Source organism: Winogradskyella sp. (genome assembly GCF_013213835.1).
In the GTDB taxonomy this organism is placed as follows: Bacteria; Bacteroidota; Bacteroidia; order Flavobacteriales; family Flavobacteriaceae; genus Winogradskyella.
In genome coordinates, this window is record NZ_JABSSU010000012.1 from 10,163 (window position 1) to 64,986 (window position 54,824).

General features: G+C 32.9%; 61 protein-coding genes, 1 tRNA gene and 1 pseudogene. 45 read left to right on the top strand and 18 right to left on the bottom strand.

Features of this window, described 5'->3' with window-relative positions:
* Window positions 1-39 precede the first annotated feature (39 nt).
* Together pckA and HRU50_RS14645 are read left to right on the top strand one after the other, a co-directional pair.
* Complete coding sequence (gene pckA / locus HRU50_RS14640; RefSeq protein ID WP_296351848.1) at window positions 40-1,677, top strand: phosphoenolpyruvate carboxykinase (ATP); 1,638 nt, start codon at window positions 40-42, stop codon at window positions 1,675-1,677.
* A 56-nt stretch (window positions 1,678-1,733) separates the two neighbouring features.
* The gene (locus HRU50_RS14645) at window positions 1,734-2,432 is read left to right on the top strand and encodes a DUF2490 domain-containing protein (RefSeq protein WP_296351849.1); all 699 of its coding nucleotides are present in this window, start codon (window positions 1,734-1,736) and stop codon (window positions 2,430-2,432) included.
* 13 nt (window positions 2,433-2,445) lie between these two features.
* On the opposite strand, the gene rlmF is transcribed toward HRU50_RS14645, so the two are convergent.
* From rlmF to HRU50_RS14660, 3 genes are read right to left on the bottom strand one after another with little or no spacing between them, the layout of a single operon-like run.
* Window positions 2,446-3,336 carry a 23S rRNA (adenine(1618)-N(6))-methyltransferase RlmF gene (gene rlmF / locus HRU50_RS14650; RefSeq protein ID WP_296351850.1) on the bottom strand — a complete coding sequence of 297 codons (891 nt, stop codon included), beginning with the start codon at window positions 3,334-3,336 and terminating at the stop codon, window positions 2,446-2,448.
* Complete coding sequence (locus HRU50_RS14655; RefSeq protein ID WP_296351851.1) at window positions 3,329-4,489, bottom strand: aminotransferase class I/II-fold pyridoxal phosphate-dependent enzyme; 1,161 nt, start codon at window positions 4,487-4,489, stop codon at window positions 3,329-3,331. The genes rlmF and HRU50_RS14655 overlap by 8 nt, the downstream gene beginning before the upstream one ends.
* Window positions 4,490-4,523: 34 nt before the next feature.
* A complete protein-coding gene (locus tag HRU50_RS14660; protein WP_296351852.1) occupies window positions 4,524-5,381 on the bottom strand; it encodes a Brp/Blh family beta-carotene 15,15'-dioxygenase in 858 nt (285 codons plus the stop codon).
* Window positions 5,382-5,621: 240 nt separating this feature from the next.
* Here HRU50_RS14660 and HRU50_RS14665 point away from each other — a divergent pair, with 240 nt between their 5' ends.
* From HRU50_RS14665 to HRU50_RS14670, 3 genes are all read left to right on the top strand, one after another.
* Window positions 5,622-6,626: a PAS domain-containing protein gene (locus HRU50_RS14665; RefSeq protein WP_296351853.1), complete on the top strand. Its 1,005-nt coding sequence runs from the start codon at window positions 5,622-5,624 to the stop codon at window positions 6,624-6,626.
* 189 nt (window positions 6,627-6,815) lie between these two features.
* Window positions 6,816-7,124, top strand: coding sequence for a HAMP domain-containing sensor histidine kinase (locus HRU50_RS16060; RefSeq protein ID WP_366927384.1), 309 nt, complete (start codon window positions 6,816-6,818; stop codon window positions 7,122-7,124).
* Window positions 7,117-7,491 carry a response regulator gene (locus HRU50_RS14670; protein ID WP_296351854.1) on the top strand — a complete coding sequence of 125 codons (375 nt, stop codon included), beginning with the start codon at window positions 7,117-7,119 and terminating at the stop codon, window positions 7,489-7,491. The genes HRU50_RS16060 and HRU50_RS14670 overlap by 8 nt, the downstream gene beginning before the upstream one ends.
* 29 nt (window positions 7,492-7,520) lie before the next feature.
* On the opposite strand, the gene HRU50_RS14675 is transcribed toward HRU50_RS14670, so the two are convergent.
* Window positions 7,521-8,393, bottom strand: a complete 873-nt coding sequence (locus HRU50_RS14675) for a Brp/Blh family beta-carotene 15,15'-dioxygenase (protein ID WP_296351855.1) — start codon at window positions 8,391-8,393, stop codon at window positions 7,521-7,523.
* A 104-nt stretch (window positions 8,394-8,497) separates the two neighbouring features.
* Between HRU50_RS14675 and HRU50_RS14680 the strand changes: the two genes are divergently transcribed.
* A complete protein-coding gene (locus HRU50_RS14680; RefSeq protein ID WP_296351856.1) occupies window positions 8,498-9,244 on the top strand; it encodes a bacteriorhodopsin-like in 747 nt (248 codons plus the stop codon).
* A 51-nt stretch (window positions 9,245-9,295) separates the two neighbouring features.
* Here HRU50_RS14680 and HRU50_RS14685 read toward each other — a convergent pair.
* The 7 genes and pseudogenes from HRU50_RS14685 to mscL form a co-directional block, all read right to left on the bottom strand.
* A pseudogene (locus HRU50_RS14685) lies at window positions 9,296-10,695 on the bottom strand (MATE family efflux transporter).
* Window positions 10,696-10,820: 125 nt separating this feature from the next.
* Window positions 10,821-11,231 carry a hypothetical protein gene (locus HRU50_RS14690; RefSeq protein ID WP_296351857.1) on the bottom strand — a complete coding sequence of 137 codons (411 nt, stop codon included), beginning with the start codon at window positions 11,229-11,231 and terminating at the stop codon, window positions 10,821-10,823.
* A 4-nt stretch (window positions 11,232-11,235) separates the two neighbouring features.
* Entirely contained in the window at window positions 11,236-11,613 is a 378-nt protein-coding gene (locus HRU50_RS14695) for a hypothetical protein (protein WP_296351858.1), read from the bottom strand.
* On the bottom strand, window positions 11,598-11,981 hold the full coding sequence (locus HRU50_RS14700) for an alkyl hydroperoxide reductase (protein ID WP_296351859.1): 384 nt from the start codon (window positions 11,979-11,981) through the stop codon (window positions 11,598-11,600). The genes HRU50_RS14695 and HRU50_RS14700 overlap by 16 nt, the downstream gene beginning before the upstream one ends.
* Before the next feature lie 137 nt (window positions 11,982-12,118).
* Entirely contained in the window at window positions 12,119-12,307 is a 189-nt protein-coding gene (locus HRU50_RS14705) for a hypothetical protein (RefSeq protein WP_296351860.1), read from the bottom strand.
* A 76-nt stretch (window positions 12,308-12,383) separates the two neighbouring features.
* Entirely contained in the window at window positions 12,384-15,569 is a 3,186-nt protein-coding gene (gene ccsA, locus HRU50_RS14710; protein ID WP_296351861.1) for a cytochrome c biogenesis protein CcsA, read from the bottom strand.
* Window positions 15,570-15,674: 105 nt separating this feature from the next.
* Window positions 15,675-16,124 (bottom strand): large conductance mechanosensitive channel protein MscL, encoded by a 450-nt coding sequence (gene mscL, locus HRU50_RS14715; RefSeq protein WP_296351862.1) that lies wholly within the window; start codon window positions 16,122-16,124, stop codon window positions 15,675-15,677.
* A 79-nt stretch (window positions 16,125-16,203) separates the two neighbouring features.
* Here mscL and HRU50_RS14720 point away from each other — a divergent pair, with 79 nt between their 5' ends.
* The 8 genes from HRU50_RS14720 (at window position 16,204) to HRU50_RS14755 (ending at window position 24,937) form a co-directional block, all read left to right on the top strand.
* A complete protein-coding gene (locus tag HRU50_RS14720) occupies window positions 16,204-16,965 on the top strand; it encodes a Rossmann-like and DUF2520 domain-containing protein (protein ID WP_296351864.1) in 762 nt (253 codons plus the stop codon).
* 23 nt (window positions 16,966-16,988) lie between these two features.
* The gene (locus tag HRU50_RS14725) at window positions 16,989-17,522 is read left to right on the top strand and encodes an HAD family hydrolase (protein ID WP_296351866.1); all 534 of its coding nucleotides are present in this window, start codon (window positions 16,989-16,991) and stop codon (window positions 17,520-17,522) included.
* Window positions 17,523-17,526: 4 nt separating this feature from the next.
* Window positions 17,527-17,841 carry a hypothetical protein gene (locus tag HRU50_RS14730; protein ID WP_296351868.1) on the top strand — a complete coding sequence of 105 codons (315 nt, stop codon included), beginning with the start codon at window positions 17,527-17,529 and terminating at the stop codon, window positions 17,839-17,841.
* A gap of 8 nt (window positions 17,842-17,849) precedes the next feature.
* Complete coding sequence (locus HRU50_RS14735; protein WP_296351870.1) at window positions 17,850-18,776, top strand: geranylgeranylglycerol-phosphate geranylgeranyltransferase; 927 nt, start codon at window positions 17,850-17,852, stop codon at window positions 18,774-18,776.
* 1 nt (window position 18,777) lies between these two features.
* A complete protein-coding gene (locus HRU50_RS14740) occupies window positions 18,778-19,368 on the top strand; it encodes a Maf family nucleotide pyrophosphatase (protein WP_296351871.1) in 591 nt (196 codons plus the stop codon).
* Between the two features lie 32 nt (window positions 19,369-19,400).
* The gene (locus HRU50_RS14745; RefSeq protein WP_296351872.1) at window positions 19,401-20,345 is read left to right on the top strand and encodes a septum formation inhibitor Maf; all 945 of its coding nucleotides are present in this window, start codon (window positions 19,401-19,403) and stop codon (window positions 20,343-20,345) included.
* A 110-nt stretch (window positions 20,346-20,455) separates the two neighbouring features.
* Window positions 20,456-22,975: a PIG-L family deacetylase gene (locus HRU50_RS14750; RefSeq protein WP_296351873.1), complete on the top strand. Its 2,520-nt coding sequence runs from the start codon at window positions 20,456-20,458 to the stop codon at window positions 22,973-22,975.
* A gap of 138 nt (window positions 22,976-23,113) precedes the next feature.
* On the top strand, window positions 23,114-24,937 hold the full coding sequence (locus tag HRU50_RS14755) for a sodium:solute symporter (RefSeq protein ID WP_296351874.1): 1,824 nt from the start codon (window positions 23,114-23,116) through the stop codon (window positions 24,935-24,937).
* Here HRU50_RS14755 and HRU50_RS14760 read toward each other — a convergent pair.
* A complete protein-coding gene (locus tag HRU50_RS14760) occupies window positions 24,934-25,758 on the bottom strand; it encodes a hypothetical protein (RefSeq protein ID WP_296351875.1) in 825 nt (274 codons plus the stop codon). The two genes, HRU50_RS14755 and HRU50_RS14760, sit on opposite strands and share 4 nt — an antisense overlap.
* A 67-nt stretch (window positions 25,759-25,825) precedes the next feature.
* Between HRU50_RS14760 and HRU50_RS14765 the strand changes: the two genes are divergently transcribed.
* Window positions 25,826-26,800 carry a Gfo/Idh/MocA family oxidoreductase gene (locus tag HRU50_RS14765; protein ID WP_296351876.1) on the top strand — a complete coding sequence of 325 codons (975 nt, stop codon included), beginning with the start codon at window positions 25,826-25,828 and terminating at the stop codon, window positions 26,798-26,800.
* A gap of 50 nt (window positions 26,801-26,850) precedes the next feature.
* Here HRU50_RS14765 and HRU50_RS14770 read toward each other — a convergent pair whose 3' ends face one another.
* Window positions 26,851-27,699, bottom strand: a complete 849-nt coding sequence (locus HRU50_RS14770; RefSeq protein ID WP_296351877.1) for a DUF2911 domain-containing protein — start codon at window positions 27,697-27,699, stop codon at window positions 26,851-26,853.
* Between the two features lie 158 nt (window positions 27,700-27,857).
* Between HRU50_RS14770 and HRU50_RS14775 the strand changes: the two genes are divergently transcribed.
* From HRU50_RS14775 to HRU50_RS14880, 22 genes are all read left to right on the top strand, one after another.
* Window positions 27,858-28,187 carry a metalloregulator ArsR/SmtB family transcription factor gene (locus HRU50_RS14775; protein WP_296351878.1) on the top strand — a complete coding sequence of 110 codons (330 nt, stop codon included), beginning with the start codon at window positions 27,858-27,860 and terminating at the stop codon, window positions 28,185-28,187.
* Between the two features lie 11 nt (window positions 28,188-28,198).
* Entirely contained in the window at window positions 28,199-28,666 is a 468-nt protein-coding gene (locus HRU50_RS14780) for a DUF6428 family protein (protein ID WP_296351880.1), read from the top strand.
* 20 nt (window positions 28,667-28,686) lie between these two features.
* Entirely contained in the window at window positions 28,687-29,301 is a 615-nt protein-coding gene (locus HRU50_RS14785) for a protein-tyrosine-phosphatase (protein ID WP_296351882.1), read from the top strand.
* Window positions 29,302-29,970, top strand: coding sequence for an aquaporin (locus tag HRU50_RS14790; protein WP_296351884.1), 669 nt, complete (start codon window positions 29,302-29,304; stop codon window positions 29,968-29,970).
* A gap of 90 nt (window positions 29,971-30,060) precedes the next feature.
* Window positions 30,061-30,717 carry a TetR family transcriptional regulator C-terminal domain-containing protein gene (locus tag HRU50_RS14795; protein ID WP_296351885.1) on the top strand — a complete coding sequence of 219 codons (657 nt, stop codon included), beginning with the start codon at window positions 30,061-30,063 and terminating at the stop codon, window positions 30,715-30,717.
* Window positions 30,717-32,027, top strand: coding sequence for an AarF/UbiB family protein (locus HRU50_RS14800; protein ID WP_296351887.1), 1,311 nt, complete (start codon window positions 30,717-30,719; stop codon window positions 32,025-32,027). The genes HRU50_RS14795 and HRU50_RS14800 overlap by 1 nt, the downstream gene beginning before the upstream one ends.
* Window positions 32,028-32,666, top strand: coding sequence for a flavin reductase (locus tag HRU50_RS14805; protein ID WP_296351889.1), 639 nt, complete (start codon window positions 32,028-32,030; stop codon window positions 32,664-32,666). It begins immediately after the preceding gene.
* A complete protein-coding gene (locus tag HRU50_RS14810; RefSeq protein ID WP_296351891.1) occupies window positions 32,666-34,087 on the top strand; it encodes an SDR family oxidoreductase in 1,422 nt (473 codons plus the stop codon). Before HRU50_RS14805 ends, HRU50_RS14810 begins: the two co-directional genes overlap by 1 nt.
* Entirely contained in the window at window positions 34,084-34,230 is a 147-nt protein-coding gene (locus HRU50_RS14815; protein ID WP_296351893.1) for a DUF2256 domain-containing protein, read from the top strand. The genes HRU50_RS14810 and HRU50_RS14815 overlap by 4 nt, the downstream gene beginning before the upstream one ends.
* Entirely contained in the window at window positions 34,203-35,507 is a 1,305-nt protein-coding gene (locus HRU50_RS14820) for a DASH family cryptochrome (protein ID WP_296351895.1), read from the top strand. Before HRU50_RS14815 ends, HRU50_RS14820 begins: the two co-directional genes overlap by 28 nt.
* Window positions 35,508-37,007, top strand: coding sequence for a cryptochrome/photolyase family protein (locus tag HRU50_RS14825; RefSeq protein WP_366927383.1), 1,500 nt, complete (start codon window positions 35,508-35,510; stop codon window positions 37,005-37,007).
* On the top strand, window positions 36,980-38,473 hold the full coding sequence (locus HRU50_RS14830; protein ID WP_296351897.1) for a cryptochrome/deoxyribodipyrimidine photo-lyase family protein: 1,494 nt from the start codon (window positions 36,980-36,982) through the stop codon (window positions 38,471-38,473). Before HRU50_RS14825 ends, HRU50_RS14830 begins: the two co-directional genes overlap by 28 nt.
* Window positions 38,474-38,569: 96 nt before the next feature.
* Window positions 38,570-39,001, top strand: coding sequence for a hypothetical protein (locus HRU50_RS14835; RefSeq protein WP_296351899.1), 432 nt, complete (start codon window positions 38,570-38,572; stop codon window positions 38,999-39,001).
* Window positions 38,998-39,270, top strand: a complete 273-nt coding sequence (locus HRU50_RS14840; protein ID WP_296351900.1) for a TIGR03643 family protein — start codon at window positions 38,998-39,000, stop codon at window positions 39,268-39,270. Before HRU50_RS14835 ends, HRU50_RS14840 begins: the two co-directional genes overlap by 4 nt.
* A 55-nt stretch (window positions 39,271-39,325) precedes the next feature.
* On the top strand, window positions 39,326-40,021 hold the full coding sequence (gene folE, locus HRU50_RS14845) for a GTP cyclohydrolase I FolE (protein WP_296351902.1): 696 nt from the start codon (window positions 39,326-39,328) through the stop codon (window positions 40,019-40,021).
* Between the two features lie 3 nt (window positions 40,022-40,024).
* A complete protein-coding gene (locus HRU50_RS14850) occupies window positions 40,025-40,252 on the top strand; it encodes a hypothetical protein (protein WP_296351904.1) in 228 nt (75 codons plus the stop codon).
* A gap of 2 nt (window positions 40,253-40,254) precedes the next feature.
* The gene (locus HRU50_RS14855) at window positions 40,255-40,938 is read left to right on the top strand and encodes an SDR family oxidoreductase (RefSeq protein WP_296351906.1); all 684 of its coding nucleotides are present in this window, start codon (window positions 40,255-40,257) and stop codon (window positions 40,936-40,938) included.
* Window positions 40,939-40,943: 5 nt separating this feature from the next.
* Complete coding sequence (locus tag HRU50_RS14860) at window positions 40,944-41,483, top strand: glutathione peroxidase (protein ID WP_296351908.1); 540 nt, start codon at window positions 40,944-40,946, stop codon at window positions 41,481-41,483.
* Window positions 41,484-41,488: 5 nt separating this feature from the next.
* Complete coding sequence (locus tag HRU50_RS14865) at window positions 41,489-41,662, top strand: Lacal_2735 family protein (RefSeq protein ID WP_296351910.1); 174 nt, start codon at window positions 41,489-41,491, stop codon at window positions 41,660-41,662.
* A gap of 6 nt (window positions 41,663-41,668) precedes the next feature.
* The gene (locus tag HRU50_RS14870; protein WP_296351912.1) at window positions 41,669-42,133 is read left to right on the top strand and encodes a TspO/MBR family protein; all 465 of its coding nucleotides are present in this window, start codon (window positions 41,669-41,671) and stop codon (window positions 42,131-42,133) included.
* Window positions 42,133-42,594 (top strand): SRPBCC family protein, encoded by a 462-nt coding sequence (locus tag HRU50_RS14875; RefSeq protein ID WP_296351915.1) that lies wholly within the window; start codon window positions 42,133-42,135, stop codon window positions 42,592-42,594. The genes HRU50_RS14870 and HRU50_RS14875 overlap by 1 nt, the downstream gene beginning before the upstream one ends.
* Window positions 42,581-43,888 carry a deoxyribodipyrimidine photo-lyase gene (locus tag HRU50_RS14880; RefSeq protein ID WP_296351917.1) on the top strand — a complete coding sequence of 436 codons (1,308 nt, stop codon included), beginning with the start codon at window positions 42,581-42,583 and terminating at the stop codon, window positions 43,886-43,888. The genes HRU50_RS14875 and HRU50_RS14880 overlap by 14 nt, the downstream gene beginning before the upstream one ends.
* Window positions 43,889-43,944: 56 nt before the next feature.
* Here HRU50_RS14880 and murA read toward each other — a convergent pair whose 3' ends face one another.
* The 3 genes from murA to HRU50_RS14895 all read right to left on the bottom strand — a co-directional run bounded on the left by murA (window position 43,945) and on the right by HRU50_RS14895 (window position 46,280).
* Window positions 43,945-45,252 (bottom strand): UDP-N-acetylglucosamine 1-carboxyvinyltransferase, encoded by a 1,308-nt coding sequence (murA, locus tag HRU50_RS14885; protein ID WP_296351919.1) that lies wholly within the window; start codon window positions 45,250-45,252, stop codon window positions 43,945-43,947.
* Between the two features lie 5 nt (window positions 45,253-45,257).
* Window positions 45,258-45,899, bottom strand: coding sequence for a DUF4290 domain-containing protein (locus HRU50_RS14890; RefSeq protein ID WP_296351921.1), 642 nt, complete (start codon window positions 45,897-45,899; stop codon window positions 45,258-45,260).
* Between the two features lie 87 nt (window positions 45,900-45,986).
* The gene (locus HRU50_RS14895) at window positions 45,987-46,280 is read right to left on the bottom strand and encodes a DUF493 family protein (protein WP_296351923.1); all 294 of its coding nucleotides are present in this window, start codon (window positions 46,278-46,280) and stop codon (window positions 45,987-45,989) included.
* A 90-nt stretch (window positions 46,281-46,370) separates the two neighbouring features.
* On the opposite strand from HRU50_RS14895, the gene HRU50_RS14900 reads away from it, so the two are divergent.
* The 5 genes from HRU50_RS14900 (at window position 46,371) to HRU50_RS14920 (ending at window position 50,937) form a co-directional block, all read left to right on the top strand.
* A complete protein-coding gene (locus tag HRU50_RS14900; protein ID WP_296351925.1) occupies window positions 46,371-46,946 on the top strand; it encodes an ATP-binding protein in 576 nt (191 codons plus the stop codon).
* Window positions 46,933-48,834 carry an ATP-dependent DNA helicase RecQ gene (locus HRU50_RS14905; RefSeq protein ID WP_296351927.1) on the top strand — a complete coding sequence of 634 codons (1,902 nt, stop codon included), beginning with the start codon at window positions 46,933-46,935 and terminating at the stop codon, window positions 48,832-48,834. Before HRU50_RS14900 ends, HRU50_RS14905 begins: the two co-directional genes overlap by 14 nt.
* Window positions 48,824-49,783: a methionyl-tRNA formyltransferase gene (gene fmt, locus HRU50_RS14910; RefSeq protein WP_296351929.1), complete on the top strand. Its 960-nt coding sequence runs from the start codon at window positions 48,824-48,826 to the stop codon at window positions 49,781-49,783. Before HRU50_RS14905 ends, fmt begins: the two co-directional genes overlap by 11 nt.
* A gap of 197 nt (window positions 49,784-49,980) precedes the next feature.
* On the top strand, window positions 49,981-50,253 hold the full coding sequence (locus HRU50_RS14915) for an HU family DNA-binding protein (RefSeq protein WP_296351931.1): 273 nt from the start codon (window positions 49,981-49,983) through the stop codon (window positions 50,251-50,253).
* Between the two features lie 129 nt (window positions 50,254-50,382).
* Window positions 50,383-50,937, top strand: coding sequence for a YqgE/AlgH family protein (locus HRU50_RS14920; protein WP_296351933.1), 555 nt, complete (start codon window positions 50,383-50,385; stop codon window positions 50,935-50,937).
* On the opposite strand, the gene HRU50_RS14925 is transcribed toward HRU50_RS14920, so the two are convergent.
* Complete coding sequence (locus HRU50_RS14925) at window positions 50,934-51,782, bottom strand: aminotransferase class IV (RefSeq protein WP_296351935.1); 849 nt, start codon at window positions 51,780-51,782, stop codon at window positions 50,934-50,936. The genes HRU50_RS14920 and HRU50_RS14925 overlap by 4 nt on opposite strands.
* Before the next feature lie 65 nt (window positions 51,783-51,847).
* On the bottom strand, window positions 51,848-52,240 hold the full coding sequence (locus HRU50_RS14930; RefSeq protein ID WP_296351937.1) for an START-like domain-containing protein: 393 nt from the start codon (window positions 52,238-52,240) through the stop codon (window positions 51,848-51,850).
* Window positions 52,241-52,370: 130 nt separating this feature from the next.
* Between HRU50_RS14930 and HRU50_RS14935 the strand changes: the two genes are divergently transcribed.
* The 3 genes from HRU50_RS14935 to HRU50_RS14945 all read left to right on the top strand — a co-directional run bounded on the left by HRU50_RS14935 (window position 52,371) and on the right by HRU50_RS14945 (window position 54,528).
* Window positions 52,371-52,444, top strand: a tRNA-Met gene (locus HRU50_RS14935).
* Between the two features lie 54 nt (window positions 52,445-52,498).
* Entirely contained in the window at window positions 52,499-53,857 is a 1,359-nt protein-coding gene (locus tag HRU50_RS14940) for a tyrosine-type recombinase/integrase (protein WP_296351938.1), read from the top strand.
* Window positions 53,858-53,862: 5 nt separating this feature from the next.
* Window positions 53,863-54,528 (top strand): hypothetical protein, encoded by a 666-nt coding sequence (locus HRU50_RS14945; protein ID WP_296351940.1) that lies wholly within the window; start codon window positions 53,863-53,865, stop codon window positions 54,526-54,528.
* Window positions 54,529-54,824 lie beyond the last annotated feature (296 nt).

Genomic DNA, 54,824 nt, shown 5'->3' on the forward strand with positions numbered 1-54,824 from the left:
AGTGATTTAAAAGTTGGGAAAAATCATAAATAATATATCATGGAAACATTATTGAGAGAACCGAAAAAGACTTCAAGAGACCTTACCAGATATGGATTAAAGGACACTGTTGCACATTGGAACTTATCTCCTGAAAAACTGCAAGCTATTACAGTTGAAAAAGGAATGGGACGGGAAACTGCTAATGGAACATTAGCAATTAACACAGGGAAATTTACTGGTCGTTCTCCTCAAGATCGTTTTCTTGTTGAGGATGATTACACAAGAGATAGAGTTTGGTGGGGAAAAACTAACAAAGCCATATCACCAGAAAACTTCGATTACCTTCAATCTGAAATAGAAAAATATCTAAGTGGTAAGGAAATCTTTGTAAGAGACGGATTTGTTTGTGCTGACCCTAAATACAGAATGGGTGTTAGAACCATAACAGAATATCCTTGGTCTAATATGTTTATTTATAACATGTTCTTAAGACCAACGGCTGAAGAATTAGAACATTTTGAAGAAGAATGGTTGGTACTTTGTGCTCCTGGATACGAGTGTCCTACATTTAAAGAGCATGGATTAAGACAAGGAAATTTCTCTATTTTAAATTTCACAAAAAAAATAGCCCTTGTTGGAGGATCAGCTTATACTGGTGAAATGAAGAAAGGTATATTTTCTGCCTTAAATATGATTTTACCTGTCGATAAGGACGTTTTACCTATGCACTGTTCTGCTAACGTAGGCGAAAAAGGTGACACAGCTATATTCTTTGGTTTATCTGGCACAGGAAAAACAACTTTGTCTGCTGACCCTAATCGTCGTCTTATTGGTGATGATGAACATGGTTGGACAGCAGAGAACAGAATATTTAATTTTGAAGGCGGATGTTACGCCAAAACCATTGATTTAACGGAAGAAAAAGAACCAGAAATATATAGAGCAATAAAACCAGGTGCCATTTTAGAAAATGTCATTTTCAAAGACAATAACGAAGTTGATTACTTTGATAGCACCATTACACAGAATACAAGAGTAAGTTATCCATTGTATCACATAGACGATATTCAAACACCATCTTATGCAGATAACCCTAAGAATATCTTCTTCCTAACATGTGATGCATTTGGTGTGTTACCACCAGTTTCAAAATTAACTCCAGGACAAGCAGCCTATCACTTTATATCTGGATATACTGCTAAAGTAGCCGGAACAGAAGCTGGAATTACCGAGCCAGTACCTTCGTTTTCGGCTTGTTTCGGTGAGCCATTTATGCCTTTACATCCTACAAAATATGCCGAGATGTTAAGCAAAAAAATGCAAGAAGCAGGAGTTAATGTTTGGTTAGTTAATACTGGCTGGAGTGGCGGACCGTATGGCGTTGGTTCTCGTATAAAACTAAAATATACAAGAGCAATGATTACGGCTATACTTAATGGAGATTTAGACAATGTGGATTACCATCAACATCCAATTTTTGGATTATTTATGCCAAAATATTGTCCAGATGTTCCAACAGAAATATTAGATCCAATGAATACTTGGTTGCAAAAAGGAGTTTACATTAGTAAAGCTATTCAATTAGCACACTCGTTCCATTTAAACTTCGAGAAATTTGCAAGCGAGGCTTCAGACCAAATAATTGAAGGTGGCCCTTTAATTGATGAGCATCATCATTTAAACGATCACGTATAAATTCCATGACTGTGAAGAGCCCAGAAATGGGCTCTTCTTTATGTCTAAAGACAATAATGAGAACAAAATTTTTAATTACACTTTTAACACTTTACTTTCATTCATCAATCTACTCACAAAACTTAGGAGAATCCACATGGGGTTCTTGGAATGAAATAACATCATCAAACAGAATTTCTAACAAGTTTAGCGTCAACGGTTCATTTACGAACTGGAATTACGAGACAACCTTAAACAAACCTCAACTAATTCTAGGTATCATAGGAGTCAACTATCATTTTAATAAAAAAATATCTGCCGGATTTGGTTATGCCTCCGGTAATATTGATACCTCTTTTGAGGTAAATGAAGTTCCTGATATTTTAGAAAATCGTTTTTTAGAACAAGTCGTGTATAAACACAAGCTATTTCACTTAAACTGGTCTCACCGATTTAGGTTAGAACAACGATTTTTAGAATATGAACATGAAGACTTATTAATACATAGAGTACGTTATCGCTTTAAGGGCAAACAACCACTTAGTGAATTATTTTTTGTGTCATTTTATGACGAAATTCATTTTAATCTCAATGAATTTGTTTTTCAACAAAACAGAGCATATCTGGGAATTGGACTAAATTTAACCGAGCATTCAAATATTGACTTAGGTTATGCAAGACATTCTTTTAAAACAAAAAGTTTTAATAGAATTTCATTACAGCTCAATTTAAAATATGACTTTAGAAAACCTAAGCACAAATTAGCACAGCTGTAAAATGGTAAAACATTTAATAATTCCAATGCTGTTGTTCCTTCTTTGTAAGAAAGGTCCACGCTACTACTCTACTCACCTTATTTCCTAAAGAGACATCTAGTAACTTAATTTCAGTTGCTCCTAATTTTTTTAAAGACTTTTTTAAATCTTTTATGAGTTCTTTTTTTGATACCAAACTTGTGTACCAATAACAATTGGTCTTTAACTTTGAGCTTTGGTAAATATAGTTGTGCAAAAAAGCCTTTTCGCCTCCTTTATACCATAGTTCATTAGATGTACCACTAAAATTCCTTACCGAATTATTAGTTGTTTTACCTAATCCTTTTAATTTTCGTGCGGTATTTTGAATAGCTTCTTCTTCATCTTTATAAAACGGCGGATTACACATTGTTGCAGTAATGATCTCTGAAGTATCTATTATTCCATCTAAAATAGATTCAGATCTTGGTTGAAGTCGTAACTCAATCCGAGATTGCAAATTATTTTTTTGGACAATGCGGGTCACATTTTCAAAAGAGTTTTTATCAATTTCTGAAGCAATAAAATGCCAATTATAAATTGAAGTTCCCAAAAGTGGATAAATACAGGTTGCTCCAGTTCCTATATCTAAAACTTTGATGCTTTTATTTAGATTTGAAGACTCCAATAATTCTTTTAGAACATGAATGTATTCTGCTCGTCCAGGAATTGGTGGACATAAATTATCATCCGAAAACTCCCAGTAATTAATACCATAATACGTCTTTAACAATGCGGAATTTAATGTCTTAACAGCATCAGGATTAGAAAAATCTATAGTTTCTGAACCATACTTATTCGTAAATACGTAGGATATCAACTTTGGATAACACTGTATCAAAGTTTCAAAATCATAGCATTTAGAATGAAGGTTATTCTTATGCAAACGAAGCTTGTTTAGTTACTTTTAAGGCTTGTTTAATATCATTTTTTAAGTCTTTAATATCCTCTATTCCAACTGAAAAACGTAACAATTGATTGCTGATACCAACAGCATGACGTTCTTCTTGTGTTAATAATGAATGAGAGGTTAAATGCGGCGATAGTATTGTACTTTCAACTCCAGCTAGACTCATAGAAGATTTAATGAGCTTTAGTTCTTGTTGAAACTGTTGTGAGTCTAGTTCTTCAACCAATTCAAAAGATAACATAGCACCAAAACCTTTCATTTGAGATTTTGCAAGTTGATATTCTGGATGAGATTTTAAACCTGGATAATATACCTTACTTATTTTAGGATGCTTATCTAACCATTTAGCGAGCTTTAAAGCGTTTTTGGTTTGTGCCTTAACACGAAGACCTAAAGTTTTCATGCTACGTTCTAACATCCAAACGGTCATATCGCTTAAACTTCCACCTAGATTTTTACCAACATTCCATATGCGCTCAATATGTTCTTTTGAACTTGCAACGGCACCAGCACAAATATCGCTGTGTCCACCAAAGTACTTAGTAGCAGAATGCATCACCATATCAATCCCCAAATCTATAGGATTCTGATTTACAGGTGAAGCAAACGTATTATCTATAGAAGTTACTATTCCTTTAGATTTACCTAATTCTGCAATAGCTTTAATATCTGTTATGGTCAATAAAGGATTTGAAGGTGTTTCTATATGAATCAACTTGGTATTAGCTTGTATCGCAGCCTTAAAATCTTCAACCTTATAACCATTGGTAAAGGTATATTCGATACCATATTTAGGAAACTCTTCTTTAATAAAATTTACTGTGCCGCCATACAATGTATTTTGGACAACCAAATGATCACCTTTTTGCAGAAAAGCCAAAAACATGGTACTTATAGCGGCCATACCAGAACCAAATATCATGGCGTCTTCAGTATGCTCTAATACTGCAATTTTTTTTGATAAATACTCTTGATTTGGTGTGTTAAAATATCTTGGGTAACGTTTTACATCAACATCTATAAACTCATAAGAAGAGCTTAAATACATAGGTGATACAGCACCTTTAAATTGTTCATCCTTAATTTCACCAACATGGGTGCATATGGTATTTAATCCTAACTTTTTCATGACATAAAAATAAGTATAAGAATTAAGATTTCCCTTATTTCCTATTCACAAAAGACATCACTATTACATGAGAGACAATGATAGAAGTTAAAAAGGTGAATAATATGGTATTAAGATTAATGCTATAAGTAATACAATAAAAATAAAGGATAACTGTAATAATTAATGACAATATCCAGTAGAAGAAAGATGATTTAAAATATTGGTAATAATTCATTCTATTAACGTCTCCAAACATAATCTTAATTTGATCTCTAATACTTGGTATTGAATGCCAAAAAATAAAATAGATTGTAAAACCCCATAGCAGCGAAACATACTTAAAAAGAAGAGCAAAAATCAATATTAAAAGAATCTCATGTAAATGCCGAGAAGTTTCTCTTAAGTTGTTAAGACTTAAAACATATAATAAAACTGTCAATACCAAGCTGAAAACAACGAGGTAATTGAAGATTGTAAAAGAAAAATCAAAATCTAAAAACTGTAAAACTACTGTAGAGGCTTCTTCTTTATTAAAATAAAATAACAAACTAAAAATCATACTACCATAACTAAAGTATAATAACCTACTTAACACATTAGATGATATCATTTTATTATGGAAATGTTGCTCACCAAAATGGTAACAGCTTGCTAGCATAAAAACGGTAAAGGCGAGTATTAGATTAAAGAAAAAAATTAGAATACAGACATAAATTAAAACATTATAAAACAATAATGGTTTTTTAAGCCATTTTTTATCAGCTTTAATGTGTTTTAGTAATGCTAAGTCATTAGAACCATGAATAACCCCAACAGTTAGGATTAAAAAATAGGACAGATACTCCTGCTTAAAACCATTTAATTCAAAATTCAGAAATGTCGTAATAGCAAAAGAAAGTTGGTCTGTCAAAATTTAAAAGTATTGACCTTAAAAATATATAAATAACTTCTATTCATTAGAATTATTCCGCCTTACCTTAAGAAAATTCAAATTTTCATATCATAAATCAATAAACCACTAAAAATTAGTCAATTGTTTTTTTTTTCTAAAAATAAGCAGTAACTTATTAACGTTTTCTTAACCTTTCTTGAGGTTACATATAAACATTCTAATAACGACAATTATTGATTAACAAATTGCTCCCCTTACATGAAGCATTACCTAGAAAAAGAATTAGAAGACCTTTTAAAAGCTGATAGCAAACTATTTAAATTCATTCAAAACCACTCTTTGGACGGTATGTGGTATTGGGATCTTGAAAACCAAAACGAAGAGTACATGGATGAGCGCTTTTGGCATGTACTAGGTTATGATCCTAAAACGAAGAAGCATTCACCACAAGAGTGGATAGAACTTATTGATCCCGAACATTTAGAATTGGCTAAAGAGAATTTAGCAAAACATCTTGAAGACCCAAACTATCCTTATGACCAAATTGTTCGATATAAGCATAAAAATGGCAAAGATGTTTGGGTACGTTGCCGTGGCGTAGCGCTTAGAGATAAGAGCGGTACACCAACCAGAATGTTAGGGTGCCATAACGAGATTACCGATGTTAAGGAAAGTGAAAAAAAATCATTAGAACAGCTTATGTCCTACAGAGCGCTGGTAGAAACCCAAAGCTTGTTTTATGTAAAAACCGATATTAAAGGTAATTATACTTATGCTAATAATTGCTTTCTTAATAGATTTGGTTACAGGTTGAATGAACTTTTAGGTTCTAATTCTATGTTTACAATTTGTGAAGAAGACCATCAAAAGACCTATCAAATTGTTCAAAAATGTTTTGAAGAGCCTAATGTACCACATCCTGTTATTTTAAGAAAACCATACAGTGATGGGCAGATAAGATCTAACCATTGGGAGTTTTATGGTGTTACTGATGCTGAAGGTAATGTTTGTGAGATTATGTGTGTTGGAGTAGAAATTACCGAGTTGGTAGATCGTAGCTTACAATTGCAAAGGCTATTAGACGTTGAGGCGGATAAAAACGATCGTTTACAACAACATAGCTACATTACATCGCACAACATAAGAAACTCAGTAGCAAATATGGTGGGTTTGGTTGACATGATTGAGGATGACCCAGATAATTTAAAGGAGTATGTTGATATGATGAAATCTAGTGTACATGCGCTAGATACAACTTTATAAAACTTAACCAAACTGCTGACTGAGGAGAAGGAAGCTGAGTTTGCACAATTAGAAAATATTAATGTAACAGATGCCCTAAAACGGATCATTGCTTTAGAAACTGGTGAAATCTCAAATCTAAATGCCAACATTGAAATAAATGGATCTGAGAATATTATATTAAAAACTTTACCAGTATTTTTTGATAGTATTTTTCACAATCTTATATCTAATGCCTTAAAATATGGTATTAACAAAACTAATAATCTTATCGAGGTAAATATTGGCTACGAGGAGGAAAACCTGTTTATAGAAATTAAAGATTTTGGTGATGGTTTTAACCTTCCCAACAATGCAGAATTACTTTTTAGACTAGGTACAAGATTAGATAGTAATAAAATAGGCCAAGGTTTAGGTCTGTTTATAACAAAGCATCATGCAAAGACAATAGGCGCTAATATAGCTGTTACCTCAATTGAAGGAAAAGGTGCAGCCTTTAAAGTTATATGGAATGACTAAGGTTTATAAATTATTACTCATCGATGATGATGAAATTTTCTTAAAACTTGCAAAGATGAGGTTTAAGATGAAACTAAGTGGCAAGGTTACAATTTCTACAGCTATCAACGCTTCAGAAATATCTGAACAAATGGAGAAGAACCAATTTGATATGATATTTATTGATCTAAATATGCCAGGCATCACAGGTTGGCAAGTTATAGAGAAATATAAAGATAAATTAGCATTGCCATCATGTACGGCATTTATATGCTCAAGCTCCATTGATCCAAAAGACCATCTTAAAGCTGCTAATATGAGTGGCATTATCGAGAAAATGATATCAAAACCAATTGATATTGATTATATAAGAACTTTTTTAGATTAACTTAACTATGCTATAGCCTAACACAATACTCATACTTCTTTATTCATAAGATACATAACCACAACATGAGGGACTGTTATAGCTGCTAAAAAAGCAAAAAATACAGTGATAAAATCTACATTAAAATAAGAGGTTGTATAGTAAAGTATTACTAATCCAGCAACAGAAATTAGCCAATATACAAAGGACGATTTTACGTACTGCATGAAGCTTACTTTACTTTCATCACCATACAACACTTTTATTTGATCCTGTAAACTTGGTATTGAATGCCATACTATAAAATATATTGAAAATGCCCAAAGTAAGGCTGCCTTATCAAACAAAACAATAAATAGTACTATTAGAAAAGCCTCCTGAAAATGATTTGTATTTTTTGTAAAGTTCTTAAAATTGACTACATAAAAACAAAGCGTAGCGACTAACCCTGTAATTAAAAACCAAAAGAAATGTGATCGTGAAAATGAAACATCAATTAATTCTTTAATTATAATTGAGGTTTGTTCTGCATTAAAATAAAACAACATACCAAATATGAGAGCACCGTATGACACAAATAATAGCCTAGAAGATGTATTAAGTTGCTTAATTTGATTGTGAAAATGTTGTTCGCCAAAATGATAACAACTTATAATAACAAAGAAAAATAAAGCCAAAGAAGAAGAAAACAAAAAGGCTACTATATTTAGAAGTATCAGAACGGTATAATATATTAAATACTTTCTTGACAATTTCTTTTCACCTTTTAAAACACTTATTAAGGCTAAATCATTCGAACCATGTAAAATTCCTATGGTTATTATTAGTGCGTACGCAAGGTATTCTTCTAACGACGTATTTAATTGTATGGTCAACCAAAATAAAAATACCGTTAATACCAAGTTAAAAACTGAAGACTTCATAATATAAAGGTACTCAAATTATTATTTGTTTATTTTTTTTATGAAAATTTTAAACATTTTATGTTTAATCTTTTTTATTTTTGATTAAACAATAAAGCAATATTATGAAACTACTAACTATGCTCATCGGTGGTGCTCAACAAATGGCAACAGATGACTACGTAGGCTTTACATTCTTTGTAGGATGTATGGCCATGATGGCTGCATCAGCCTTTTTCTTTTTATCAATGAATAGCTTTGATAAAAAATGGAGAACTTCGATCCTTGTTTCTGGATTAATTACATTTATCGCAGCAGTACACTACTGGTACATGAGAGACTATTGGGCTTCTTTTATGGAGTCCCCTACATTTTTTAGATATGTAGACTGGGTTCTTACAGTACCCTTAATGTGTGTTGAATTCTATTTAATCCTTAAAGTAGCTGGCGCTAAAAAGTCGCTTATGTGGCAAATGATCTTTTTATCGGTAGTAATGCTTGTAACAGGTTATTTCGGGGAAGCAGTACACACTGCAGCACCTGGACCTGCTATTTGGGGATTAATCTCAGGTTTAGCGTATTTCGCAATCGTATATATTATATGGTTCGGAGAAGCGAAAAAATTAGCAGAAAAAGCAGGTGGAGCTGTACTTAAAGCACACAAAACCCTATGTTGGTTTGTATTAGTAGGTTGGGCGATCTATCCATTAGGATATATGGCTGGAACTGAAGGTTGGTACGACGGCTTAGCTGGTCTTGGCTTAAACATGGATGTGATCTACAACATCGGTGACGCAGTAAACAAAATTGGTTTCGGATTAGTAGTGTATGGTTTAGCTGTTGCAGCTACATCTAACACTTCTGAAGCTTAATTAATCTCAACTTAATTAGTTAGAAAAGCCTTTCTGTTAAGAAAGGCTTTTTTATACTTTGATAGATTTCCATTTCCCTTTTTTAAACCACACGAGTCCAATAACGGTTATCATAACCTCAGCAAGCGTAATTGAAATAAAAACACCTAATGGGCCAAAATCTAATATAATGGCAGTAATATAGGCTAATGGCAATTGAAACAGCCAAAAACAAACAAAATTAATCCATGTTGGTGTGCCTGTATCACCAGCACCATTAAAAGCATTAATAATTACCATACCATAGCCATAAAACACGTAGCCTGCAGCAATAATTCTAAGGCATTAAGCACCATTTCTAACAACTTCAGGCTCTTGGGTAAACCAGGAAATAATTTGAGGTGAAAAAATGAGATAAATTATAGATACACTACCCATAAAAATTGCACTGTACTTACCCGTTTTCCAAACAGATGCTTCTGCTCTATCAGGTTTTTGTGCCCCTAAATTCTGACCAACTAAAGTTGCCGCCGCATTACTCATTCCCCAAGCAGGCATTAATGTAAACATCATAACTCTAATAGCGACAGTATAACCTGCAAGAACCTCACTTCCAAACTCACTCATTATTCGCATCAAAAAAACCCATGAGGAAGTACCAATTAAAAATTGCCCAATACCACCAAGTGAAACTTTTATGAGATTCAACATCACCGAAATATGAATAACTAAATCTTTAAAAGCTAGTTTAATTTTACTCCAACCATAAAAAAGTACAGCCAATTGAAAAATAACAGCCACTCCACGGCCAATAGTTGTGGCTATAGCTGCACCTTTCACACCATATGCCGGAATTGGTCCAAGACCAAAAATAAATATAGGATCGAGAATAATATTTAAGCTGTTTGATAGTATTAATGCCCACATTGCAATTAAGGCGTCTCCAGCACCTCTAAAAATAGCATTGATCAAAAACAAAAGCATGATCGTAACATTACCGCCAAGCAAAACTTGTGTATAACCATAACCTTCAGCAATAAGATCATCCTCACCACCCATTAAACTCAATATCTCTTTAGGATAAAATACACCAATCATACTTATGATAATAGCTACTAAGATTCCTAAAAAAATCACCTGAACCGCTGCTTTTGAAGCTCCAGCTCTATCGTCTTCTCCTATTCTTCTAGCAACAATAGCCGTTGCAGCCATACTCAAACCAATAGCAACCGCATAAACTAAAGTAATTACAGATTCTGTAAGACCAATAGTTGCAACTGCATTTACACTTACCTTAGAAACATAAAAATATCCACAATAGCAAAAATGGATTCCATGACCATTTCTAAAATCATAGGAATTGAAAGCATAAATACAGCACGTCTTATACTACCTGAGGTGAAATCTTGTTCCTTTCCTGAAACAGCCTGTTTAAATAAATGAAATACTTCTTTAATAGAATAAGATTGCATTGAGAATTGGTATTGGATTGATTTAACGACTAGCTTTTTAACTAGACAATTGATAAGAATTAAGGCATAAAAATCTTTACCTATGTGTTGTACACAATCAACATATCACAAATATGCACATTATTCTAAATATAGTTAAGGAGCGAAAGAAAAAATAATAATGACCATAATGCAGTTCGAAACCAATTTAGGTTAACTAATCTTACAGTTGTAGAAGACTCAAACTTATTTTGGTCAATCTTTTGATGCAATGGAACAAAAAGTAAGAAAGTCAATAACCATAGAATTATAATTATAAACAAACTAGCAATAGTATAAAGATTTAATCCATTTAACACTTGAATCACACTTATAATAAGTTGACTAACCATTAATGGAAGTACAATAATCGTTACACGACCGGTGTAAATTCGATGCCACTTTAATAAGCTTGTGTTTTGGTAATACGTAAAACTAGGATAAATAATAAGTTGTACAATCCATATTAATACCACAAGTCCAAAATCTATGAGTAGGCGCAATAAACCAATATCCATCTATTCAACCTTTAACTTTCCAGACCCACCATATTAAAATAGGATGTATAACCAACAAACGTATCCAAGCAATAATTGGATAAACACATAAGGCATCTGGAACACAAGAACCTATTTGTATAAAATAAACGTGAGAAGGTATAAATGCGACAAGCATGGCGATTAAACCAAAAGCAGCAAGTCTTCCTGTTGTTTTAAATACAATTCCAATGGCTAATACAACTTCTACAACACCGGCGATATAATTAATCATCAAAGGACATGGTAGATAATCAGGAATTAATCCCAAATAGAAATTTGGATTTATAAAATGATAGGTGCCAGCGAAAGCATAAAATACAATAAGGCTAATTTTTAATAATCCCTTTACTTTAATTTCCATTTATAGTCTTTATGTACTTTTCTTAAAATAAGGAAGAAAGGAATCCACCATATAAAATCATTGGTAATAAGTGTATATATAAACTCAAATGGAACTATATCTTGGGCATAATTGAAGAAGAAGCCTATAGGCCCAAATATTTTCCCTAAAAAACCCACAGCTAAAATAGGCCAATGCCTCATGGGGTCATAAGAAGCCCACCAATAACCCAAACCATAGACACCAATAACCATACCCATTCCCTGCCATACCATAGCATGGTTTAAAGGCTCCATACCTACTAATTCAAAGAAATGATTAGGAAATAGAACTACCCAAGCACCCCAGATAATATTATAAAAAGCAGCAAGACGTAATGTTAGTTTCATTCCCGAAAATTAAAAATGATATTCAGAAAGTGATAGCACAGTATTATTCTTTATCTATTTTATTATAAGCGCGTATCATAGCGATGGCCCATAAAGCCACAAGAGCAATAACAACAACAGAAAACCAAAAAACTATTTCATTCGCTGTCATTATCAACAAGTTTTAAATAAATCATTACACCTAATAGTGTTGGTGCCCAAAGACCAATAAAAATGCCATGCATTTCATCGCCTGATAAAAATAAATATTCTGCAACAAGAATTATAACCGCGCATAAAACCAGCATAAACAGGTTTGCGGTACCTAATTTTTTGAAGTATTCCATTTTTTGGGATTAGTTAACTCTTTAAAAGTAAGAAAAATAATGCTTGGTCCCCAGATAATCATAGGAAATGTCAATACTACTTGTAATGTAGCTTATACTTTCTGTAAGCAAAGAAGGCCAAAATTCCAATTAAACCTAGTGCAATAGCTATAAATTGAAAACTTATGATTTGATCACCGCTTGCATAGGCATGTAAACCAGATAAGTAGAAATTAACACCAAAGTACGTCATTAAAATACTTCCAAAAGCAAGAATAGACATTAAATTATATAACCAACGACCTCTTAATCCTGGTACTAATCTCATGTGTATAACAAAAGCATAAATCATGATACTAATTAAGGCCCAAGTTTCTTTAGGATCCCAACCCCAATAACGTCCCCAACTTTCATTTGCCCACATACCACCAAGAAAGTTCCCTATAGTTAACATGATAAGACCAACGGTTAGAACCATTTCATTAATTACAGTAATTTCCTTGATATTAATATCTATACGTTTTTTGTTTTCTTTATTAGTCAAAATCATTAAAAGTAAAGCGATAATACCCAAAATCGCACCTATAGCAAATGGTCCATAACTTGCCACAATCACGGATACATGAATCATTAACCAATAACCTTGTAGAACTGGCTCTAAATTTGCTATAGCTGGATCCATCCAAGACCAATGTGCCACCATTAAGATCATCGCACTCACAAACGCAGCAGCTGCTATAGTTAGGTTACTTTTTCTACCAAATAAAAGCCCAAATAACATCACTGACCACGCAACATAAATTAAGGATTCATAAGCATCACTCCAAGGTGCATGACCAGATAAATACCAACGCCAAATTAAACCACCTGTATGAAGTAAAAACAGCAGTACTATAATACCTGTAAATATCTTCACAGCCGTTTTTACCCATTTACTTTTGTAATCTAAAATTTGAATGATTAACAATACAAATAAAAAGGTAGTAGCATACAAATAGTAACTGAATAACTTTTTGAAGATATCGTATTTGTTATACATTATCTCTGCTTTCACCTTTTCATCAGAAAGCATCACTTCGTTTCCAAAGCGTTTTTGAGTTTCCTTAAAATTATCAAGAAGTTTTTCTGCATTTTCAAAATTACCCGATTGCTTCGCGTTGTTTAAGGTCATTAAATAAAATCTAAAACCATTATTTACAAAGCCTCTATACAATGAATCCTGAATAATTTGGTTATAACCTTCTTGTTGATATTCATAAGAAGAAATCCATTTATTATTCTCATCTTCGGGTACAGGGAAAATTTTGATATTTCTTCCTTCTATGGCATCAGATAATAAACTTAATCGACCATAGGTGTTTTTTATTTCTTTCTGAAATCCACTTGGTATTTGTGCTTTGTAAGCATCTTCTATATATGGCCCCAATTTGTTTCTTCCATCCTCAGTAAAAAAGTTTAATAAACTCACATATTTTTCATCTGTAGAAACACCTATAATGGATCTTATAGAATCTGCTTTTCTTGGTGTGAGATAAATCACTGGCATGTTATACCATAATGTCGGACTTTCTTGAATAGATAAGAACACTTGCGAGGCACTTAAGCCTTCATAAGTATCGTGCTTGCTTAATTTTCTTAGCATCTCAGAAGCATAGGTATGAATTGGCATCATACGACCGCTGTAATCCTGAATGACCAATTCCGAGAATTTTTCAGCATGTTCTTTAGGTGTAATATTCGCTTGTAAAATTGAATCTAGACGTTCTTTAGTTGGAAAGTCATTAGCATGATTGTGCGTATCATTGCCTTGGGCAAATCCAACCAAACCAAAGAATAAAAGAAGCATAGTCATCATCTTAGCCTTCTTTTCATTTAATTTAAATAAACGCTTTCTTAAGTCATCAAAACGTGTACTTCTAGCAAATAGAATCGCCATTAAACCAAAGTATAATAATAAATAACCTGCATAAGTCAACAAGGTTCCCCAACGGTCATAATTCACTGATAACACAGTTCCTTTTTCATCAGGGTCAAAACTTGCTTGAAAAAATCGGTAACCTCTATGGTCAAGAATATGATTCATGTAGATATGATAATCAAAGTCTCCTTCTTGCTGGTCTAAAACAGTGACTTTACTCTCGTATGAAGAATATGCCTTTTCTGTACCTGGATATTTCTCTGCGATAAAATCATTTAATTTTACTTGAAAAGGTAATTGCTCTAATCTAGAGCCAAATCGTAATGCAATGTCCAAGCCGCCAACTTTTACTTCTTCCATTCGATTATATGTGCCTTGACCACCAATTAGATTGACATTTTTGGTGTCGCCATTTGCTGTGACTTGTAATACAATTCCACTTTGATCACCTTTAAGAATTTGAGGTTTTTTTACAATATCAAAAACACCTTTAACAACTGGTTTTGGAAATACAAACTGCATATCTCCAATCACATATAAAGAACGTAAACTTAATGGCTGCAAACTATCTTTAACTAAGGTTCCTCTTGAGTTTGTTGCCATAACTTGGTACTCACCTTCAAATGGCGATTTTATGAACATCCCTTCATCCGTATCGTAAATATTAATGGCGCCTTCTTGTTCTTTATTTAATGAGATTAATACATTATGTAAACTTGATACTTCACCTTCTTTCAGAAAATGGTTATGTCTATTTCCACCACTTGCTTCAACAATTTTTAGATAGCGTTCCCCGTTTTCATTCGGAATAATATCTTTCTCAGCACCTCTAATGAATTTCTTCAATTTTATATCAACAACATTTTCCCCATAGGTGTAAGATTTCTCAAAATCATTATCTAATCGATGAGAAAAATCAACTTCCTCCATGATATTACGTTGTTGCAATTGCCCGTTAATAGCATAATCACCAAGAATTCTACCACTGACATAGGTTTTTTGTGATCTAAACTGACTTTCGGTTGCACCTTCGCGTATAGACATCATGCCTTCATAACCAATGTAGCGCGTTACAAAAGCCCCAAGCAGAATCAAAATAAATGAAACGTGCAAAATCAGTGTTGCCCACTTTTCCTTTTTATGTAGTTTATATCTGAAAATATTTCCAACAAAATTGATAACAAAAAACACCATAATAGCTTCAAACCACCAAGCATTATATATTAGCGTTCTTGTATATGGAGTTGGTGACGTATCCATGTTTCTATCTAGGATAGTACCTGCAGCCATGGCAACGGCAAAAACAATAAATAAAACAGCTGTAAGTTTGGTTGAAAACAGGAAGTTAGCGATTTTCTTTTGCATAAGATTTAGGCTTATTTTAAGCGCGACAAAGATAAGGCTTAAAAACGTTTTTATCCACACTTTTCGGTTTCAAAAAGCGTTAAAATTCATTCAAAAAAGTTTCAATTATTTTGAAACATTCGATTGTAAAATTTTGTTCTGTTCTTGCATCAATTGCTTCAAATCAGATAACAACTCAATATCCTTTGGTGTTACTACAGTTTCATCGGTTGTATCTTGTGCTTTTCTACGGAGTTTATTCATAGCTTTCACGACAATAAAAATGGTAAAACCAATAATTAAAAAATCTATAAACACTTCAATTAAAGCACCATATTCAACTGCAACTTCAGAAACAGTTATTTCGCCTGAAGCATTACTAACGCCTTCTCTTAAAATGATTTTTTTATCCTGAAAACTCACTCCATCAGACAATAATGATAATGGTGGTAATATCACTTGCTTCGCCAAAACATCAATGACTTTATTAAAGGCAGCACCGATTATAATACCAATGGCCATATCCATCATATTTCCTTTTACTGCAAACTCCTTAAATTCTTTTAGTAATTTCATTGTTAGTAAGATTTTGAATGAACAGTAAAGATAGTGGTATGTAGTTTTTTTTAAAGATTTTGTTCTCTATTTTTACAGCATGATATCAGTTGTACTTCTTGGTGCTGGTAATGTAGCCACACATTTATTTAAAGCTTTTAGTAAATCGGATAATATCACTGTAACACAATGGTATAACCGAACTTTTAGTGCTATTTCTTCATATAGTAATGTTACAAATATTACAGACGATTTATCGCAACTTAAAGAAGCTGACATCTATATAATGGCAGTAAGTGATGATAGTATTGCACAACTATCTAAAGATTTACCTTTTGCAAATAGATTAATTGCGCACACTTCTGGAAGTGTTTCTATACATGATATGGATAAAAAGAACCAACGTGCTGTGTTTTATCCATTACAAACATTCTCTAAAGATGCAGAATTAGATTTTAGTGAAGTCCCAATTTGTATTGAAGTTACAGAAAAACAAAATCTTCAACTCCTTAAAGGTTTAGCGGAGTTTATAGGATGTAAACATTACCGAATAAACACGGAACAACGCCAAACACTACATCTTTCAGCTGTATTTGTAAATAACTTCACCAATCAGTTATATAGAATTGCACATGAAATTAGCGATGCCAAAAGCATTAATTTTGATATCTTAAAACCTCTGATTTTAGAGACAGCTAAAAAAGTACAAGATATGTCGCCATATATGGCCCAAACTGGTCCAGCAAAACGGAATGATAAAAAAACCATAAGACGACATTTAAAACAAATAGAGAACGAAGATTATAAAGCCATTTACGAAATTTTAACGGCTTCGATAAAGAAAACGCATAACTTTCTTTAATTTGAAATCAGAATAGAAAACACATGGACGAGAACAAAAGCTATAAAGAATATCTCATAGACATAACCACATTTATTTTTGATGTAGATGGTGTACTTACAGATGGAACAATTACGGTAACAACTTCTGGTGAAATGTTACGTACCATGAATATTAAAGACGGATTTGCTCTAAAAACTGGGGTTGATGCTGGTTTTAACGTGTGTATCATTTCAGGTGGTTCAAATGAAGGTGTTCGCAAACGTCTTGCAGGTCTTGGTATAAAAGACATCTATCTGGGTGCACACAACAAAATAGAACAGCTTAATGAGTATATGGAAAAACACAATATTAAAACCTCTCAAATATTATATATGGGAGATGATATTCCAGATTTTCCAGTTATGAAGCTTGTTGGTTTGCCTTGTTGTCCGCAAGATGCAGTACCTGAAATTAAAGCTATTTCTAAATACATTTCGCATAAAAATGGCGGTAAAGGCGCTGTAAGAGATGTTATAGAGCAGGTTTTAAAAGTACAAGGGAAATGGAATGGAAATTTTAATGCTAAATACGACTAATTAAATGTCTAGAAGAAGCAGAAGACATAGTACAGGCTTTGGTTATATAGGTTTTGGTAACAACCAGTCTACCTTTAACCAAAAGACAAGTGTGCCGTTTTCTGTGTATAAAGAAAAATTAGATTTAGAGGCGCATTTGCATTACAAAATGGAATTTTTGCATAAAGACCTCAGCAAATCAGATAAACAAAAAATAAAAGATAAAATCCGAAAGCAAGAGCGCAAGCTATTTATTAGAACTACTGTAATTAGTTTAATTGTTTTTGCTTTAGTAGCGTATTTAGCTTACTACTTAATTATTCAAATAATATCGCGCTGATTAATTATATGATTCACTTTCTCAACCTCATCCGCTGGAAAAACTTAGTAATTATTGCCCTAGTACAAGTATTGGTTAAATACGCATTACTTCTACCCTTTTTTGAAAGTCATGGCGTAATAACAGCCTTAAAACCACTTGCATTTACAATATTAGTTGTGGCTACAATTTGTATTGCCGCTGGTGGTTATGTTATTAATGATGTTTTTGATATTGATACGGATAAAGTCAATAAACCAGAACGTGTCATTATTAATAAATATATCACTGAGAAAAATGGTTTCAATATTTTTATTGCACTTAATATTATTGGTGTTGGTTTAGGATTTTACTTGAGTAACTCAATTGGTAAATCTGGTTATTTTGCAATTTTCATTATTGCTTCTGCACTACTCTATATCTATTCAAATGGTTTAAAGCAAATGACATTAATTGGAAACATTGCGGTTTCTGTAGTTGTTGCTTTATGTATACTTATGGTCGGCATATTTGAACTTATACCTGCCATCAACCAAACAAATACAGAGGTCCAAATTTTCTTTTTAAAGATTATTTTAGATTATGCCATTTTTGCTTTTATGATAAACCTTGTAAGAGAAATTGTAAAAGATATAGAAGATATTGATGGTGATCACAAATCAGGCATGAAAACACTTCCAATAGTCATAGGTAGAGAAAGAGCTACTAAAGTTGCCTTTGGATTATCATTAATACCTTTATTTGGGGTTGTATACTATGTGGTAACGTACTTTTTTAAACAACAACTACTTTTAGCATATTTTTTAATAGCTGTCATTGCACCAATGATTTATATATCTATCAAACTTTTTAGCGCAGAGCACAAAAAGCAGTATAATCATATCAGCACAATGCTTAAACTTGTCATGGTTACAGGAATACTTTCAATGCTACTATATTCTTATGTTTTAAAGTAATATGCTAAACGATAAACTTAAAGATTACAATATCATTTTAGCCTCGGCATCTCCGAGACGACATGCATTTTTAAAATCGATGAATATAGATTTTGAGGTAAGACTTCATCCTGTTAATGAAGTGTATTCAAATAAATTGAAAGGTACCGAAATCACAGATTATTTAGCCAAATTAAAAGCAGAGGCCTTTAAAGACAGTCTTAAGGATAATGATATTCTCATTACAAGCGATACCATTGTTTGGTTAGAAAACAAACCTGTAGAAAAACCAAAAGATCAAGATGACGCTTTCAGAATGATTAAATCTCTAAGCAATAAAACGCATGAAGTGATGACTTCAATTTGTTTTACACAAAAATCAGGTCAAAAAACAGTAAACACGACTACTAAAGTGACTTTTAAAGTACTTACTGATGATGAAATTTGGTATTATGTCAATACTTACAAACCTCTTGATAAAGCTGGTGCTTATGGCATACAAGAATGGATTGGTGCCATAGCTATTACCAATATTGAAGGTTCTTACAACAATGTTGTTGGCTTACCTACACATTTACTTTACGAAACGTTAATTAACATCGTTAACGCTTAATTACTTCGTATTTTTAGAAAAAGAATTGAAAAATGAATAAGTCCGTAAAAGCGCTAGTTGTTTTTTTATGCTTTTTGTGCATACTTATCATAATTACGTCTTGTAAAGAGTCTCCATCAGAATTAAATGAAGATATCGCGATTAAAAGCGAAAAACCAAAAGAGAAGAAGCAACCTAAAACTAAATTATCTCAAGATTTTAAAGACTATTGGTACGCAGGTGAAGCTGAAATCACTTCGTATAAACTAGAGCAAGCAAGATATGGTGAAATGCGAGATGGTACTGCGGTTATGGTATTTGTAACTGAAGATTTTCTACCTCAGATACAAGTTAAAGCAGACAACTACAGTAAAAGTAATACACCAATCTTAAAGCTAAACGCAACTAAAAAATTTAACACGGGTATTTATCCGTATTCAATTATGCAGAGTACTTTTTATCCTGTTGCGAATAACCAACATGCTATTAAAGTTTCGGCATCTGTGCAAGAATGGTGTGGACATGTATATGCCCAAATTAATAACCGAGATACATTTGAGGTAATGTCACACTCCTATTTTCAAAGTGAAGCTGATGAAAATTTTAATATCGAAAAAACTTGGACAGAAAACGAATTGTGGACAAAACTTCGAATTGACCCAAGCTCACTTCCAACAGGTAAGTTAAGCATTGTACCTGCGTTAGAGTATACAAGACTTAAACATAAAGACATCAAAGCTTATAATGCTTTGGCAAATATTGAATCCGGAGTTTACATCATTACATATCCAGAATTACAGCGTACATTAACAATCAATTTTAACACTGAGTTTCCTTACGATATCTTAAGTTGGGAAGAAACTACAGTTAGTGGTTATGGTGCCACTGCAAAGACATTGACTACCAAAGCGATAAAGCTTAAATCCATCAAATCTGCATATTGGGGCAAGAATAGTAATAAAGATGAAGGTTTAAGAGCTGATTTAAAGCTTGACTGATTAATAGTATTTCCTATAAAGTCAGGAAATTTAACCGTTAAACAAAACCTAAAACCAAATGTATTATAAGTCACTTTCATATCTTTGAAAGTTCACTAACTAATACTATAATGCGTCATTTTAGACTCTTTCTATTTATCCTATTAGGTAGCTTAGTTGCCATACAGGCACAGCAACCAAAAAAATATAATTCCTCTCAGATTTATGATGCCATACAAAAGCTTAATGTTTTAGGCTCGGTATTGTATGTTGCTGCGCATCCAGATGATGAAAACACGCGCCTAATCGCATACATGGCAAACGAAGCAAAAGCGCGTACTGCTTACTTATCGCTTACTCGTGGTGATGGTGGACAAAATCTTATTGGCCCAGAAATTAGAGAACTACTTGGTGTGATAAGAACTCAAGAATTATTAGCGGCGAGACGTGTAGATGGTGGCGAACAACTATTCTCTAGAGCTAATGATTTCGGATATTCGAAACACCCAAATGAAACATTAGAAATATGGAATAAAGACGAAGTACTTGCCGATGTGGTTTGGGCAATTAGAACATTTAAACCAGATGTTATCATCAACCGATTTGACCACAGAACACCTGGCACAACACATGGTCATCATACAACTTCAGCGATGTTAAGTCACGAGGCTTTTGACCTTTCTAATGACCCAACACAATACAGTTCGCAATTAGAATTGACCGAAATCTGGCAACCAAAACGCCTATTTTTTAATACCTCTTGGTGGTTTTATGGCAGTAGAGAAAAATTTGAGAAAGCGGACAAAAGCAACATGCTCAATTTTGATATTGGTGTGTATTACCCAACTCGAGGCATGTCTAATAACGAAGTTGCTGCATTAGCAAGTAGTCAGCATTTATGTCAAGGTTTTGGGCGTTTATCTCAACGTGGTACACAAGAAGAATATATTGAGTTTTTAAAAGGTGAACCTTTAGATGGCACCAATAACATTTTTGCTGGAATCGATACCTCATGGAATCGTATTGAAGGCGGAACAGCTATCGGAAATATTCTTGATACCATTGAAGCGAATTTCAATTTTATAAACCCAGCAGCTCATTTACCACAATTATTAGAAGCGTATAAATTGTTGCAAAATATAAAAGATGAACACTGGAAAAGTGTTAAAACAAAAGAATTAAAAACGATTATTGAAGCTTGTACTGGTTTATATCTTGAAGCTTCTGCCAGCACACCAAACGCAGTACCAAATTCTGAAGTAACTCTAAAAATTGAAGCATTAAACAGAAGCAACGCAACTATTAATTTGGTGTCTTATAATCTGTCTACCATAGAAAACGGCATTTCTAAAGACATGGAAATGGCAGAAAATAAACGCTTAAACTTTGAAGAAAACATTGCCATTCCTTTCGATATGTCTTACACGGCACCTTATTGGTTAAATAAGCAAAGTACTTTAGGAATGTATAGCGTTAAAGAACAAAACCTCATTGGTTTACCAGAAACGCCTAGAGCAGTCTATGTAGACTTTAACCTGAACATTGAAGGCACACCAATTACAATTACAAAACCTGTTATTTACCGATATTCTAAACCAGATAAAGGCGAATTATATAGACCTTTTGAAATCGTTCCTGAAGTATCAGCAAGCATAAGCGATAAGGTTTTCATATTTGAAAATGACCAACAAAAAGAAATTGAAATCACCGTAAAAGCTGGCAGAGATGCTGTTGAAGGCTTTGTGAAAATGGCTTATCCAAACGATTGGACAGTTTATCCAGCGAATCAAAAAATTGAAATTGCTAATAAAGGTGATGTTCAAAAACTCATATTTACTGTAATACCACCTAAAGGACAAAGTGAAGGTTTAATAACACCTATGGTAAATATTAACGATGAATACTATACAGATGAACTTGTAGAAATAGATTATGAGCACATTCCTTATCAAACCGTTTTAGTGCCAAGTGAAAGCAAAGTGGTACGATTAAATATTGAAAAGCGTGGTGAAAACATTGGTTATATTGAAGGTGCGGGTGATGTTGTTCCAGAGAGTTTACGACAAATCGGTTACAATGTTACCATTATTAAACCAGAACAAATTTCGGCAGAGAATCTTCAAAACTTTGATGCTGTAGTTGTCGGCATTAGAGCTTATAATGTTTTAGATGAATTAAAATTCAAACAAAAGTATTTATTAGACTATGTGTATGAAGGTGGAAATTTGATTATTCAATACAATACTAACAGAAGATTAAAAACTGATAATATTTCACCCTTTCATTTAAAACTATCGAGAGATCGTGTTACTGATGAAAATGCAACTGTGAATATATTAGACGCAAATCATCCTATTCTTAACTTTCCTAATAAAATAGGGCCTGAAGATTTTGAAGGTTGGGTACAAGAGCGTGGATTATACTTTCCGAATGAATGGTCAGAAGAGTTTACACCATTATTCTCTATGAATGATAAAGGTGAGTCGTCAAAAGAAGGTAGCTTATTAATCGCTCAATACGGAAGAGGCAACTATATATATTCAGGTTTAAGCTTCTTTAGGCAGTTCCCTGCAGGTGTTTCTGGTGCGTATCGCCTATTTATAAATATGCTTTCTGCTGGGAAAGAAAATCCTACAATTATAAAAAACTAAACAACTAACTTATAATGGACAACAATAACCAACCAAAAGAAAAAGAAAAATGGGATAAAATGTACACTGTGGTTTTAATAGCCAATGCCATATACATTGTACTTTTCTATTTCATAACGGCTTCATTCTCGTAACTCTATGACACAAACATTAGATTGGATTGATTGGACGGTTTTAATTGTAACCTTAGCCACTATCGTCGGTTATGGTACGTGGAAAACTAGAGGAAGTAAAAATGTACAAGATTATGTAAAAGGTGGTAATTCAACAAAATGGTGGACAATAGGTTTGTCTGTTATGGCAACTCAAGCAAGTGCCATTACCTTTTTATCTACAACAGGACAAGCATTCTCAGACGGCATGGGATTTGTGCAATTCTATTTTGGGTTGCCAATTGCAATGGTCATTATTTGTTTGGTGTTTATTCCACTATATCATCGTCTTAAAGTTTATACAGCATATGAATTTCTTGAAAATCGATTCGATTTAAAAACCAGAACATTAACCGCTATTCTGTTTTTAATTCAACGTGGTTTAGCGGCTGGAATTACCATTTTTGCTCCTGCTATTATTCTTTCTGTAGTATTAGGCTGGAATATTGTTACTCTAAATATAGTGATTGGTGTACTCGTGATTATCTATACAGTTTCTGGTGGTACTAAGGCCGTAACAGTAACTCAAAAACAACAAATGTTTGTCATTTTTGCTGGAATGATAGCTGCATTAGTCATTATAATTGGCTTAATTCCTGATGAAGTTACATTTACTGACGCAATTGATATTGCAGGTGCGACAGGAAAAATGGAAGTCTTAGATTTTTCTTTTGATTTAGAAAATAGATACACGGTTTGGACAGGTCTAATTGGTGGAACTTTCTTAATGTTATCCTATTTCGGTACAGATCAAAGTCAAGTGCAACGTTATTTGTCTGGTAAATCCATGAAAGAAATGCAAATGGGCTTATTATTTAATGGATTACTGAAAGTTCCAATGCAATTTTTCATCTTGCTTGTTGGTGTTATGGTGTTTGTATTCTATCAGTTTAATCCATCACCTTTAAACTTTATCGACGCATCCACACAAACAGTTTTGGCTTCGGAATATGGTGAAGATTACAGAGCGCTTCAGGATAAACAAGCCGAACTTTTTGATATGAAACAACGCTTAAGTTTGGCGTATGCAAAAGACAATAATTCGGATACAAAAGCACAACTTTTCTCAATTGATAGTCTCGAAAAAACTTATCGTACAGAATCAAAATTCCTCATCAAAAAAGCCATTGACCCAGAATATAGAGATGAATATGACAGGCTAAAAAGTGAGTTAAACCAACTCATAGACAGCAAAACAAATCCAGGAAGTCAAGTTTATTTGGAAAAAGAAGCCGAATTAAAAACATTATATAAAGATGCTGCCAAAGACACGCAAACCAACGATAGAGATTATATGTTCATAAGGTTTATATTAAACCACTTACCAAAAGGACTCATCGGTTTGTTATTAGCAGTAATTTTATCAGCTGCCATGTCATCAACTGCTTCAGAGATTAACGCTTTAGCCACAATTACATCAATAGATTTATATGGTAGAAACCTCAAAGAAGATAAAGGTGAAACTCATATGGTGAATATGACCAAGTGGTTTACATTTGGTTGGGGAATTGTCGCCATTATCATTGCTTGTTTTGCAAATCTAGCTGAGAACCTTATTCAGTTGGTAAACATCATTGGCTCTATCTTTTACGGTAATGTTCTGGGTATTTTCTTATTAGCATTTTTCTTTAAGCATATTAAAGGACATGCTGTCTTTATTGGCGCTTTAATTACACAGGTATTTATAATAGCACTTTATCTATTAGATAATTTTGAAATCATCAACTTACCATATTTGTGGCTAAATCTTATCGGTTGTGTTATCGTTATCGTTATTGCGAATGTGCTACAAACACTTAGAAGGAATTAATCATATAATGCTTTGAAATAGTCTTTAATAAAGTTTTCATCAAATTCTTTTAATTCACCTACTTTAAAGAAAGAAGAGTTCTTTGATACAATCATTTCTGACAAAGAATTAGTTTGTAATTGAGAATCGACAAAAAGTGAATCTGAATATGACTCTACTAAATAAGTCGCAACACTTGTGCTTGGGTAATAATTATACCCTATATAGCGGCGGCTTGCAGTTTTTTTATTTACCTCAACAGATAATGAAGAGTTATCAAATAATTTACTAGGTGTTTTAAAAGCCCTGCTAAATACTGTCAATACAACTACACTGTCATTTAGCCGCGATGCTAAAAGTTTAGAATTATAAGTAGATAGATGTGATATCCCACCAGTCATAGTCATTAACATATTACGATTATAGTTTAAATAATTCAACTTTAGAATCCAATTGTATTTTTCTGAAGAGTCATCTAAAAACTCAAAATCTAGAAGTTCTTTTACCATCATAGAGGTATTATCAATTTTTGAATTCGTCAAATTTATTTTGAATTTTTCCAACTCTGAATTCAAAGTGTCCTTATCCTCTAGGCTAATAATTGCATTTTCAAAATTAGAAACTAAAGAATCTAGTAATACTATTTGATTATAAAACTCAGTAAAATCCTCAGGTTGTTCTTCTGCTCTCACTCTAAGGTCGGAAACTTGAAATTGTCTCCTCTTTGATTGTAATTCTATGTTATCCTTTACGTATTGGTCTAATACATTTTTGTAGTTATCATCATTACTACAATTAAAAAAAAGTGCTGAAAATAGACACACATAGATCCAAGGTTTCATAATAGTTGATTATTTGATATCTTTTTAAACGAAAAGTCAACCATTTTATTGAAAGAAACATAACTTAATGGCGTTAAAAACAATACGTTGGGGAATTATCGGTGCAGGGAAAATTGCTAAAAAGTTTGCTCAAGATTTAAATACAATTCCTGATGCTCAGTTGTATGCTATAGCTTCAAGAGATATTACTAGAGCAAAGAAATTTGCTTCAGATTTTAGTGCTTTAAAATCCTATGGTAGTTACGAAGAATTAGCGCTAGATAACAATATAGATGCAGTTTATATTGCAACACCACATAGTTTTCACAAAGCACATTCTATTTTGTGTTTAGAGCATAAAATTCCTGTGTTATGTGAAAAACCTTTTGCTATGAACCTCAGCGAAGTTGAAGAAATGATTTCAATAGCAAAGTCAAATAATATATTACTTATGGAAGCCATGTGGACTGCTTTTTTACCACATTTTCAATATACATTAGACTTGTTGAATAAAAAGCATTTTGGCGAGATCGTAAAACTCGAAGCGGACTTTGGATTCTTTACACCTTATAACACGCAATCTCGACTTTTTAATAAATCTGTTGGTGGTGGAAGTTTATTAGACATAGGTATTTACCCCATATTTGTTGCATTATCTTCATTAGGTGTTCCAAATACTATTGAAGCTAAAGCAGAACAATTTCCGAATGGTGCAGATTCTGAATGTGATATGATATTTCATTACGACAATGCTAAAGCCAATTTAAAGAGTACACTTACAGAAGAAACTAAAACCGAAGCTACATTTCATTGCGAACATGGAACAATTAAAATCAACGGTCGTTTTCATCAACCTAGTTCTGTAACATTAACTGATAACAAAGGTAATTCCGAAATAAAAACCTTCGATTACAAAACCATTGGTTACAGCCATGAAATTGAACATTTCAATCAACTGATAAGAACAAACAAAACAGTAAGCGACATTATGACTTTTGAAAAAAGTAGAACGCTAATTTCCACTATAGATAGAGTTAGAGAAAAGATAAGCCTCAAATATTAATAAAAAAAGCAGCTCAATGAGCTGCTTTTCTATATTGTTAAGAGTTTAATTTACATTGCACCCCATTCTTTTAAAGAATCCATATTCATTTTTATATAATCTGCATTTCCTCTTTCTTTTGCTCCAGCTAAAGATTTTTTAGCCGCTTCAATTGCACCTTTCTTATCACCATTTGCTGAGTGAATTAAAGACTGTTGTCTTAAGTACCAAAAACGAGGCTGATCTTTAGTCATTTCAACAGCTGTATCGATCCACTTCATTGCTTGTTTTAAATCTTTCTTTTCAGCCAAATTATAAACTGCTGCAGAATAATAATCGTCTGCAGAAGGCCCCGCCATTGTGTTTTTTATAGAAGCAGTTACTTTATCATCCGTAGGAACTTTAATAGTTATAGAAGCGTATGTGTTCTCCCAGATAAAACCAAGATTTGTTGAGCTGTTTGTAAGATCATCAAAACCGATAGTCCAAGTCTCAACTTTCATTGGCATTTCATAGATTTTTGCAGTTGCTTTTGCAACAACCTTAGCGTCGTCCCAGTTTCTAGGAGTACCCCAATTATTAGTATCAGAATAGAAAATAACATCCCAAGATTCCTTGTTTGGCGTAATAAAAATAGCATAAGAACCGGCTTCTACTTTACTATCGCCTATAATAACAGTATCGCTAAATGTTATCATTGTGTTTTTGTTGGCACCAGCTCGCCACATTTTTCCAAAAGGTACAAGTTCACCAAATACAGCTCTACCCTTTGCACTTGGCCTAGAATATTCTAATGTTACATCTGTAAGACCTACTTTTTGTTCAATCTTAGTAAATGGGCTTGGTTGCGGAGTTTCTACTTGTGCATTAACAGAAAACATTAATGTTAAGGCAAAAGCAAATAATACTAGTTTCTTCATCTTAATTAGTGTTTAGTTTTTAAATGGTGGTTAAAAGTACGACTTAAGTGTTATGGGCTATGTTAAGGAATATATAAAAAGGTGCCGAAATTCTAAGATTTTGTTTTGTCGAAAAATATATTAATCGTAATATTGCAATAAACAAATATAGATTAATTATGGGCGTAACTAAAACAGAGATATTTTCAGACACACAAAATGAAATAGCCCAATTAGCAAAGGCTTTTGCGCATCCTGCAAGAGTTGCCATTTTACATCAGCTTTTTAAATCAACTACATGTATTTGTGGCGATCTAGTAGACGAAATCGGATTAGCTCAAGCAACCATATCTCAACACCTTAAAGAATTAAAAAATCTTGGCCTCATAAAAGGTAATATTGAAGGTACAAGTGTGTGTTATTGCATCAACGAAGAAAAATGGGAAAACATGAAAAGCATTTTCAACGCATTTTTTAATCAAGAAATTAAAACAAACAACTGCTGTTAACTAGAAATATTATGAAACTATCTGAAATAAAAAACAAGCTAAAGACATTAGATACTATAACTTTTCAATTACCAAATGGTGATCTCGTACCAAGTCATTTTCATGTGACTGAAGTCGGAAAAGTAACGAAGAATTTTATTGATTGTGGTGGAACAATTAGACACGAAGAAGTTGTAAATTTTCAACTTTGGGAAGCCAATGATTACGACCACAGATTGCATCCAGAAAAACTATTAAACATTATTGAACTTTCTGAAAATGCTTTAAGCATAGGTGATTTGGATATCGAAGTAGAATATCAAGGTGATACCATTGGTAAATACAATTTAGACTTTGATGGTGCAAACTTTCTTCTAGTTAGTACTAAAACAGATTGCTTAGCAAAAGATAATTGTGGCATTCCTAAAGAAAAACCAAGAATTAAACTTTCAGATTTACAAAAAGCAAGTTCATGTATTCCTGGAACTGGCTGTTGTTAAATCCTAACTAAAAATTTATCATGCTATATAAAGCTATTGAAGCCGAAATAGAATATTTAGATATCTCATCTATATCAGAAGAAAGAAAAAATATTTTACAACCTCTTATAGATTTTATTCAAAGTAAGGTAGATACAAAATCTATCATTAACCTTAATCTAATATGCACACACAACTCACGTCGTAGCCATTTATCTCAAGTGTGGGCACAAACAATGGCACATTATTTTGAGATTAATAAGGTGTTTTGTTATTCTGGTGGAACTGAAGCAACAGCTTTATTTCCATCTGCAGCTGAAGCTTTAACAACTTCAGGGTTTAAGATTGAAAAACTTTCAACTGAAAATAATCCAGTCTATGCTATAATCTATTCTGATGTTGCGCATCCTATTATCGGATTTTCTAAGACATATGATGCAGATTTTAATCCTTCAACAGAATTTGCAGCAATAATGACGTGTTCTAGTGCAGATGCAGGTTGCCCATTTATTCCTGGTGCAGAAAAACGTATTCCAATTACTTATGAAGACCCAAAAGCTTTTGATAATACGCCTCAAAAAGCTGAAAAATATAAAGAGCGTAGTATTCAAATTGCTACTGAATTTAAATATGTGTTTTCTAAAATCAAAAAGTAAATGAAAAAGTTATTTGCAGAACTTTTTGGCACGTTTGCTATGGTATTTTGTGGATGTGGTGCTATGACTATCGACGAAATAACTGGCGGCGCCATATCTCATGTAGGTGTGGCCATAACATGGGGACTTATTGTTATGGCTATGATTTATGCATACGGTGAAATATCTGGCGCTCATTTTAATCCGGCTGTCACCATAGCCTTTGCTTACGCTAAGAAATTTCCTTGGAAACAAGTTCCCAGCTATATCTTGGTACAGATTATGGGTGCTTTTTTAGCCATTGGTATCTTGTGGATTCTATTTCCAGAAAGTCAGAGTTTTGGCCATACCTATCCTGCTGAAGGCTTTGCTCCTTATAAAGCCTTTTTGTTAGAGCTTATACTCACCTTCTTCCTTATGATTACAATTATTAATGTCTCTACTGGCAGCAAAGAAGTTGGAACAATGGCTGCGATTGCTGTTGGTTCCGTTATATTACTTGAAGCCATGTTTGCAGGACCAATGACGAAAGCATCCATGAACCCTGCAAGATCTTTAGCACCAGCCTTAATATCTGGCAACACACAAAACCTATGGCTTTATCTTACAGCTCCATGCCTCGGAGCAATATTAGCTATACTAAGTTGCAAGCTTGTAAAGGACGAAGATTGCTGTGCAGGAAATTGCTAACACTATTCGGTTTAAAATCATCTGTTAAATTTTGTTTAACCATTTCTTTTTATAGTTAAACAATATTATCTTTGTTATGAATTTAGAGACATGGCAAAGAAAAAAAACACTACCCAAAACGACATTGTGAGCCTATACATGGATTATGTGCTAACCCATAACCAAAGGCCAAAGACGGTTTATGCATTCGCAAAAGAGAACAAATTTGAGGAGCAAAAATTCTATGAGTTTTTTACTTCTTTTGACGTTCTGGAGCAATCAATTTTTCAAATATTCTTCGACAATACTTTAGAACTGCTAAACAAAAGCGAAGATTATCAAAATTTTGAAGCAAAGGATAAACTTTTAAGCTTTTACTACACCTTTTTTGAAATGCTTTCTGCTAACAGAAGTTATGTTGTCTACGCGGCAGGTGAAAAACAATCTATAGTAACCTTCAATAAAATTACAGGAAAGTTGAAATCTAGTTTTAACAAGTATATCAAACACCTTAACATAGACACCTTAGATTTAAAACAAGACAAACTAGAGAAATTAAAAAATAAAGGTATTTCTGAATCTTTTTGGTTTCAGATGGTATTAATTTTTAATTTTTGGATGAAAGACACGTCTTCATCATTTGAAAAAACGGATCTTTTTATTGAAAAATCGGTAAGAGCAAGTTTTGATTTATTGGACACTACTCCACTAAATAGTCTAATCGATTTTGGAAAATTCTTGTTCAAGGAAAAAATGCACATGAAATAATGAAGACTATAGATAGCATTCCAATTACAAAAATATCTCGAGCCTCAAAATTAGTATCAACTGGTGCTAAAGTTGGTGTTAACTATTTAAAATACTACGGTGACAAAATTGTGAGCTCTAAAGAAGAAGCAAAGGAGCGCCTAAATCAAAATAATGCCGAAGATATTTATGACAGTTTAAAGAAGCTTAAAGGCAGTGCTTTAAAGGTTGCTCAAATGCTTAGTATGGAAAAAAGCATTTTGCCAAAAGCCTATGTAGAAAAGTTTTCTTTATCACAATTTTCTGTGCCACCATTATCACCACCATTAGTAATTAAAACTTTTAAAAAATATTTTGGTAAAGATCCTAACGCTTTATTTGACGCTTTCAATGCAACTTCAGTAAACGCTGCTAGTATCGGACAGGTACATATAGCAGAGAAGGATGGGAAAAAATTTGCTGTGAAAATCCAATACCCTGGAGTTGCTGAAAGTATCTCATCTGATTTAGCTCTAGTAAAGCCAGTAGCTATAAAGATGTTTAATATTAAAGGTAAAGATTCAGATAAGTATTTTAAGGAGGTTGAAGACAAATTAGTCGAGGAGACAAACTATTTGTTAGAAATAAAACAAAGTAAAGCCGTCGTAGACGCATGTAGACATATACCGAATTTAAAATTCCCAAATTATTATGACGAATATTCTTCAGAGCGTATTATAACAATGGATTATATGACAGGCGAACATCTCTCTGAATTTACAAGTCATAACACCAACCAAGAGTTATCTAATAAACTTGGTCAAGCTTTATGGGATTTTTACATGTATCAAGTACATAAACTTAAAAAAGTACATGCAGATCCTCATCCTGGAAACTTTTTAGTTTCAGAAAACGGAGAACTAATAGCATTAGATTTTGGCTGTATGAAATCTATACCAGAAGAATTCTACAAACCATACTTTGAGCTTGCTCGAAAAGAATGTATTGATGATAGTAAAATATTTACAGAAAAAATGTACGAACTAGAGATATTAAGACCAGACGATTCAGCTGAAGAGATTAGTTTCTTCTCAGCAATGTTCCATGAATTATTAAGTCTTTTTACTCAACCATTTCATAATGATACTTTTGATTTTTCAAATCCTGAGTTTTTTGACAAGGTCGCAGAAATGGGACAGAAATATTCTAAAAGCACAGAACTTCGCAACATGAATGGTAACAGAGGTTCTAAGCATTTTATCTATATCAATCGTACATTCTTTGGTTTGTATAACTTAATGTTCGACCTTAAAGCAAAAGACATTAAAATTAACAATTTCATCAATTTATAAATGGCTGAATTTACATTAGAAGATATTAGAAATATGGATTATATCTTCAGAATTAACTTAATAAATAGTTGTTCTGGATTTAAGTCTGCCAATCTTATTGGTACTAAAGACAATCTTGGTGTTACTAATGTAGCAGTGTTTAGTTCTGTGACACATTTGGGTTCTAATCCAGGACTCCTAGGTTTCTTTTTACGACCGACAACGGTAATTCGTAACACATATGACAACATTAAATCTTCTGGCAAATACACCATTAATCACATTTATGACGACATAATTGAAGATGCACATCATACTTCTGCTAAATATGACTCAGACATCTCAGAATTTGATGTTACCAATTTAGAAGCAGAATACAAAGATAATTTTTGGGCGCCGTTTGTAAAGGATTGTCCTGTACAAATAGCCATGTCTTACGTAGAGGAATATCCTATAAAAGTGAACAACACGATTTTGCTAATTGGTCAAATAGATAAAATTTATGTAAAAGATGAATTACTTCTTAAAGACGGTTTTATCGACTTAGCTAAAGGCAAAGTAGCAACAATCAATGGCCTGGACGCTTATGCTGTTCCAGAACTTAAGACAAGATTAGAATATCAACGCCCAAAAAACGTATCCACTAATAACAATGACTAATGCGAATTTTAATCACTGGTACAACTGGCTATATAGCTAAAAGATTGGCACTGCAGCTGCTAAAGGCTGATCATGAGCTTATTTGTTGTGTCCGTGACATGAATCGTATCCCTGACGAAATTGAAGAACATCCCAGATGTTCATTTATTAAAATAGACTTTTTAGAGCCACAGGAAAATAGTATTCCTAAAGATATAGATGTTGCTTATTATCTGATTCACTCAATGGCAACTCAAAGTAAAGATTTCGAAGATTTAGAAAAACAATGTGCGTCTAACTTCAAACATTTAGTCAATAAAACAAATTGTAAACAAGTCATTTATCTTAGTGGCATTGTAAACGATAACTCATTATCTAAACATTTAAAATCTCGTTTTCAAGTTGAAGAAACACTAAAATCTAATCATTATGGTTTAACGACGTTTAGAGCAGGTATTATTGTTGGAAGCGGCAGTGCTTCATTTGAAATCATAAGAGATATTGTAGAAAAATTACCAGTAATGGTAACCCCAAAATGGCTCAATACAAAAACACAACCTATTAGCATAAGAGATGTTTTGGGCTATTTATCTAATGCCATTGGCAAATCTGAATTATACAATAAATCTTTTGACATATTTGGTCCTGAAATAATGACTTATAAGCAAATGCTGTTGCAATTTGCAGAAGTACGTGGCTTAAAACGATACATTTTAACCTTGCCGGTACTAACACCGAAACTATCATCATATTGGTTGTATTTTGTAACATCTACGTCTTTTCAACTTGCACAAGCCTTGGTAGATAGCATGAAAGTCGAGGTTATAGGCCAAAAAAGTAATATTGGTGAAACTATTCCTGTAATGCCAATGACATATAAGGATGCCGTAAAACTAGCATTTCAAAGAATACAACAAAACTCAGTAATTTCAAGCTGGAAAGATGCCGTTAGTAGTGGTGTTTTTAATGATCAGTTATCTAAATATATTGAATTACCAAGGTATGGCTGCTTCAAAGATGTTAGAGCTAGAAAGGTTGAGGATGAAGCCTTTACTCTAAATCAAATTTGGAATATTGGTGGCAAAAACGGTTGGTATAGCTTTAATGGTTTATGGAAACTTAGAGGTTATGTCGATAAACTTTTTGGTGGTGTTGGTTTGCGCCGAGGTCGCACACATGACGATTATTTAGAACCTGGCGATCCACTAGATTTTTGGCGTGTATTGTTCGCGGATAAAAAAGAAAAACGTTTGTTACTCTTTGCGGAAATGAAATTACCTGGGGAGGCTTGGTTAGAATTTAAAATTATTAGAGGTAAACTATATCAATCTGCAGTTTTTAGACCAAAAGGGGTTTTAGGGAGACTGTATTGGTATATGGTTTTACCGTTTCATGCATTTGTCTTTAAAGGAATGATTAACGCATTGGTAAAACAAAAATGAGAGGTGTAAAGAAGCAACATTTACCTAGTAAAATTTGTGTGGTATGTGACAAGCCATTTTCATGGAGAAAAAAATGGGAAAAGAATTGGGAACATGTAAAATATTGTAGTGACAGATGCAGAAAACAAAAAACATCAATTTAGTCTGGTTTAGAAATGACCTTAGAATTAATGATAATAAGGTACTATCAGAAGCTTGTATAAATGCTGAGAAAGTTATTGCCCTATACTGTTTTGACCCTAGACAATTTCAAAACACAGTGTATGGATTTAAAAAAACTGAAAAGTTTAGAGCAAAGTTTTTGATAGAAACGGTTACCGACCTAAAGCATCAATTAAGTGCTTTAAATATTGAATTGCTCACCTATTTTGATCTACCAGAAACTGTAATTCCAAAAATTGTTGCTGAACAAGGAGTAACGGATATTTTTCTTCAAAAAGAATGGACACAAGAAGAGGTTGAAGTTGAAACGTTAGTAAAACTCAGATTAGAGTGTGTTAATTGGTATTCTTTTTACAACCAATTCTTATTTCATCCTGATGATATAAATTTCAATATCAGTGAAACACCGCAAGTATTTACAGTATTCAGAAAAAAGCTTGAAAAATATATTGCCATTAGAGAGGAAATAAAAATCCAAGCACTATCTGATTCAAATAAAATTGAAAACATAACTCACATTCCAAGCTTAGGTGATTTAGGTTTCGAGGTATTTACTAATCATCCTCATTCTGCATTTCCTTTTTCAGGTGGCGAAACAGCGGCTTTAAATCGACTAGAAGACTATTTTTTCAATACCAAGAAGCTTGGTGTCTACAAAAAAACTAGAAATGGATTAGTTGGTGTAGATTATAGCTCAAAATTCTCACCTTGGTTAGCTAACGGAAGTATTTCGGTCAGAACCATTTATTGGAAAGTCAAAGCATTTGAAAAAACACATTTTAAAAACCAATCCACATATTGGTTAATCTTTGAGTTAATCTGGCGCGACTATTTCAAGTACATATCCATGAAACATGGCAATCAGATATTTAAGCTAGAAGGTATTCTTAAAAAAGACTATGAATGGTCAACAAACGAAACCCAAACCAATAGATGGATAGATGGCGAAACACATTCAGATTTTGTGAATGCCAATATGCTAGAACTCAAAGAAACCGGATGGATGAGCAATAGAGGACGACAAAATGTAGCGTCATATTTTGCTAAAGAGCTAGAACTCGATTGGCGTATAGGAGCAGCGTATTTTGAAGCTTTGCTATTGGACTATGACGTGCATAGTAATTATGGTAATTGGATGTACGTTGCAGGTATTGGTAATGATCCTAGAGATCGCAAATTCAACGTGCAATTACAAGCAGAGCGTTACGACACTACAGGCAAGTTCAGAAAACTTTGGTTACAACACAGTTTATTTTAGATGATGAAGGAAGTCGCACTCATATTTCCACACCAATTATTTCAAAGTTCACCAATCCTTGAACTCGATTGTGACATATATTTGATTGAAGAATACCTATTCTTTAATCAATATAAGTTTCATAAACAAAAAATTGCCTTTCTTCGCGCGTCCATGAAAGCTTATGAAGACTTCTTGAGTTCTAAAAATCATCAGATAAATTACATAGAGGCTACTTCAGAACAAAGTGACGTAAGAACTTTAATTCCGCACTTAATTAACAACGGCTTAGAAAAACTTCACATTATTGACCCAACGGATAATTGGTTAGAAAAGCATATTAAAAATAGTACTTCTAAAGTAGATGTTATTTGGTATGATAATCCACTTTTTATAAACAGTAAAGATGAATTGAGCTCATTTTTTAAGGCTTCTAAAAAGAAATTTTTTCAAACCTCTTTTTACAAACAACAGCGTAAAGACCGAAACATTTTAATGGATAATGGTAATCCAGCTGGTGGAAAATGGACTTATGACGCTGACAATCGAAAAAAATATCCAAAAGATAAAGTTCCACCAAGCATTCAGTTTCCAGATAAAACCAAATATCATAAAGAGGCAGAAGATTATGTACAAACTCATTTTGCCAACTACTATGGTCAGCTCACAGACATTTCACTTTATCCAGTAACCCATAGCGCTGCTGAAAATTGGTTAAAGCAATTTTTGGAAATCCGTTTTCATGAATTTGGCATATATGAAGATGCCATAGTAAAAGAAGAACATTTCTTAAATCATAGCTTACTATCACCATTGATTAATGTTGGTTTATTAGATCCTTTGAATGTTATTCAAAAAGCTATTGATTATGCTCATGCTAATGATATTCCTTTAAACTCTACCGAGGGTTTTGTAAGACAGATTTTAGGTTGGCGAGAATTTATTAGAGGTGTATATGAAATAAAAGGTAAAGAGGAGCGCACTAAGAATTTCTGGCAATTTAAACGAAAAATACCTGCATCTTTTTATGATGGTAGCACCGGAATTAAACCAGTAGATGACACCATTAAAAAGGTATTAAAAACAGGCTATGCACACCATATTGAAAGGCTTATGATTCTTGGAAACTTTATGGTCTTATGTGAATTTGATCCAAATGAAGTTTACAAATGGTTTATGGAGTTATTTATAGATGCCTATGATTGGGTAATGGTACCAAACGTTTATGGAATGAGTTTATATGCAGATGGTGGTATCATGTCTACAAAACCCTATATAAGTAGCAGTAACTACATTATGAAAATGAGCAATTATTCTAAAGGGGAATGGCAACCTATTTGGGATGGCTTATTTTGGACGTTCATGGATAAACATCGCGATTTCTTTTTAAGCAATCCACGATTAGGAATGCTCATCAGAACGTTCGACAAAATGAAACAAGACACAAAAGAAACACACTTTAATAATGCCCTAAATTTTATAAAAACCTTAGAATGTCAGAAAGAGAAAGAATTAATGTAGTTTGGCTAAAAAGAGACTTAAGACTGGAAGATAATGAGGCTATTTCTAACGCTTTAGATTCTAATAGGAGAACGCTCATTATATATGTCTTTGAACATATTTTATTGAATGATGGACATTACAGCCTACGTCATTTCAATTTTATAAAAGAGTCTATCAGAGATATTAATAATACATTAAGAGCACACCATACCAAAATATTATCAGTAACCAGTGATGTTCAAGGTGCATTAAACCTAATTCAAGAATTTTATAAAATAGATACTATCTTCTCTCATGTAGAAACTGGTCTTTTAATAACATACAATAGAGATAAAGAAATTAGTAGATATTGCAGAAACAATCTCATTACTTGGAAAGAATCTAAAAATAACGGTGTAGAACGTGGATTAGTTAATAGAGATAATTGGTTTGAAAATTGGGAAAATTATATGAATACCTCACAACAACTATTTCAACCAAAACCAAACCAACTTTTAGATCTTGATGATATTAAAAAACTTGAAAAACTATTCGTTACAGCAGACCTAACAACTCCTGAAATTACGAGTTTTCAAAAAGGCGGTTCAACCACTGGCTGGAAATATGCCAACTCATTTTTCGAAAATAGACATCAAGAGTACATGTTTAATATCTCTAAGCCAGAAGCGTCAAGAACAAGCTGCAGCAGAATTTCGCCTTATATAGCATGGGGAAATTTATCAATAAGGCAGGTTTTTCAAAAAGCAAAAACTTTAAGAGAACAATCCACAGATAGAAGACATATCGGTGCTTTTATATCTAGACTAAGATGGCAGGCTCATTTCATACAAAAGTTTGAAATGGAGCATACAATGGAAAATGCAAGTGTAAACAAAGGCTTTCATAAGTTAAAGAAAAGTATTTCAGAAGAATATATAAAGGCCTGGAAAGAAGGGCAAACTGGTTTTCCTTTGGTAGATGCTAGTATGAGATGTCTATTAGAAACTGGATATGTAAATTTTAGAATGCGGGCTATGTTGGCTTCCTTTTTCACGCACATCTTGTGGCAACCTTGGCAGGCAGCAACAACACATTTGTCACAACAGTTTTTAGACTTTGAGCCAGGCATCCATTTTCCGCAATTACAAATGCAAGCAGGTGAAACAGGTATAAATAATCTTCGCATTTATAATCCAACTATTAATAGTCTTAAACATGATCCTGAAGCCACTTTTATTAGAAAATGGGTTCCAGAATTAGCCGAATTAGATACACCTTTTGTTCACGAGCCCTATTTAATGACTGAAATGGAGCAACAAATGAATAACTTCATATTGGGCGAAACATATCCGAAACCTATTGTGGATATTAAAAAGAACCGCAAACACGCAACTGATATTCTTTGGAGATTACAAAAAGATCCTGAAGTTGTTAAAGAAAGTAACCGTATTTTAAAACGACATACCTTAAGAGATAGGCAAAGAATGCTCGATAATAATGCTTAACATAGGGTAATAAATTTTTTACAATTTTTGTTATGTTAAAGTTTTGTTTAACTTAATACTTTATTAGTTAAACAAATTGTATCTTTACCTAAGAAAATGATATTAGACACAACACATAACAACCCTGAGCACAAACAAATCATAAACGATTTGATTGGACATCCTTTCAGTTTTACCCAAAAACTAAAAATGAAGGGCATAGGTTCTAAACGTATGATTGTTGATGAAGTCAGTCCTAATATGCAAAACATGATGAATAAGGTATCTGATATCAATTACGCTAATGTAGAATTAAGACCACGTGGGATTCTTGTTTTAATTAATCAAGGATTAAGAAATTTCACATGGATTATACCTTATCATTATTTAGTTATTTACAAAACGAATGGCGCAAGCTTGCACGCTCAAGGAAAATTTATTCACTTTAGGAATAACAAAACGTTCAAAGAGAATAAGAAGTTTTTTGACAAGTTGTTAAATGAAAAAGTGAAGTATGACATGCAGTTTACAATGCCTGCAGAAATATGAAGCTAGAAATAGAACAAATAGATAGAGTGATTGAAATGGCATGGGAAGATAGAACCCCATTTGAAGCAATAACATTTCAGTTTGGTTTAAAAGAACAAGAAGTGATAGCTCTAATGAGACGAGAAATGAAACCTAGTAGTTTCAGAATGTGGAGAGAACGTGTACAAGGAAGAGCAACAAAACATGGAAAAAAAAGAACATTTGAAAAGGGCAGATTTAAATGCACTCGTCAAAAATCTATAACAAACAATAAAATAACAAAACGTTAATCAGTGCTTTGATTTAAGCTTGGAACACTTAAAGACAGCACATTAAAAAGATGCTATGAATACAGAAACAATTTCCAAAGAAAAAGAAAATAAGTTAAACGGTTTTAATATAGAAGAAATAGGTGATGACCACTTATTCACGTCTCTTGAAACACCTATGAAACCAACGGCATTTGATATGCCTGACGAAGAGAAAAAGGAAAGAATTTCAATTCTTTTTTCTGAAATTATGGATGTACTTGGTTTAGATCTTACGGATGATTCCTTAAAAGGAACACCAGATCGTGTAGCCAAAATGTATATAGAAGAGATATTTTCTGGATTAAATCCGGCTAATAAACCGAAGGTTGCGTTGTTTGATAATAAATATCAATACAATCAGATGTTGGTTGAAAAGAATATCAGTTTTTACTCTAACTGTGAACACCATTTTGTACCAATTATTGGTAAGGCACATATTGCGTATAAATCTTCGGGTAAAGTGATTGGATTATCTAAATTAAATAGAATAGTGCAATACTACGCTAAAAGACCACAAGTACAAGAGCGACTTACCAATCAAATAGCTAATGAGCTTAAGACTGTTTTAGAAACAGAAGATGTTGCAGTGATTATTGATGCTAAGCACCTATGTGTGTCTTCAAGAGGAATAAAAGACGATACATCAGCAACGGTAACAACGTATTACGGTGGAGAATTTAATACACCAGAGAAAATTTTAGAATTACATAATTATATTAATAATCAATAAGCCATGGATATTTTACAAAGAGCCGACGAGTTTGAAAATAGAAAATTTTCATTTAAAACTACTAGTGATAGAATCCTAGCGGCAAGAGAAGCAAAAGAAATAATATTAGGTGTTAACGAAATCTATAAAAAAGAAAAAGATTCTAAACTTATGGATTTGATGAAACGATTGACTGTCATAAAACAGAAAATCGAAAAGCGCCTTAAAGGTCGTCCTTTAACGGCAGCTTAAAGATGGATACAGTAATTGTAGTTGGAGGTAGTAAAGGTATTGGTAACGCAATCGTTCAATCACTTTTACCTAACCATAACGTTATAAATATCAGCAGAACTGCACCTGAGTTAACTCATGAAAGATTAACACACTATAATTGTGATGTGCTTAGTGATGAGTTACCTCAGGCGGATTCTGTAAAAGCCCTTGTCTATTGTCCAGGAAGTATTAACTTAAAACCTATCAATAGACTAAGCACAGATGATTTTAGGAATGATTTTGAGATTAATGTGGTTGGTGCAGTAAAATCTATTCAACATTATTTACCGGCTCTTAAAAAAGCGAACAACCCATCGATACTTTTATTTAGTACTGTGGCTTCAAAACTAGGAATGCCTTTCCATGCTAGCGTTGCAGCATCAAAGTCTGCGATTGAAGGTTTAACAAAATCGTTAGGAGCAGAATTAGCACCAACAATTAGAGTAAATGCAATTGCACCTACAGTAACTGACACAGGTTTAGCGGCTAAATTATTGAGAAACGAGAAGATGGTTGAAAACATGAAACAACGCCATCCGCTAAAAAAATATTTAGATCCACAAGAAGTCTCAGAAATGGCGAGCTTTTTAATATCTAATAAAGCAGCCTCGATGTCTGGTCAAGTTTTTGAAATGGATTGCGGAATTGTAAGCTTTAAAATCTAAATAACATGAACCCTATAAAAGCAATAGTAAAATCCTTTAGTGATTCTGAAGAAAAACTTTTAGAGACCATAAATAGTTCGCTTTATGACGTTGAAATTAATAGTCTGCAAGGCCAACCAATAAATTTGTCAGAGTTTGAAGGTAAATATATTCTTTTTGTAAATGTAGCTTCTAAATGTGGATTTACATCACAATACAAAGATCTTCAAAAACTGTATGAAAACTATATGGATAAATTGGTAGTGATTGGTGTTCCTTGTAACCAGTTTGGTAATCAAGAACCAGGGACATCACACGAGATTACGCAATTTTGTGAACTCAATTATGGTGTGACCTTTTTAATGACAGAAAAAATAGACGTTAAAGGTTCTAATCAGCATCCTTTATACAAATGGTTAACTACTAGAGCTTTAAACGGAAAAGCAAATTCTTCTGTTAAATGGAATTTTCAAAAGTACCTAATTAATAAAAATGGACAGCTTATTGATCACTTCTATTCAATAACAAGACCTAGTAGTTCTAGAATTACAAACTTTATAAAGTAATCATCATGTTTGGACTTTTTAAAAAAACAGATAACATAGAAAAACTTCAAAAAAAGTATGAAAAGCTAATGTCTGATTGGCATAAACTTTCAACTACTAATAGAGCCGAGAGCGATAAAAAATATGCTGAGGCAGAAGAGGTTTTAAAACAAATCGAAGCCTTAAAAGCTAACAAATAATTCGATTTGAAGAGAATAGGTTATATCATACTTTTTCTTGCTCTTAACTTCGGTGGCCTTGCTTTAGGTACGTTATTTATGGGTAATGAAGTTACAGGTGAATGGTATACTGCATTAAATAAAGCGCCATGGACTCCACCTGGATGGGTTTTTGGGTTTGCATGGACAACGATAATGATTTGCTTTTCTATCTATTTGGCGTTTCTTTTTGAAATAAGAAAATCGACTTATGTTACCATCATATATGGAATAGCCCTAATTTTAAATGTGAGTTGGAATCTCGTTTTTTTCAATCAACACCTAGTGACACTTGGTTTAATAAATCTTGTGGCTCTTCTTCTGGTTATAGTATATTTCTTCATAAGTTTTGGTGATGATAAGCTAAGTAAGGCTAGATATTTACTTATGCCTTACATATTGTGGCTTTGCATTGCAGTATCATTGAATTTATATATTGTTACAAATAACTAATGAAAATATATACATTACATAAAAAACAAAACTTACCAATAAATGTTGACGAAGCTTGGAAGTTTTTATCAAGTCCTAAAAACCTAAAGACTATTACACCAGATTCTATGGGATTTAATATTCTATCTGGTGCTGATCGACCGATGTATCCAGGACAAATTATCCAATATATTGTAACACCAGTCCTTGGTATTAAAACAAAATGGGTTACTGAAATTACTCACGTTAAAGACAAAAAATACTTCGTTGATGAACAACGATTTGGACCATATGCATTGTGGCATCACAAGCACTTTATAAATGAAATTGATGGCGGTGTTGAAATGGAAGATATTATTGATTATAAAGTACCTTTTGGCCTATTAGGTCAATTAGTTCACCCAATTATTGTAAAACCTAAATTAGAGGAAATTTTTAATTATAGAACGAAAAAATTAGAAGAGCTTTTTGGAAAATACTAAGTTAAATATATTTTGGTTTCGCAGAGATTTACGTCTAAATGATAATGTGGGATTGTATCACGCTTTAATGGATAAAAATCCTGTTCTTCCGGTTTTTATTTTTGATTCTGACATTCTAGATAAATTGCCAAAGAATGATGCTAGAGTCAACTTTCTGCATGAGACAATTTCTGATATCAACCAAAGCTTGAAGGTTAACTGCAATAGCAGCTTAGGCATTTATCATGGTAAACCAGAACACGTTTTTAAGCAGCTAACATCTAGTTACAATATAGACAAGGTATACACAAATCATGATTATGAACCCTACGCAACGCAACGTGACGGTGAGATTGAAGCATTATTAAATGAGCAAAACATATCATTTATCACCTATAAAGATCAAGTGATTTTTGAAAAGGATGATGTTGTTAAAAAAGATGGTAACCCATATGTGGTTTATACACCTTATATGCGTTCTTGGAAAGCTAAATTTGAAACCATAGACTTCAAAAGTTATAAATCTGAAGATTTTTTAGAAGGTTTTATACAAGATACGACATTACCTTATTTAACTTTAGCTGACATCGGATTTGAAACTTCAACTCAGAAAGTGTTGCCATATATTGTTTCGCCAAAATTAATTCAAGAATACGAAGACACTAGAAATTTTCCAGCAAAGGATGCCACATCAAGGTTAGGTCCTCACTTACGTTTCGGAACTGTCAGCGTAAGAGAAATGATGAAAAAGGCCATAGCGGAAAAGAACGAAATTTTTTGGCAAGAGCTCATTTGGCGAGAATTTTTTATGCAAATTCTATGGCATTTTCCGTTCACCAAAGACAGGTCATTTAAGTCTAAATACGATCGCATTGAATGGCGCAATAATGAGGAAGAATTCAAGTTATGGTGCGATGGTAAAACAGGTTATCCTCTTGTTGATGCAGGAATGAGACAACTTAATGAAACCGGTTTTATGCATAATAGAATACGAATGCTAGTAGGCAGCTTTCTATGCAAACACCTTTTAATTGATTGGCGTTGGGGCGAAGCATATTTCGCAGAAAAATTGCATGACTATGAGATGGCGAGTAATGTTGGTAATTGGCAATGGGTTGCTGGCTCTGGTGTAGACGCAGCGCCATACTTCAGAATATTTAACCCCACAAGTCAAATCCAAAAGTTTGACAAAGATTTAGCCTATATTAAAAAATGGGCGCCCGATTTTCAAGAATTGACATATCCTCAACCCATGGTAGATCACAAGTTTGCAAGGGAACGCTGTTTAGCAACCTATAAGGCAGCAGTGAGTTAAAATAAAAAAGCTTCAAGTTTAAACTTGAAGCTTTTCTTCCATATAAATATGGAAAATTAAATCCTTTCAATTTTTGCACCTATTGCCTTTAAACGTGCATCTATATTTTCGTAACCACGATCAATCTGCTCAATATTATGAATGGTTGAAGTCCCTTTTGCTGAAAGTGCTGCTATCAATAGTGAAATACCAGCTCTAATATCTGGTGAAGTCATGGTTGTAGCCTTTAATTGCGACTTAAAATCATGTCCGATTACTGTAGCTCTATGAGGGTCACAAAGTATGATTTTCGCACCCATATCAATTAATTTATCCACAAAGAATAGACGACTTTCAAACATCTTTTGATGTATTAAAACCTCACCTCTAGCCTGAGTTGCAATAACTAATACAATACTCAATAAATCTGGTGTAAATCCAGGCCATGGTGCATCAGCGATAGTCAATATAGAACCATCAATATAATTTTGTATTTGGTAACCATCTTTGTGCGCTGGTATATGAATATCATCACCTTGTTGTTCAACAGTAATTCCTAATTTTCTAAAAACATTAGGAATTTGTCCTAAATCATCCCAACTTACATCAGTAATAGTGAGTTCACTCTTTGTCATAGCAGCAAGACCTATCCAGCTACCTATTTCAATCATATCAGGTAACATTTTATGTTCTGTACCTCCTAACTCCTCTACTCCATCAATGATTAGCATATTAGAACCAATACCAGAAATTTTTGCGCCCATTCTATTCAACATCTTACAAAGCTGTTGTAAATATGGTTCGCAAGCTGCGTTATAAATGGTAGTTCTTCCTTCTGCTAAAACAGCCGCCATCACAATATTAGCAGTACCAGTAACAGAAGCTTCATCTAGTAGCATATAGGCACCTTTTAGTTTCTCTGCCTCTACTCCATAAAAATATTCTTCTCGGTTGTATCTAAAATTGGCACCTAAACGGATGAATCCTTCAAAATGGGTATCTAAACGTCTACGTCCAATTTTATCTCCGCCTGGCTTAGGAATATAACCTTTGCCAAAACGCGCCAACAATGGCCCAACAATCATTATAGAACCTCTTAAACCTCTACCTTCAACCTTAAACGTATCAGATTCTAAATATTTAATATCAACGTTTTCTGCCTTAAAAGAATACTTGTTGGGTCCGAGTTTTTCAACCTCTACACCCAAATTAGCTAAAAGTGTAATTAGCTTATTTACATCTACAATATCCGGAACGTTATCAATGATTACAGTTTCTGAAGTTAATAAGACAGCACATAGAATTTGTAGCGCTTCGTTTTTTGCTCCTTGAGGCTTGATGGAACCCTTCAGTTGGTGTCCACCTTCAATTTTAAATGTTCCCATTCGTTTTAATAACGTTTTCTATTGTTGGAATATTTCTTTTTAGATTTCTTTTGATTGCTTTTTCCGTATTTAGATTTAGCACGCATTAGACTTGAAGCATCAGTTAAATCTTCATCACTGTCTTTTAAATTAAGTTGTCCTTCGGAAAGTTCGTATAAATGATCAAAAATAACAGCGTCTTCCACCGTATCTTTATTCCAGTTAAGGAAGCATTTTTTCATATGATTTGCAATAGTGTAGACTAATGCTTCTTTCAACTCACCATCTTCCCAACTGACAGCGACATCTATCATAGTCTTTATGTTATTGCCATAAAAACGGTATTTCGGATGGTTTTGTGGGTATCTTAAAGGCTCAGGTCTAGACTTTAGTTCTTCTTCAGAAGGTGTTGGATATGGTGAATCCGCATCTAATTCAAAATTAGACATTATAAATAGCTGATCCCATAACTTATGCTGAAAGTCTGGCACATCTCTTAAATGTGGCTGTAAATTACCCATTACAGATATGATAGCCTTAGCAACTTTATTTCTTTCTTCTTTGGTTTCGCGCGTTTTTGCATAATTAATCATCTTTTGCAGATGACGTCCGTATTCTGGAATAATTAAATGCTCGCGCTCCGTGTTGTATTCTAAATCGTCAATCAAAATAAAATGTGTAGTAAATTTATAGAAACCTGCAGTCTCTAGGTTTCTGTTGCAAAGTACAAAAAATAAAGAACGGTAAAAGAAATTTTAAAGAGAAATTACTCCTTCTACATTTTCTGCAACCTCCTTATACTTTGCTATAACAGCTTCAGGATTTTTCAATCGTACATTAATGGAAACACTTGTATATTTCCCATTTTTAGAAGGAATAGTATTTATAACGGCTCCCATACCATTAAATAAATCTTGAACGTCTTTTATACCAGTACCTTCAGTCAGTACAATAAACTTATATAAATACTCAGATGGCCAACTCGTGGTTTCGTATAGTTGTGTTCTTAATTTTTTGTAAAACTCTTCAGATTTTTGTGAACTATTCATATCAGAAATTTTCAGTTGCAAAGATACATTTAACTTTACATTTTTCAGTTTAATTTTTTATAACGAATTTTACAATTAAAACATTGTCACTTGAATCCTAAAAGAATTGTTATAACTGGAGGTCCAGCAACAGGAAAAACATCAATTATTGATCGCCTCAAAGAACTTGATTTTGTGTGCTATGAAGAAGTAATTAGAAAACTTACTACAGAAGCGCAAGAGTCTGGAGATATTACAGAGGAACACTCAAACCCTATTGCCTTAGTTGATGATTCAGTATTATTCAATACTAAATTATTACAACTTCGACTAGACGACTTTAAAGATTCCGTATCTTTAAATAAGGATGTTGTTTTTTTTGACAGAGGCATGCCAGACGTTTTAGCCTACATGGATTTTTTCAATCAAGATATTACCGAGAATTTTATTGAAACTTGTGAGCTCTACAAATATGATTGTGTTTTTATTTTGCCACCATGGGAAGCAATTTATCAAAGAGATGGTGAACGCTTTGAAACTTTTGAGCAAGCTTCTGACTTATATTTTCATCTTAACAATACTTACCGTAAGTTTGGTTACCATACAGTTGAGGTTCCTTTTGGCAGTGTAATAGAACGTACAGACTTCATTTTGGGTTATTTAAACAAGTTATATGCATCCTATTGAAGTCTTAGAGCGCTATTGGAATTATACATCGTTTAGACCTTTTCAAGAAGAAATTATTAATTCGGTTTTAGACAATGATGATACTTTCGCCTTATTACCAACTGGTGGAGGAAAATCGATTTGCTTTCAGATACCAGCATTAATTAAGGATGGTATTTGTATTGTCATATCGCCATTAATTGCATTAATGAAGGACCAAGTTCAAACCTTAAAACGAAAAGGTATTAAGGCGATTGCACTGACCTCTGGAATGTCTAAAAGTGATTTAGATACGCAATTAGACAATTGCATTTACGGCAACTATAAATTTTTATATCTATCACCAGAGCGTTTACAACAACCTATAGTTAAAGAGCGCATACAAGCAATGAAGGTCAACCTTATTGCTGTAGATGAAGCACATTGTATTAGCCAATGGGGAAATGACTTTAGACCAGCCTATAAAAATATTTCTGAACTTAGAGCCATTCATCCACATGTTAACTGTATTGCTTTAACGGCCACTGCAAAGCACGACATTGTTAAAGATATTATTCAAAATCTTGATTTTGTTTCACCAAAAATTTATAAAGCATCGTTTACGAGGTCAAACATTTCATATCAAGTCTTACAAACTGAGGACAAAAAGTACCATCTTGAAACTGTGTTGACTAGGTTTGAAGGAGCTTCTATTATTTACGTTAGAAACAGACGTTCTACAATAGAAATTAATAATTATCTAAATTCAAAAAACTTTTCGTCTACCTTTTACCATGGTGGTATAACTCATAAAGAAAAACAAGAACGTTTACAGCAATGGCTTACCGGAGAAAAACAAATAATGGTTGCAACCACTGCTTTTGGTATGGGAATAGATAAACCTAATGTAAGGACAGTCATTCATTATAATTTACCTGAAAGTATTGAAAGTTATTACCAAGAAGCTGGTCGTGCTGGTAGAGACGGTGGATTAGCGCATGCCATTATATTGAATGAGAATATCGATGAAACCCATTTACGCAAGCAGTTTTTAAGTACATTACCTTCAACAGATTATGTGAAAAAGGTGTATAAACAACTCTGTAATTATTTTCAAATTGCCTATGGCGAAGGTGCTCAAAGTAATTATCAATTTGATTTTAAGTCGTTCTGCAATATTTACGAGCTACATCCTAGTTTAACATATAATAGTCTCTTGTTGCTGGACCGGAATTCTGTTATTGCGCTTAATCAGCAGTTTAATTTTAGAACTAAAATTCAGTTTTTAACGAGTAATACGCAACTGTTTCAATACTTAGAAAGTCATTTAGACTTAAACACTTTGGTTAAAGTGCTCTTGCGAACCTATGGTGGTATTTTTGATTATGAAACCAAGGTTAATCTCAATTTAGTGATTAAAAAAACGGAGATTCCTGAGAAACAAGTCATTGGTCAACTTAGACGATTAGAAACAGATGGTATCATAAACCTTCAAATCGCTAATACAGATTCTGAAATTACCTTTTTAAAACCACGTGAAGATGACGTCACAATAAATCCGATTGTAAAAACAATTAGGCAACAACATCAGTTAAAGCACAATCAGGTTGAAGCTGTTATTTCATACATTAAAAATGACAAGGTTTGCAAAAACATTCAATTACTAAAATATTTTGGAGAACATAGTCAAACACCTTGTGGTAAATGTTCCGTATGTATTGAAAACAAACCTTCTGAAAATCATACTTCAGGTGCAGATTTAACTACCCAAATTGTAACATTATTACAGTCTAGAGACTTATCTTCGCGTCAGCTTTTGAAAACATTGCAGTGCGATGAAAAAAATCTCATAAGCAGTCTTAAACAACTTGTTGAGATTAATAAAATTAAACTCACAAATAAAAATACATTTACCCTTTATGACAGATAAACGCGATTTAAGAATTGTTTTTATGGGCACACCAGATTTTGCTGTTGCCACATTAAAAGCACTTTTAGATAATAAATATAATGTTGTGGGTGTAATAACAGCACCAGATCGTAAAGCTGGTCGCGGACAAAAACTAAGAACTTCGGCAGTAAAAGAATTTGCTTTAAAGCACAATCTTAAGGTATTACAACCAACCAATCTAAAAGCTGAAAGTTTTATTGAAGAACTAAAAGCCCTAAATGCTAATCTACAAATTATAGTAGCCTTTAGAATGTTACCAAAAGTGGTGTGGGCAATGCCAGAGTATGGTACTTTTAATCTTCACGCATCGTTATTACCACAATATAGAGGTGCAGCACCAATACATTGGGCGATAATAAATGGAGAACGTACTACTGGTGTGACTACTTTTTTTATTGATGAAAAAATTGATACTGGCGCTATTATTCTTAAACAAGAAACTTCAATTGGGGAGTCAACTACAGTTGGAGAACTCCATGACACATTGATGTCTATAGGTAGTAATTTGGTTATTAAAACCGTAGAGCTTATTGCAAATGATGAAGTAAAAACAACTATTCAGCCAAAATCCGTAGATTTAAAAACAGCATATAAGCTCAATAGAGAAAATTGTAAAATAGATTGGTCAAAAGATTTAAGTACCATTTACAATAAAATTAGAGGTTTAAATCCATTCCCTGCAGCTTGGTGTTATTTAAGCAATGGTGATAAAGAACCTTTGGCTGTAAAATTATATACCGTTGAGAAAGAATTAATTAACCATGATGATAAGCCAGGAAACATTTTAGTTCATAAAGATGACCTTAAAATAGCCTGCTTTGGTGGTTATATTAAAGTCAAGGAAATTCAACTGCCAGGTAAGCGAAAAATGGATGTAAAATCTTTATTAAATGGATTTGAGTTTTCTGAGGACGCAAAAATGCTCTAAACCCTTGTTCTCATTGGTTTAGCCAATTTTCGACTAAAAACTGCACTCCTTTATTAACAAATGCTGTTACTTATTAACAAAATAGGCTATTTCCCTTGCTATTACTTGCGTAGCTTAATTTTCCTAATAATTTTGTCTAAGGATTTTTAACAAATACAGTTAGAAACCGATTTTTTAACAATTTAAATATAAATTTTATGAACAAAACAGATTTAATCAATGGTATGGCAGAGAATGCTGGTATCACTAAAGCAGCTGCTAAAAAAGCATTAGATTCTTTATTAATTGATATCGAAGGAGCTTTACAAAAAGGTAACAGAGTATCATTAGTAGGTTTTGGATCTTGGTCAGTATCTAAAAGAGCTGCAAGAGAAGGAAGAAACCCTCAAACTGGACAAACTATAAAGATTAAAGCTAAAAATGTAGTAAAGTTTAAAGCAGGTTCTGATTTAAGCAGCGCTGTAAACTAAGACATTTTTTGTAAAAAATATTGAGCCTGCTTATTAGCAGGCTTTTTTTTGCTATACAGTTATCTACGCTTTTGGTAAATTGATAAAAAAACGTTAGATTTAGTACAGTTAATTGATTTAAACCAACTTATGTCTAAACCCGAAAAAGGCAGTTTATTAATTGCAGAACCATCAATTATCGGAGACATCTCATTTAACCGCGCTGTGATTCTGCTGGCAGATCACAATGCACTAGGCTCTGTTGGTTTTATTTTAAACAAACCGTTAGACTATAACCTTAAAGATCTCGTAGAAGGTACAGAGTCTGAATTTAAAATCTATAATGGTGGCCCTGTTGAACAGGACAATCTGTACTTTATTCACAAATCACCAGAATTAATACCGAATAGTATTGAAATATCTAATGGTATATTTTGGGGTGGAGACTTTAATGTAGTTCTAGACCTCATAAACGATAATAAAATATCTGAAGAAGATATCCGATTCTTTTTAGGTTATTCTGGTTGGGCTGAACAACAACTTGACAATGAACTTAAATCAAATGCGTGGTTAGTCTCTGAAAACATATACCACAATAGTATTATATCAAAATCAAGTATTTCTTTTTGGAGAGAAAAAATGCTAGAACTTGGTGGTGAGTATAGCATTTGGTCTAATGCACCCGAAAATCCTAGTTACAACTAAATTAATCTTGCCTTTGCATTTAATTTACCGATAATACTCTTGGCAAAGGTATTAGCATAACTCTTTTTGCGGTATTTGGTGATTGGAACAATACCTTGAATAACATTAGTAATAAACAACTCATCAGCCTTTTGAAGTTCAAATGGACTGATTGACGATTCCTCCACAAAAAGATTCACATCTTTAGACAAAATCTCTAAAACCTGTTTTCTCATCACACCTTTTAGACAACCATCTTCTAAAGGTGGTGTTTTAATTTTATCGCCTTTCACCAAAAATAGATTACCATTTAAAGCTTCAATCACACTTTTATTGGTATTTAAAACCAAACAATTATCAAAATCATTTTCATGAGCATAAATACTCCCGATAACCTGTATCGCTTTATTGTTTGATTTAAGACCAGACAATAAACCAGGAGCCACAAAATAGTCTTTATATAAGTCTACAGTATAGGATGTATCGTCGATTGTATAAAACGGGTTATCATGTCTTTCAACAACAATATTAAAACTTACGTCTGAATTTTCACTTGGTAAATACTTTCCGCCTTCACCTCTATCAATATTCAATCTAACTCTTGCAGAACTACTCATTAAATCGTTAGCCTCAATCGTTTTTAAAATTTCTGATTCTAAATACTCCATGGTAAAGTTCATCGGAATATCCATTCTAAGGATACGCATTGATGCCATAAGTCTGAAGTAATGATCTTCCCAGAAAAAGATTTTACCATTAACCATTTTTAATGTTTCAAAAAGCGCGTCACCATACTTATAGCCCCTATTTTCGATTGTCAATTTAGAGTCTACTTTTTCCTCAAGCTGTCCATTAAAATTTACCATAAAAAAGTCCCGATTTAGTTGTATTTAAATCGAGACAAATATATAATAGTATAGTTAGTTAAGCGTTAACGAGAACCTAAAACTTGCTTTAAACTTGAGATTTGATTATCCCATAGCATCTTAGCTTCTTCTACCTCATCATCCTCTGCAAAATCTGTGATCATTAAAGATACATCTTTTGTAATTTCATCGACTTGTATTCTTATTTCAAAAAAATAGCTTGCGCCATCTTCTTCATCTGCAACCCATCTGTATTTTACACGTTCACCACTCTTTTTACTTAGTAGTTTAGCTTGTTCTTCTGAACCGTCCCAAATAAAGGTAAATAATTCACCTCTAGAGTTAACATTGTCGGCAAACCACTCTGATAAACCAGAAGGTGTTGATATGTATTGATATATTAGTGAAGGTGATGCTTGTATCACAAACTCCATTTCAAATTTTTCTTTGTCTTCCATCAGTAGCGATATTAGTGGCTCAATATATACAATATTGATACAATACAAAACTTTACAACAAATTAATTTTTTTTTGGAAAGTTATGTTTGTTGAAGTTGAATTTGTTTTTATATTTGCACCCGCAATAATGGCGAGGTAGCTCAGTTGGTTAGAGCGTCGGATTCATAACCCGGAGGTCTCGAGTTCAAATCTCGATCTCGCTACAAAACTTAAATATATTTAAATCAACGGTTTAGTTCACTCTAAACCGTTTTTTTATGCAAAATATCCAACAATTAGTTATCTTAGAACACATTAACGAACATAACTTCGAACATAGATTGCGACAGAACAATAAATTTACAACACCCAAAATAAATGATTTTAATGGGGACCTAAAAAAACGATGGTATGTATATTTCTATTATCGTAATCCTGCTACTGGTAGAATGCAAAGAATGAATAATATCTATGGTGGCGTCAATAGATTAAAAACCAAATCTGCTAGGTATGCTCTTCTTAAATTATACATGTCTCGACTCGAACATTTTCTAAATCTTGGTTATGATCCTTTCGGTAATAATGATGAACTTCACAGTAAATATCTTAAGAAGGAAAAAGAAGAAATCAAAACAAATACAACTGTTAGTTCCGGTCAATCAAATTCTGAATCTATAAATATAGGAGCTTTACAACCTAATTCAGAGGATAAAAGAGAAGCTCAGTCAATTTCTATTGAAAAAGCTTTTAAAAAAGCGATAGAACTGAAACAAAATGTTGTTGGTAAAAAAACACTCGAGGATTATAATGCCAGATTGAATTCGCTGCAGCGATGGTTCAAAAAGGAATATAAATCCATAGTGTATATCCATGAGATTCAAAAGAGTCATATTGTCAAATACCTTAATCAGGTCCTGCTAAATTCATCTGCAAGAAATAGAAATAACTATAGAACTGTATTCAGCTCAATTTTTCAATTATTAGAGGATAATGATATTATTGAAAGAAATTTTATCAAATCCATAAAACAAATAAAGTCAAAACCTAAAAGACACAAGACCTATTCTGATAAAGAGCAGGAACGGATCTTCCAACACCTCGAAGAAAATGACCCCATTCTATTACTCTTTATTAAATTCATATCATATAACTTTCTCAGACCTGTTGAGGTCTGCCGTCTTAAGGTGAAAGATATAAACCTTGAAGAACAAACTTTACAGTATACTTCTAAAACCAAAAATTTAGCAATTAAATTAATCCCTGATATTTTATTTAATCAATTACCTGATCTTTCATTACTTGACCCCAATGACTTTTTATTCACACCAAAGAAAATTGGTGGTAAATGGAATGCCTCAGAAATCAACCGAAGAACAAATTTTAGTAAGCGATTTAAAAAAGTAAAAGAAGAACTAGGCTTCTCTGAAGATCATACCTTATATAGTTTCAGACATACCTTTATAACGAGACTCTATAAATCAATAAAAGAAACAAAATCTCCATTTGAGGCTAAAAGTATGCTAATGCAAATCACTGGACATGAAACTATGGAAGCTCTTGTGAAATATTTACGGGATATTAATGCCGAATTACCAAATGATTATTCAGATTATTTTAAACTATCTCAAAATAAATAATACTCTTGGACCAACTTTTAAATCAACTATATAATCCTGGTGTATTTTGCATACCTCAGGACATACTGGATAAAAATACCTCTGAAGACCTCTCTGTTTTCAATAAAGTTGGCCTAACTGATCATTTATTTGTTTTAAAAGGTAAAGATAGTTTCTTGTTAAAAGATGGTTTTGATATTATGTTTTTACTTGAAAAACATAATACTTTGAATGCGTCAGTTTATAAGATTCTTAATATGCGAAAGACTAATGATGAAGACGCTTTTCTTTTTTTCTTGAACAATTATTATAATGCTTTACAGATATGGACAAATTTTTCAGAAATTACTAAAAAAGAAGCCAAAACTTCTGCTAAAAATTATACACCTGAAATTCAATATCTACTTGACTTTCAATTTCAAGCCTTTACACACCATAAAATTGAATTAGATCATTACTTTAATAATCCCATCAATAGCTCTTACAAAAAGACAAAAGAACAGTATCAATTCTCCAGTAATAAAGTTGAAGAGGTAATTACTAAAAACCACCTCGTTCAACCAAATACAAATATTCATCTGAGTAATAAAAAGACTAAGACTGAAAACACCCTATTGCCAAGTATAAAAGATATAGATAATTATATCCTACAAACTGTTTTTAAAATACATAATGAAAACATCGATTTCTAGACCTATTTAAATTAGGCTGAATTGTTAACAACTCTGTTAATAAGATGTTTAAAAGTCTCAGATTAGGCGGTTTTTTAATTTAATTTTCAATTGAATAATTAAAAGCACGTGTTCATCTATCTACTATTGACGTATCACAATCCCTTAAAAAACCTCTAATTAATAATCCCTCAAAAAAATGAAAAATTACAATGGTAAAATTGAAGAATTAGAAAAAAATCTAATTAAAAATTTATTAAACAACAACTTGAGCGATCTTGATCATTTGCTGAGTAGTGACTTTAAATTGATTCTGC

What these genes read in the sequence shown, in the direction of transcription:
- pckA (WP_296351848.1), top strand. Translation starts at nt 40, where the DNA reads ATGGAAACATTATTGAGAGAACCGAAAAAGACTTCAAGAGACCTTACC.
- HRU50_RS14645 (WP_296351849.1), top strand. Translation starts at nt 1,734, where the DNA reads ATGAGAACAAAATTTTTAATTACACTTTTAACACTTTACTTTCATTCA.
- HRU50_RS14655 (WP_296351851.1), bottom strand. Translation starts at nt 4,489, where the DNA reads ATGAAAAAGTTAGGATTAAATACCATATGCACCCATGTTGGTGAAATT.
- HRU50_RS14665 (WP_296351853.1), top strand. Translation starts at nt 5,622, where the DNA reads ATGAAGCATTACCTAGAAAAAGAATTAGAAGACCTTTTAAAAGCTGAT.
- HRU50_RS14670 (WP_296351854.1), top strand. Translation starts at nt 7,117, where the DNA reads ATGACTAAGGTTTATAAATTATTACTCATCGATGATGATGAAATTTTC.
- HRU50_RS14675 (WP_296351855.1), bottom strand. Translation starts at nt 8,393, where the DNA reads ATGAAGTCTTCAGTTTTTAACTTGGTATTAACGGTATTTTTATTTTGG.
- HRU50_RS14680 (WP_296351856.1), top strand. Translation starts at nt 8,498, where the DNA reads ATGAAACTACTAACTATGCTCATCGGTGGTGCTCAACAAATGGCAACA.
- HRU50_RS14690 (WP_296351857.1), bottom strand. Translation starts at nt 11,231, where the DNA reads ATGGATATTGGTTTATTGCGCCTACTCATAGATTTTGGACTTGTGGTA.
- HRU50_RS14695 (WP_296351858.1), bottom strand. Translation starts at nt 11,613, where the DNA reads ATGGAAATTAAAGTAAAGGGATTATTAAAAATTAGCCTTATTGTATTT.
- HRU50_RS14700 (WP_296351859.1), bottom strand. Translation starts at nt 11,981, where the DNA reads ATGAAACTAACATTACGTCTTGCTGCTTTTTATAATATTATCTGGGGT.
- HRU50_RS14705 (WP_296351860.1), bottom strand. Translation starts at nt 12,307, where the DNA reads ATGGAATACTTCAAAAAATTAGGTACCGCAAACCTGTTTATGCTGGTT.
- ccsA (WP_296351861.1), bottom strand. Translation starts at nt 15,569, where the DNA reads ATGCAAAAGAAAATCGCTAACTTCCTGTTTTCAACCAAACTTACAGCT.
- mscL (WP_296351862.1), bottom strand. Translation starts at nt 16,124, where the DNA reads ATGAAATTACTAAAAGAATTTAAGGAGTTTGCAGTAAAAGGAAATATG.
- HRU50_RS14720 (WP_296351864.1), top strand. Translation starts at nt 16,204, where the DNA reads ATGATATCAGTTGTACTTCTTGGTGCTGGTAATGTAGCCACACATTTA.
- HRU50_RS14725 (WP_296351866.1), top strand. Translation starts at nt 16,989, where the DNA reads ATGGACGAGAACAAAAGCTATAAAGAATATCTCATAGACATAACCACA.
- HRU50_RS14730 (WP_296351868.1), top strand. Translation starts at nt 17,527, where the DNA reads ATGTCTAGAAGAAGCAGAAGACATAGTACAGGCTTTGGTTATATAGGT.
- HRU50_RS14735 (WP_296351870.1), top strand. Translation starts at nt 17,850, where the DNA reads ATGATTCACTTTCTCAACCTCATCCGCTGGAAAAACTTAGTAATTATT.
- HRU50_RS14740 (WP_296351871.1), top strand. Translation starts at nt 18,778, where the DNA reads ATGCTAAACGATAAACTTAAAGATTACAATATCATTTTAGCCTCGGCA.
- HRU50_RS14745 (WP_296351872.1), top strand. Translation starts at nt 19,401, where the DNA reads ATGAATAAGTCCGTAAAAGCGCTAGTTGTTTTTTTATGCTTTTTGTGC.
- HRU50_RS14750 (WP_296351873.1), top strand. Translation starts at nt 20,456, where the DNA reads ATGCGTCATTTTAGACTCTTTCTATTTATCCTATTAGGTAGCTTAGTT.
- HRU50_RS14755 (WP_296351874.1), top strand. Translation starts at nt 23,114, where the DNA reads ATGACACAAACATTAGATTGGATTGATTGGACGGTTTTAATTGTAACC.
- HRU50_RS14760 (WP_296351875.1), bottom strand. Translation starts at nt 25,758, where the DNA reads ATGAAACCTTGGATCTATGTGTGTCTATTTTCAGCACTTTTTTTTAAT.
- HRU50_RS14765 (WP_296351876.1), top strand. Translation starts at nt 25,826, where the DNA reads ATGGCGTTAAAAACAATACGTTGGGGAATTATCGGTGCAGGGAAAATT.
- HRU50_RS14770 (WP_296351877.1), bottom strand. Translation starts at nt 27,699, where the DNA reads ATGAAGAAACTAGTATTATTTGCTTTTGCCTTAACATTAATGTTTTCT.
- HRU50_RS14775 (WP_296351878.1), top strand. Translation starts at nt 27,858, where the DNA reads ATGGGCGTAACTAAAACAGAGATATTTTCAGACACACAAAATGAAATA.
- HRU50_RS14780 (WP_296351880.1), top strand. Translation starts at nt 28,199, where the DNA reads ATGAAACTATCTGAAATAAAAAACAAGCTAAAGACATTAGATACTATA.
- HRU50_RS14785 (WP_296351882.1), top strand. Translation starts at nt 28,687, where the DNA reads ATGCTATATAAAGCTATTGAAGCCGAAATAGAATATTTAGATATCTCA.
- HRU50_RS14790 (WP_296351884.1), top strand. Translation starts at nt 29,302, where the DNA reads ATGAAAAAGTTATTTGCAGAACTTTTTGGCACGTTTGCTATGGTATTT.
- HRU50_RS14795 (WP_296351885.1), top strand. Translation starts at nt 30,061, where the DNA reads ATGGCAAAGAAAAAAAACACTACCCAAAACGACATTGTGAGCCTATAC.
- HRU50_RS14800 (WP_296351887.1), top strand. Translation starts at nt 30,717, where the DNA reads ATGAAGACTATAGATAGCATTCCAATTACAAAAATATCTCGAGCCTCA.
- HRU50_RS14805 (WP_296351889.1), top strand. Translation starts at nt 32,028, where the DNA reads ATGGCTGAATTTACATTAGAAGATATTAGAAATATGGATTATATCTTC.
- HRU50_RS14810 (WP_296351891.1), top strand. Translation starts at nt 32,666, where the DNA reads ATGCGAATTTTAATCACTGGTACAACTGGCTATATAGCTAAAAGATTG.
- HRU50_RS14815 (WP_296351893.1), top strand. Translation starts at nt 34,084, where the DNA reads ATGAGAGGTGTAAAGAAGCAACATTTACCTAGTAAAATTTGTGTGGTA.
- HRU50_RS14820 (WP_296351895.1), top strand. Translation starts at nt 34,203, where the DNA reads ATGCAGAAAACAAAAAACATCAATTTAGTCTGGTTTAGAAATGACCTT.
- HRU50_RS14825 (WP_366927383.1), top strand. Translation starts at nt 35,508, where the DNA reads ATGATGAAGGAAGTCGCACTCATATTTCCACACCAATTATTTCAAAGT.
- HRU50_RS14830 (WP_296351897.1), top strand. Translation starts at nt 36,980, where the DNA reads ATGTCAGAAAGAGAAAGAATTAATGTAGTTTGGCTAAAAAGAGACTTA.
- HRU50_RS14835 (WP_296351899.1), top strand. Translation starts at nt 38,570, where the DNA reads ATGATATTAGACACAACACATAACAACCCTGAGCACAAACAAATCATA.
- HRU50_RS14840 (WP_296351900.1), top strand. Translation starts at nt 38,998, where the DNA reads ATGAAGCTAGAAATAGAACAAATAGATAGAGTGATTGAAATGGCATGG.
- folE (WP_296351902.1), top strand. Translation starts at nt 39,326, where the DNA reads ATGAATACAGAAACAATTTCCAAAGAAAAAGAAAATAAGTTAAACGGT.
- HRU50_RS14850 (WP_296351904.1), top strand. Translation starts at nt 40,025, where the DNA reads ATGGATATTTTACAAAGAGCCGACGAGTTTGAAAATAGAAAATTTTCA.
- HRU50_RS14855 (WP_296351906.1), top strand. Translation starts at nt 40,255, where the DNA reads ATGGATACAGTAATTGTAGTTGGAGGTAGTAAAGGTATTGGTAACGCA.
- HRU50_RS14860 (WP_296351908.1), top strand. Translation starts at nt 40,944, where the DNA reads ATGAACCCTATAAAAGCAATAGTAAAATCCTTTAGTGATTCTGAAGAA.
- HRU50_RS14865 (WP_296351910.1), top strand. Translation starts at nt 41,489, where the DNA reads ATGTTTGGACTTTTTAAAAAAACAGATAACATAGAAAAACTTCAAAAA.
- HRU50_RS14875 (WP_296351915.1), top strand. Translation starts at nt 42,133, where the DNA reads ATGAAAATATATACATTACATAAAAAACAAAACTTACCAATAAATGTT.
- murA (WP_296351919.1), bottom strand. Translation starts at nt 45,252, where the DNA reads ATGGGAACATTTAAAATTGAAGGTGGACACCAACTGAAGGGTTCCATC.
- HRU50_RS14895 (WP_296351923.1), bottom strand. Translation starts at nt 46,280, where the DNA reads ATGAATAGTTCACAAAAATCTGAAGAGTTTTACAAAAAATTAAGAACA.
- HRU50_RS14905 (WP_296351927.1), top strand. Translation starts at nt 46,933, where the DNA reads ATGCATCCTATTGAAGTCTTAGAGCGCTATTGGAATTATACATCGTTT.
- fmt (WP_296351929.1), top strand. Translation starts at nt 48,824, where the DNA reads ATGACAGATAAACGCGATTTAAGAATTGTTTTTATGGGCACACCAGAT.
- HRU50_RS14915 (WP_296351931.1), top strand. Translation starts at nt 49,981, where the DNA reads ATGAACAAAACAGATTTAATCAATGGTATGGCAGAGAATGCTGGTATC.
- HRU50_RS14920 (WP_296351933.1), top strand. Translation starts at nt 50,383, where the DNA reads ATGTCTAAACCCGAAAAAGGCAGTTTATTAATTGCAGAACCATCAATT.
- HRU50_RS14925 (WP_296351935.1), bottom strand. Translation starts at nt 51,782, where the DNA reads ATGGTAAATTTTAATGGACAGCTTGAGGAAAAAGTAGACTCTAAATTG.
- HRU50_RS14930 (WP_296351937.1), bottom strand. Translation starts at nt 52,240, where the DNA reads ATGGAAGACAAAGAAAAATTTGAAATGGAGTTTGTGATACAAGCATCA.
- HRU50_RS14940 (WP_296351938.1), top strand. Translation starts at nt 52,499, where the DNA reads ATGCAAAATATCCAACAATTAGTTATCTTAGAACACATTAACGAACAT.